This window comes from Lichenifustis flavocetrariae (assembly GCF_026130545.1).
Classification (GTDB): domain Bacteria; phylum Pseudomonadota; class Alphaproteobacteria; order Rhizobiales; family Beijerinckiaceae; genus Lichenihabitans; species Lichenihabitans flavocetrariae.
Genome location: NZ_JAMOIM010000037.1, coordinates 1 through 47,201, shown reverse-complemented (window position 1 = coordinate 47,201; position 47,201 = coordinate 1). Strand labels below are relative to the sequence as shown.

Sequence of the window (47,201 nt, the reverse complement as noted above, 5' to 3'; positions counted from 1 at the left end):
CAAAGTGTCCGACCAGGACATGGCCAAGCTGAATATCCAGCGCAACGACTTCCATGGCGAATGGAACTATACAATCGTTCCAAGGCCATCATAATCAGCGCGATAATTTGTCGACGCTGCCTTAGCTCTCGGGCTAACCGGTCGGACGACGCTCGCGCAGCACGATCCGACTCAGCAGCGGGAAAACGTCCATGACTGAAGCAGCACCAGTGGACCTGATCGACGGGGTCCTTCACACCGATACAATGGTTCTCCCCATGTCCCGGGGCGCCGGACGGAGAGGCAGGTTGATCATCAAATTCATTGGCGTGGTTCAGGCCAAACCGCAGTCGAACATCCACATCGGCAAGCCTGACCGAGACGGAGCGGCTTTGGGTTGCGCCTGCCCACATGGGCTCGGCATCACGGTCGATGACGACAGGAGCGCCCTCGATCGAGGGCCAGCCACAACACAGCCGCTCAAGAAAGCCGCCTAATGAATCACGAGAATGATCCCCGCGCCCCGCACGACCACACCGACGCGCCGCGTTGGAAACACGATGGTGTCCAGGTCATCAAGGGTGATCGGCTGGATTCCAACACTCCACAGACGCCGGGGATGTTTCGGCAGGCCGCCATCAACCATGCCCGCGTCGGGGCGCAAAAGATCTGGGCCGGAACGGTTCGCATCGAACCCAACGCCAAAACCGGGGTGCACCATCACGGCGCCTTGGAGAGCGTCATCTTCGTGATCCGGGGCCGCGCCCGGATGCGGTGGGGCGAGCACCTGGAATTCGTGGCTGAGGCCGAGCCCGGTGACTTCATCTTCGTGCCGCCCTACGTGCCGCACCAGGAGATCAATGCCGATCCTGGTCAGCCGCTCGAATGCGTCCTCGTCCGCTCCGACAACGAGGCCGTCGTGGTGAACATCACCGACGTCGAGCCGGTCGAGAAACCTGAGGAAGTCTACTGGATCGATCCGATCCATAAGCATCCCTGACGCGGCACCCTCGACCGTCCTGAGTTGTTGCAACCTCGATCGAGGAGGCCGGTCGTCAAAATCGGAGCGAAGGTTTAGTCCGAGACAGCGCGGAGAAAACCACCCGCTCGCCCTATCTCCGGCCTCCAAAAATCGTTCGGGACCCGAGCAAGCCACTATGGGTTTTTGTCGAAAGCGATCTGATTTCGGGACAAACGCTGCTCGGGAAAACAGCCATTCAGGCAAGTGAAAAGTATGGCTGGTCCAGCTCGGTTCCTGGGTGTCCACCGCTCCGGCGGTAGCCGCTTGAAGCCTCTGCGCGTCATGTACAATCGCTTTCGAATGGGCGACACCGCATGACTGATCGAAATGGGGGCCGACGTCTAAAGGTGTGCCGACCTCAGCGATGGTCAACGTGCCGGGCCAGCCGGTCGCCGACGGCCTGAATGCACGCCACCAGAACGATGAGCACCACGATGACCGCCACCATCACGGGTGTGTTGAAGCGTTGATAGCCGTACCGGATGGCGAGCTCGCCGAGCCCGCCCGCACCGACTGCGCCTGCCATCGCCGAAGCGCCGATCAACAGTACCAGCGTTACCGTGAAGCCGGAGATCAGGCTCGGCAGCGCCTCGGGCACCAGCACCTCGCGCATCACCGTGAACTGGCTCCGCCCATGGCCCGAACGGCCTCCACCAGGCCACGGTCGACCTCGCGTGACGAGACTTCGGCGACGGGCCCGCAATGGCCGGCGCGAAGGGTTTGGGAGCCGCCGTGGCAACCGCCGCTGCCGCGGTTCCTCCCCCGGCGAGCCTGATGAGGCCGCGCCGCGACAGGGGTGGTAAAAAGTATTCGGTCATTCAAATCTCCAGGAATGAGGTGTCGCGGCGAAGCCGTGACAGATGAGGGGACTCCCGCCTCTGAGTTTCTCCTCATCCGACCCGCTACGCGGGCCACCTTCTCCCGTAAACGGGAGAAGGGATGCTCACGCCGCTTTGAGTGCGGGTAGCCGTGTCGCCGCTCCCGCCTTGTCCAGCGCCTGGCGGATGTCGGCGATGATGTCGTCGGGGTGTTCGAGACCCACCGAAAGCCTGATGTAGCCGGGCGTGACGCCGGTCAGCAGCTGGTCCTCGGGCGTCAACTGGCTATGCGTGGTCGAGGCCGGATGGATGGCGAGCGAGCGGGCGTCGCCGATGTTGGCGACGTGATAGAGGAGCTCGAGGCCATCGATCAAGGCACGGCCGGCTTCGACGCCGCCCTTGAGTTCGAAGCCCACCAGCGCTCCGTAGCCGCCTTTCAACACCGCATCGGCGCGTCGGCGGTTCTCGCCTTGCTGCAGACCGGGGAAGATGACACGGCTGACGTCGGGATGGTTCGATAGGAAATCGACAACCTCGAGCGTGTTTTTATTGTGTTGACGCAAGCGCAGCGGCAAGGTTTCGAGGCCCTGCAGCAGCTGGAAGGCATTGAATGGGGAGATGCCTGCGCCGATGTCGCGCAGCAGTTTGACCCGCGCCCGCAGGATGAACGCGACGGGCCCGAGCGGTCTGGCAGCTTCGGTCCAGATCAGGCCATTGTAGGCGGGGTCGGGCTGCGTCAGCAGCGGAAAGCGGTCGGCGTGCGCGTCCCAGGGAAAATTGCCGCCGTCGACGATCACCCCGCCGATCGAGGTGCCGTGGCCGCCGATATATTTGGTCGCCGAATAGACCACCACCGCGGCGCCATGCTCCAGCGGCCGCGCGATCAGCGGCGAGGCCGTGTTGTCGACGATCAGCGGCACACCCAACGAACGGCCGATGTCCGCGACCTCGCGGATCGGGAACACCTGCAGTTTCGGGTTCGGCAACGTCTCGGCATAATAGGCCTTGGTCCTGTCGTCAGTCGCGCGGCGGAAATTCTCAGGATCGGCCGGATCGACGAAGCGCACCTCGATGCCGAATTGCTTCAGCGTATGAGCGAACAGCGCCCAAGTCCCTCCGTAGAGATCGGTCGAACTCACGACATTGTCGCCGGCTTGCGCCACTGTCAGCAGCGCGAAGGCCGAAGCCGTCTGGCCTGAGGAGACCGCAAGGGCCGCGGCGCCGCCCTCGATCGCCGCGATGCGCTGCTCGAAGGCGTCCTGCGTCGGATTGGTGACGCGGGTGTAGATGTGGCCGAGTTCTTCGAGGGCAAACAGGCGCGCCGCGTGGTCGGTGTCGTGGAACTGGTAGGACGTCGTCTGGTAGATCGGCACCGCGACCGCGCCGGTGGCGGGGTCGGAGCGATAGGTGCCGCCGTGCAGGGCGAGGGTCTCGAAATGCAGGCTGTCGGTGCTCATGGCAAAGTGTCTCCGTGGCGCTTGAACCGCAATGATACTCAGGTGCTTCTTGAAACGGGGGAGCGGCTAGGCGGCGGCTTCGGTCGGCGCCGCGCCGCTGGTACACGACGGCGGCGCTGGATCGAGCAGATCGGCGTGATGACGCTGGGCCACATCCGGGTGCGACCGCAGCCGGCCCTTCAGGTAATTGCGTCCCACCTCGTGGAAGAGCGGGTTCAGCGGTTCCTGCGTCAGCCCACCGGCCTGGGCGGCCAAGTCTGGCGGGAGATCGAGCACCGGCACGGTGGCGTCGAGCCGCGCGCCGAGGAAGAAGGCGATCGAGGTCCGCTCGCCCCCTTCAGGCGGCGACAGGACGCGATGCGGGGTGGCTTTCAGGTAGCCGTTCGAGGCGAGTTCCAGGATTTCACCGACATTGACCACGAAGGTGCCCTCGATCGGCGGCGCATCGATCCAGCTGTCCCCGACCTCGACCTGCAGGCCCGCCTGATCGTCCTGCAGCAGAATGGTGACGAACCCTGAATCCTTGTGAGCCCCGACGCCCTGGCGATCCACGCTCGACCGCCCAGGATATCGGATGATCTTGAGAAGCTGATGCGCCTCGGGCGTATAGATCGGCTCGAACACGTCCTCGGGCTGGTCGAGCGCGGCCGCGAAGGCGCGCAGCACCTTGATCGCGAGTTGCGTGACCGCCTCCTGATAGGCCAGAACCACCGGCCTCAGCTCGGGCAGGCGCTCCGGCCACTGGTTTGGTCCCTGCAGTCGGGACCGGGCGGGGGCGTGAGGGTCGCGCCGCGCCGTCTGGCGCTCCGGCCCAATGTCGATCTGCTCCCGCCAATCAGGCTTGCCGCGCGTGTGTTCGAGGCCCGCTCGGTTGTAGCCCCGGAAGTGCGGGGAATTGACCATTTGGATAGCCAGCTTGTCCGCCTCGGGCAGCGCGAAGAAGCGTTTTGACAGCATCCGCAGCTCCCGAATGAGCCCGGGGTCCAACGAAGGCCGTGTCGAATATGCAGGAACGCGCAGGAGACCGTAGCGCAAATGCGCTCGACTTGCTTCCACCTCGAGCAACCGAACGTCGGCTTTATGCTGATCAAAGCAGAAAGCGGTCATTCTCCTTCGGGCCAGTCCCGGTCATAGAGGCCCGACCGCGCTCCGAATCAACGCCTCCTCATCCCTACGATGCCGCGCAACTTACTGACGATCGATGTCGGACGGAGATTTGCCAGCGTTCACAGTGCCCAGCTATACCCTGTCGGGCGCGCCGTTTCTTTCTTGATCAAGACCTCGATCCGGCCCTCCTCGCGGATGATTTGGTCCACAGCGGCGCCCATTGAGGCGACGTCGGTCGCGTCGAGCGCGATCAAGCCACATTTCCGTCGGCTGTTTGGCCTGAACGCGATCAAGTCAGGGCGCCAACCGGCATGCCTGAGGCGTCCAGGCCGCGATATCGTGCCCGTTGCATGCGGCGAGATAATCGGAAATGACGTTGGGCAGCCGGTGGTGATGTCTGCAATCACAGCGCTATCCTTTGTCAGGGCGGAGGCTCTGGTCAACGGAACGCCGACAGGATCAAGATATCCAGCATACGGTCTGAAAGCACGCGCCGCAGGAACAGTAGAGGCCCGGCGAGGCGCCCGCCGTGATAGCGCGTGGCGGGGCGCTTAGCCTTGAGCGCCTTGACGATCAGATCGGTGATGATCTTGGGCGGCGGGTTCTTTCCGAGCTGCGCCTGGCGCTGGCGAAACTTCGCCACGTAGTCGGCGTAGGGGCTTTGACCGGAGTAGCGCTCCGCCTCATCGATGGCAATGCCGCTCCACTCGGTCTCGATCCCGCCGGGCTCGATCACGACCACATCGATGCCAAATCGGGCGACCTCATTGCGCAAGGAGTCCGAGTAGCCCTCCAGCGCGTACTTGGAGGCATGATACCAGCCGCCGAGCGGGGTCGCGAGCTTCCCGCCGATCGAGGAGATGTTGAAGATCCGGCCGTACCGCTGCGCCCGCATGTGTGGCAAGCAAAGTTGGATGAGGCGCGCCGGGCCGATCAGGTTGGTCTCCAACTGGCGGCGCCCCTCATCCATCGGCACGTCCTCGAGAGCGCCGAACTGGCCGTAGCCGGCGTTGTTGATCAAGACGTCGATCCGACCTCGCTCGCGCACAATCTGATCCACCGCGGCGACAATCGACGCGTCGTTGGTGACGTCGAGCGCGATCACGTTGCATCCCGCTGATGACAGATCGGCCATGCGCTCGATCCGGCGGGCGGCGCCGTAAACGGCGTACCCTTCCGCCAGGAGGGACAAGGCGAAATCCTGGCCCATCCCTGAGGAGGCGCCGGTGACGAGGGCGACGGGCTGTTGTTGATTTGGCATGGGATGTCCCCGACGCTGTGGATCGCAAAGTCTGCTTCGTAATCTGTGGGGAAACCCCACAGTCAAGGGCCTGTCTCCGGAACGAAAGTTCTGGTGCCTGGTCACGTCGAAGCGTATTGGGCCACGCCGTTTCCGAACGACCAGTTCTCGCGCTTCACTTCGACCAGGTTGATGAAGACATCGCCGATTCCGAGGCCGGTTGCAGTGTGGATCCCCTCGGCGATCGCCTTGTAGAGGGCCTGCTTCTGCACGGTAGTTCGACCTTCGTTGAAGGTGATCTGGATGATGACGAGATCGTCCGTGTGCTGCACGCCGAGGTAGGAGTTGGCGAAGATGAAATTGGCCGGCTCGTGCTCGTGGATGACCTGAAATCGATCATCCTCGGGGACGCCGATCGAGAGCAGGGCCTGGTAGACCGCTTCGCCGATCGCCTGGCGATAGCTTTCTGACTTTCCTCTGATGAGGTCGATCCGAGCTAAGGGCATTGGGCGCTCCTGTTCGTGGTTGAGGGCGGCGCGGCCGCCGTGGGAGGAAGGACGGGCTCTGCGACATGGACGAGGCGTGCAACGTGCCGGTCGACAGCATGCGCGAGGCTCCGCTGGCGAAACTGAAGCTCGTGGCCGACGAGGCCGCGAGCTGGCCCCGACCGAGGTGCTGATCGCGCCGCGGGACGCGGCCTAGACGGGCAAGGTCGCTCGCGAGGGTCCTCACAACTGGAAGGTCTCCCGCTTGGCGCTGAGACCTGCGAGGTAGGTTTGCAAATCTGGCGGAAGGCCTTCAAACCACGCCTGCTCGTCGCCAGGCACCGGAAGCACATGGCCGAACTCGACCATGTCCGTGGGCTCCAGGTTGCAGAGATAGACCCAGATGGCCGCTTCAGGAAAGGCGGCGATGGCGCTGACGTCCTTCATGATGGCGAGCATGAGTGCGCTTCGCACCGACTCGGAGCGGCCGGCGCGGATGTCCCCCCGAACCCAGATGTGCGCGCCGCTCAGCTCGCCGCCGAGATAGCGTCGCGTCGTATCGCTTTCCTGGATGACGACCTGAACGAAGAACCTGGGCGCGCCCGTCGCTTCGCTGTGGCGACGGCCGATAGCCGCCGCGATCTGGTCTTTCTGGTCGTCACTCAGGCTCTTGGGCGGCACGGAGCAGACATAAGTGGGCATCATCAGTCTCCCTGGATGCTATGGCGTGGTGGCAGCAGCCGCCGACGCCTTCGCCCTGGCGTCGAGCACGTCGACGGGGCGGATCGGGAGGTGGCGGAGGCGAAGGCCAGTCGCCGCGAAGATCGCGTTGCCGATCGCCGGCGCGATGACCGTGGTCGGCGGCTCGCCCAGACCCATGGGCGCCTCAGTGCTCTCGACGAAGGCGATTTCGAGCGTAGGCACGTCGCTGATGCGAAGGGGCGTATAGCTGTCTAGGTTGGTGTCGCGAACGCGGCCGTTGGCGAAGTCCGTCCCTTCATAGAGCGCCATGCTGAGGCCCCAGAGGACGGCGCCTTCCGCCTGGGCGCGCGCGCCGTCTGGGTTGATGATCGCGCCGGCGTCGATCTCGACCCAAAGCTTGCGAACGGTGACCACCCCTGTCGCCTGGTCGACCGCGACCTCGGCGGCACAGGCGCACCAGGTCGGCATGTCGCGCTCCTGGCCGAAGGAGCTGGCCAGGCCGAGTCCGCTGCCCGTCGGCAAAGCCCGCCCCCAACCGGCGCGCTCGGCGACGCGACGAAGCACATTGGCCTGCCGATGCGCGCCGCCGACCGCGTTCGGTGCCGACCCCGCGTTGATGCCTCGGCCCGTTAGCCGGGCCAAGCGGAAGGCCAGCGGATCCTGCCCGATCCTGTGGGCGGCCTCGTCCATGAAGCATTCGAGGGCCCAGTTGGTCCACCCAGGGGCGACGGCCCTCAGCCAACCCGGCCGAAAGCTCTTCTGAGCCAGGTCGTTGTTGATCGCCCGAACCCGCTGGACGCCCACGTCGTACCAATGGTCGGCGCCTGAAATCGAGTACGGATCGTAGAGGACGCCGTTCGTCCCCTTGAGCAGGCCCTGCGGCACCATGGCCAACACCGGCCACCCTGCGACAGCGGCGTGATCCATGGCAACCGGTGTGCGCCCGGCGTCGAAACCCAGCCGCAGCGTCTGCACCGTGGGCGATCGGATGGAATCGAGGAGGGAGTCGTCCTCGCGGGTCAGCACCATCTTGACCGGGCCCTGCAATGCCTTGGCGGTCAGGGCCGCCGGCACGCAATAGTCGCCGTTCAATCGGCGCCCGAAGCCCCCGCCGATGAGGTAGGTTCGCATGACGATCTTCTCGGGCGGAACCTGCAGGGCCTTGGCGAGGACTGCCAGGATGAAGCTCTGCGCCTGATTGCCCGTGTGGATCTCGAACACCCCGTCCTTCTGGAAGGCAAGCGCGTTGACGGGCTCGAGTTGGAAATGGAGCACGCCGGCGGTCGTGTAGGTCGCTTCAACCCGGGTCGTGGCCTTGGCATAGGCCGCCTCGACGTCGCCGCCGCCCGTGTCCAGGGTCGCGCCGGCCGACCTGTCGGCGATTAGTGCGTGGGCATGGTCGCGCAGATCCTGGTCGGACACCGCGGCGGTTTCGCCACTCCGCCACGTCACCTGCACAAGCTCGGTGGCGCGGATGGCGGCCGGATAGGTCTTGGCGATCACCATGACCCAGCCGGGGACCGTACCGGACGGATCCTCGAGCGCGATGCTGCGGAGGTATCCCTTCACCGAGCGGGCGGCAGTGTCGTCGATCGAAAGAACTGTCGAACCGTAGCGGGTCGGCGGCAGCTTCGGCCGGGCGTAGACCATGCCGTCCACTTCGGCGTCGATCCCGTAGATCGCCTCGCCCCGGGTCTTGCCTGGGATGTCCAAGGCGTCCACCGAACGCCCGATCAAGGTCCACTTGTCGGGCGTCTTGATGGCCAGCGCCGTCAGTTCGTCGGCGCTGAACCGTCGCGCCAAGTCGCCTCGCTGTACGATTTCGCCATAGCCGATCGAACGGCTGCCCGCCTCGACGCGGCCCTTTCGGGCGACGCAGGCGCTGGACGATACGCCAAGAAGCGCCGCCCCCGCCTCGATTAGCGCGATCCGCCCAGCAGCCCCGGCCCGGCTGAAGACGGGATATGTCTGCCAAACTGAGGTGCTGGCGCCCGTAACCATCGGTCCCCACTTGGGATCGGTATCAACGCTGACGAGGCGCACCGCGTCCCAATCAGCCTCCAGCTCGTCGGCCAGGATGCGGGCCAGCGCCGTGCCGATATGTTGGCCCATCTCGGCCTTGGCGATGTTGATCCAGATGAGGCCGCCCTGATCGATACGGAACCAGATCGTCGGCTCGAACCCGGTCAGTCGGGGCGCGAGCTGGGCGGGGGCGGCCGGTTGGGAGCCGCCCTCGCCCGCCACCGCGCGGCCGAAGCCGAACACCACGCTCGCGGCTAAGGTAGAGACGAAGAACGACCGGCGGGAGAGCGCGATGCCGGCGTCGTGACGCAAGAGCCTAGTCATGGGTCGTCGCCTGGACAGTGAGTCGGGCCGCGGCCTTGATTGCGTCGCGGATGCGCGAATAGGTCATGCAACGGCAGAGGTTGCCCGTCATCACCGCGTCGATGTCCGCGTCGGTCGGGTTGGGGAAGTCCTCCAGCAGGACAGCCGCCTGCATGATTTGTCCGGATTGGCAGTAGCCGCACTGCGGCACCTGGAGCTCGCGCCATGCTTGCTGCACCGGGTGCTGGCCCGCAGGATCCAGCCCCTCGATCGTGGTGACCTCGGCACCCTCCATCGCACTGATCGGGGTAATGCAGGACCGTGTTGGCCGGCCGCCGACATGGACCGTGCAGGCGCCGCACATGCCAATGCCGCAGCCGAATTTTGTCCCCTTGAGGCCAATCTCATCACGTAGGACCCAGAGCAGGGGCGTGTCGGCCTCCTCATCGGTCCTGACCGGACGGCCGTTGACTAAGAAGCTTGTGGACATGTCATTCCACCCCTTTCCCCTGCGCGCGGATGTCGGCGACGGTCTTCTGAAGGTTGGGCCAGGGCGGCTGATCGGTGCGGGTGCGCCGCAGGTAGGCGGCGAGCCGGGCCACGTCGGCGTCGCTGAACCCCTTGCCGAAGGCCGGCATGACCAGCCCCGGCGCGCCCTCCGGCGTGTCGATCCCAAAGAGGATCACGCGGATCAGATTATCTGGGCTGGAGAGATGGGCCGCGCTGTTGAGGGCTAGGTCCGGCCGAGCCGGGTTGATCACGCCCGTGCCGTTGTAGTGGCAGGACGCACAAGCCGCGACGTAGAACCGGGCGTCAGGATCGGTCTGGCGACCCGCGCTGGTGGCGTTGATTTGCAGCGCCAAGCCCTTGGCCGCGGCGGCGCTCCCGGCGCGCGCGTCGCCGCCCCCTATAGAGGCAATGTAGCGCACCAGTGCATTCTGGTCTGCCTGCGGCAGGACGAAGAGGCTGTGGGCCGCCGGTGACATAGGGCCGGCCGGCGTGCCATGAAATTGGCCGATCCCCTGGAACAGGTAGGCGTGCAACTCGTCCGACGTCCAAGGCGAGGGCGAGGGGTTGGCGGCGGTGAGTGGCGGCGCAAACCAGCCGTCGACGTACGCGCCGCTGTAGCGTGCGGCGCCTCCACGCTCGGCGCCCAACAGATTGCGCGGCGAGTGGCAGGCCGAGCAGTGGTCGAGCGCCTCAGCCAGATATGCTCCTCTGTTCCACTGGGCGTCGTGGTCGGCCGAGGGCTTGAAGCGCCCGGGCCGGAAGAACAGCAGCTTCCAGCCGGCCTGCAGCGCGCGGATGCCGAGCGGCGGGATCAGCGCGTTGGGCTGCGCCGACGCGTGGACCGGCTTCTGCGACATGATGAAGGCGTAGATCGCGTCGACGTCATCGTCGCTTATCTTGGTGAAATGTTCATAGGGGAAGGCCGGAAAGAGGTGTGAGCCGTCGCGAGCCACGCCCTCGTGCATCGCCCGCCGGAATGCGTCCTTCGACCAGGCGCCGATACCCGTCTCCCGGTCCGGCGAGATATTGGTGGAGTAGATCGTCCCGAAAGCCGACTTCATGGCGTAGCCGCCGCCGAAGGGTTGGCCACCTGGCACGGTGTGGCAGCTAGAGCAGTATCCGGCCGCCGCCAAAACCGCGCCCCGCGCAACGACATTCAGGGCGAAACTCGAGGGCGCCGGAGTCGCGATCTCAGGAAGCGCGGGCTGCCACGCAAAGGCGGCAAAACCCGCAAGACCGAGAAGTCCCAGGGCGACCGCCCCGACGACCAGGCGCCTGCATAGACGGCGCCCGGCTATCCGCTTCTCGTCGAAGGATGATGTGATTGCACGCGCCAAGCCAAACGATCCTCAATACGAGCGCGTCGCACCTTGGGCGGGCGAGTTGCTCGAGCGACGGCGTGAGCTGTTCCCGCCGCAACCAGGGTGAGTTTACGGGCGAGGCACGGGGTCAGAAATGTCGAATAGACGACGATTTCGGACACAACCTCGCCAGCCTGCCGAGGCGGCGGGGCAGACGCGCCGTTGTTCCCCCGGCCGGAGCCAGGGGACTTGCTCGGAGCTAATGCTTGGCGCTTTCGTTCAGCTTGGCGACCAGGGCGTCGCCGAAGGCCGGGGCCGACATCGGCTGTTGGCCGGTGATCAGCTCGCGGTCGACCACCACGTTGGGGTGCCAGTTGGCGATAGTCTCGACGCGGGCGCCGGCTTCGGCCAGGGCGTTGACGGGGTAGTATTGGACATTGCCGCCCAGCCCGCTCGGGCCTTCCAGCGCCTGCTCCTCGCCTGTCGCGAATACGGTAAGGCGGTAGCCGGCGTAGGGCCAGCCGGCGTTGAGCGAGCTCGCCTTGCCGTCGCCGGCGATCATCGAGGCGATAAAGGCGTCGGGGTCGGGCAGAGCGGCCAACAGCACGATCGGGCCGTGGCAGACGATGCCGGTCGGGCGGCCGGTGTCGTGGAAACTTGTCAGGATCTTGCCGAGGTTCTTGTCCTTCAGCAGGTCGGCCATTGGAGCGTGGCCGCCTGGGATGAACAGGCCGACGTAGCCCTGAGTGCCTTCGTCAACCACGGAGGCCAGGGTCTTGGGATGGTCCAGCGCCGCTAGGCCTTCCGCGAACTTGAGCGCATCGGCTCGGGCTGCGTCGTCGCCGCCGAAGAACATGGCGTTGTTGGAGTTGACGTCCATCACCGAACGGTCGCCCTTCGGGTTGGCGATCACCGGCTCATAGCCAACCTCGATGAGCTTGCGGTAAGGCACGACGAACTCGTTCAGGTAGTAGCCGGTCGAGTAGGTCTTGCCGTCCTTCAGGTCGAGCGCATTGGCGCTGGACATCACGACGAGAACTTTACCTTTGGACATGGGAATCACCTTTCCTAAGGCGTGCGCGATCGCGCCGCCGATTTTGCTGAAAAACATCGGGTTTCACTTTCGGGGGTGCGCCGCCGGTCAGCGGCGCCGTCAGTCACCCGTCACGCGACGTGGTATCGCGGTGCGGGTTTGGGGTTGCGGAACTTGGCGCCGAAAGCGCGGCGCTCTTGCTCCCACTGGGTCCAGGCCTCGGCCTCATGCAGGGCCGGGATGGTGACGATCTCACCCGCGTCGAAGCCGGCCAGGGCCGCGTCGACCAGGTCGTCCGCCCGCATGGTCGAGTCGGACGTCTTCTGCGGCGCATAGCCGGCGATGTCCCAGAACTCCGTAGCGGTGGCGGCGGGCAGTACCGTCTGGATGCGCACACCCTTCTCGGCCAGGTCCTTCTGCAGCGAATGGCCGAAGCTCAGCACGTAGGACTTCGAGGCGCTGTAGACGCCGTTCAGGTTCTCCACCGCGATGGCCACGGCCGAGGAGATGTTGATGATGGCGCCCTTGCCGCGGGCCACGAAGGCCGGGGCGGCGGCGTAGGTCAGGCGGGTTAGGGCTGTGATGTTCACATCGATCATCGCCTCCATCTTGTCGACGTCAGCCTGCAGGATCGAGGCGACCGAACCCACCCCGGCGTTATTGACGAGCATGGTGATGCTCGGGTCGTCGCGCAGGACCTTTTCGACCGTGGCCATGCCGGCGCGATCGCCGAGATCGGCCGCGAGCGGGGTGACGTTCACGCCGGTCGAGGCGCTGAGGTGCTCAGCGGCGGCCTTCAACTTCTCTTCGTTGCGGGCGACCAGGATCAGGTCGTAGCCGCGCTTGGCGAGGCGATCAGCGTAGATGGCGCCGATGCCGGAAGAGGCCCCGGTGATAAGGGCGACGCCCTTGGGGGAGGGACTGCTCATCGTATTTCTCCGTCCTTATTGGCTCGGGATTGAGCCGATGGACAGAAGATAGGCTTGCACCCCTATGTCTCAAATGTCATATTCACGGAGATTTAGGACATCAGGACAGACGTCATGCGCGACATCGCATTTCTGATATATCCCGGCTACTCGCTGATGGCTCTGGCTATCGTCGCAGGCTTCGAAGTCGCCAATTCGATGGTCGACCCGATGCCCTACGACTTGCACTACGTGTCGGAAAAAGGCGGCCCGATCAAAACTTCGGCCGGCCTGATGCTGGAGACCGAGAAGTTCACTGAGAAGCCCTTCGATACCCTGGTGGTGGGCGGGGCGACCGTGATCGCGCCCTCCACGCCTGGGCTGATCGAATTCATGCGAGACGCCCCCAAGCGCCACCGACGCATCGCAGCGGTCTGCACCGGCGCCTTCGTCTTGGCCGAGGCGGGCCTACTAGACGGCCGGCGCGCCACGACGCACTGGATGCACGCGCGCGACCTTCAGCGGACCTATCCGAAGGCGCAGATGGAAGAGGACCGCATCTTCATCAACGACGGACCGATCTGGACCTCGGCCGGCATGACCGCCGGCGTAGACCTAGGTCTGGCGTTGATCGAGAACGACCTTGGTCCCGATATCGCCAAGGCCGTGGCACGCAAGCTGGTGGTGTACCATCGCCGCGGCGGCGGGCAGACGCAGTTCTCGACCCTGCTCGAGCTCACGCCTAAGTCGGATCGCATCCAAGCGGCGCTCGCTTATGCGCGGGACAATCTGCACAAGCCCCTCAGCGTGCCAGACCTAGCCGACGCCGCGAACCTCAGCCCCCGGCAATTCAGTCGGGCCTTCCACGCCGAGACGGGCCAGTCACCGGCTAAGGCAATCGAGAACCTTCGGGTCGAGGGCGCGCGCAACCTCATGGAGCAGAGCCGTCATTCGATCGATGAGGTGGCTCGTCAGACCGGCTTCAGCGATCGCGATCACATGCGTCGCGCGTTCCTGCGCGCCTTCGGACAGCCGCCGCAGGTGCTTCGACGGAATGCGCGCCTGGAATCGATCGACATCCATAACGAGGCTGACGAACACGAGAGCGCAGATTAGGTCGCTCGAAATCTGCTGGTTTCCGGCTAAGGGTATTTGACAAAACGATTCTTCGAAGTGCACGCGTTCAACATCTTTGCGATATCCATTTGTGAGGGCATCGACGTCTTCTCAAACCCGGGATATGCCGTGCCAATCGTTTTCTTGGCCTTTGGCAGCCGATAACAGCCGACGATTGTTTGGCAGGCTGTTGCTTCATCGAACACCTCGTGGCTGCCGGGAACGTTGGCCATCATGATCGCGCCTTCGAGCGTAGCGAACAGCTTAAACGCGTCGGAGCGGGCTATCCCAGCCCCTGTCATTCTCCTTAGGTCGAGGTTGAAGAAGCGCCGCACCTCCGAGAGCACTTCTTCGGGTAGATTTCGCGCGCTGGCCCCAAGGGCGCCACATAGACACATCCGTCCGTTTTCGACCAATGCCTCGACCTTCGGAGGGTGGCGCTCTATCCAGCCGAGCTACGGACGCGTCTCTCATTCGCCTAGGCATTGGCCGAAAGCCGGGCCTCGCGCCGGAGAGCCTGCGGCGACTGACCGAAGGCACGCACGAATGCCCGGCGCATATGGTCGCGGTCGCTAAAGCCTGTCTGACGAGCCACCTCATCAATCGAATGACGGCTTTGCTCCATAAGATTGCGAGCGGTCTCGACCCGAAGAATTTCGATCGACTTTGCCGGTGACTGACCGGTCTCGGCACGAAACGCGCGGCTGAACTGCCGCGGGCTGAGACGCGCGGCGTTGGCCAAATCGGCGACGGTCAACGGCTTGTACATGTTGTCGCGAGCGTAGGTGAGCGCCGCCTGAATCCGATCGGAGTTCGGCGTGAGATCGAGGAGCTTGGAGATTTGCGATTGGCCGCCCGCGCGCCGGTGATAGATAACGAGCTCGCGCGCGACCACCTTCGCAAAATCGGCGCCGAGATCATTTTCGATCAACGCAAGGCTGAGATCGAGACCTGCGGCTCCGCCTGCGGTCGTCCAGATCGGTCCGTCATTCATGAAAATGCGGTCCTTATCCAACTTCACCGCCGGATACTGTGCCTGGAGCAGCGGCGCGTGCGTCCAATGGGTGGTGGCGTCGCGTCCATCCAAGAGGCCGGCCTCAGCTAGTACGAAGGCACCCGTGCTGATCGCAGCAATCCGGCGATGCCGTTTGGGCGCATCTCTCACATATGCGATCAAGCTAGGCGTCGACGCCTTCGGGTTTGTCGCGCCGCCGACGACAAGCGTGTGGAACGGCATCTCCGTGAACGGTTCACTCTCTAGCATCATGCCGCATGCGGTTTTGATTTTCCCCCCAGTCTCCGAGACAAAATGAAGCTCGTAGGGAGGCGCTTCCGTTGCGGCCACCGAATTGGCGACCTGGAAGGCCATAACGACGGCCCAAGACATCGCCGAATAATCCGGATGAACAACAAACGCGACATCACGCATGGCAGCACTCCCAACCGCGCACGGCCGATGGTCTCGGCTTCCCTAATACTTCAGATAAAAAGGCTCCTCGCGATGGCATTCGGCGGCCAGAAATCCAGAACGCCAACCGGCTGATCGCGAACTGGCTGACCGCCGCCACGATTGATAGTGTTCTAGATCAACGAAGCGCGGCTGTTGCTTCATCAAAGGTAGAAAGATCACCGCAGACGCTAGCCATCAGGATCGCGCCTTCTAGAGTTGCCAACACTTCAATCGCGCGATGGCGCTTCACGCCTCCAGCAATCAAACTGCTGATCGCTTGATCGAAGAAGCGTTTTACCTCGGCGACGACCTCCGGCGAGAGATCGCTCAAGGTTATGCCAAGCGCACCGCACAAACACATGCGCGTGCCATCACTCAGCGCTCCTCGGAATACATCGATCCAAGCTGCCACCACATCGGTGCCAGCTTTGACCTTCTCGTCGACCGCTTTCGCGATCCGCTCATTGTATCGGCGGGTGACCGCCGCAGCGAGGGCGTCTTTGGATGAGAAGTGATAGTGCACGCTGGCGCCCTTCACTCCTACCTCGGCGGCGACTGTCCGGAAGCTGAAGCCGTGATAGCCCGCCTCGCGAATTCGCCGTTCGGTCACATCTAGGATCGCCTCCACGGTGGCTGACATCTCGACTCTCCACGATTAAATAACTTACCTGTCGTTAGATAAGCCTTGCGGGCGCGCCGAGCAAGTGCTAAATGGACTTATCTAACGTTAGATAAGGAGATACCGATGGCGCGGTTCGAAGGTAAGGTAGTTGCAATAACGGGTGGTGGATCAGGGATCGGCAAGGAAGTCGCCGCTCGGTTCATTGCCGAGGGCGCAAGAGTGGCGATTAACGGGCGTGACGCGGCCAAGCTGGAGGCGGTCGCCCGCGAAATTGATCCGACCGGTGAGAAGGTCATCATTTCGGCTGGCGACATCGCCGTCCCTGCTACAGGCGCCGCACTTGTCGATGCGGCGGTCTCGAAGTTCGGCGGCCTGGATGTGCTGATCAACAATGCCGGCGTGTTCAATCCGAAGTCGTTCCTCGAACTGACCGAGGCTGACTACGATTGGTATTTGGATACGATCCTGAAGGGCAAATTCTTTACCGCCCAAGCAGCCGCCAAGGCGATGAAGGCCAAGGGTGGTGCGATCGTCCAGACCGGCTCGATGTGGGCGATCCAAGCGATCGGCGCGACCCCTTCCGCCGCCTATTCAGCCGCCAATGCGGGCGTCCACGCGATGGTGCGCAATCTCGCGATTGAGCTAGCTCAATACAAAATTCGCATCAACGCCGTGGCCCCCGCCGTGGTCGAGACGCCGGTCTACAACACCTTCATGACTGAGGAGCAGGTCAAGGAGACGCTGCCCACCTTCAACGCCTTCCATCCGATCGGTCGCAACGGCCAGCCGCGTGACGTCGCGGAGGCGATGCTTTTTCTCGCTTCCGATCAGGCGTCCTGGATCACGGGCACAGTGCTTTCCGTCGATGGCGGCGTGACCGCCGGCCGCCAATAAGAGAGGAAGAGAAATTATGTCAAGCGTGAATGGAATCGACGTGCCGGCATTGCGGGAGACCATTTCCGCCATTGCAGCCGATCCGGCGAAAGGTCTGGTGAGTTTCAACGTTCTGACGTCTTGGGCTGGCCAAACGCGATCGGAGTCCCGTGTAAAGTCCCTGCATCTTGGGGGAACAGCCTACGAGCGTGACTTTGTCATCGCGGCCGATGAACCTGAGCAACTGTTGGGAAAGAACTCCGCGCCGAATCCTCAGGAATTGTTGATGGCAGCTCTGAATGCTTGCATGCTGGTCGGGTACGTGACCGCCGCTGCTGCCGCCAACGTGACTCTAACGAAACTCGAGATCGAAACGACCGGCGAATTGGATCTGCGTGGCTTCCTAAATATCGATCCCCGGGTAAAGCCTGGATACGATGCGCTCTACTACATAGTGCGCATCAGCGGGGATGGAACCCTCGAGCAATTTGATGCCATACATCAATCGGTTATTCGGCATTCACCAAATCGCTTCAACATCGCCATGCCCATACGGCTCGAGGCGAAACTGGTCGTAGAATCGTAGCGAGGCGTATGGCTAACGGCCATGGCACGCCCAAAGAAGAGATCGCCGAAGCGCTGGGCGCAGCCGTGGCGCTGAATGCCGGCGCGGCGGTGACCTATTCTGCCCGGGTGCTTGACGCGATCGCAGCCCTGCCGAAGGCGTAACTTTTTCGGGGCCGGCACGCCGGCCCCGTTCCAACTTGCAGAGAGGGGACCATGCAAACCTCCGTCGCCATCATCGGGGGTGAGTGCGCGGCCCCTTCATCCCGTCCCACTGATTTCATTTCGAGGTACACCTCAATGCACACCGAAGTTGTCGTTGTGGGAGGCGGTCTTGCCGGCCTCGTCGCGGCACGCCTGCTGCACGAGGCGGGTGTCGATTTCCAGCTCTTTGAAGCGCGCGATCGGTTCGGCGGTCGCATCTTGAGCGTGGACGCGCGCGGCTATCCCTCCGCCGACGGATTCGATTTGGGGCCCTCTTGGTTCTGGCCAGATATGCAGCCAGAAATGGAGAAACTCGTGCATTCGCTGGGCCTCGCAGTTTTTCCTCAGCACGAAGAAGGGGATGTGATCGTCGATCGATATGCGCTCGAAGACCCTCGGCGCTTCCGCGCGATGCGGCAAGAGTCTTCGTCAATGCGGCTTGCGGGTGGCATGGGCACGCTGGTGACGGCGTTGGCCGCGGGCCTTCCAATCGACAGGCTCTCTCTCGCCACTAACGTCACGCACATGTCGATTGCCGGCAAGCGCGTGGTCATGATCGCCGCGGGACAAGACTGTGCCGTGCAAACGGTTGAGGCGGCGCAACTCATCCTTGCCGTGCCGCTGCGGCTATCCGCCGATACAATCTCGTTCGAACCTCTCCTTGATCCTAAGATTCTCTCCAAGTGGCGGGACACCGCAACTTGGATGGCACCGCATGCCAAGTTCTTCGCGCTCTACGAGCGTCCTTTTTGGCGGGACGAGGGCTTGTCTGGCGACGCCCAGAGTTTCGTCGGGCCGCTCGTCGAAATCCATGATGCGACGACGGCGTCAGGCCGCGCCGCGTTGTTCGGCTTCGTTGGGCCGGATGCCGCACGGCGCGAGGCGATGGGTGAGAAGGTTCTGATCGCATCTGCACTAACTCAGCTTGTTCGGCTCTTCGGCCCAAGGGCGGCCCATCCGACCGCAACTTTATTCAAGGATTGGAGCGCTGACGCGCTGACAGCCACGGCCGCAGATCGTGTTTCGAGTGGCCATCTCGCCCCCTCGCGAGATCCCTGGCTCCGCGCTCCTTGGGCCGATCTCCTCACAGTCGCCAGCAGTGAGACAAGTTTGGCGGCGCCGGGCTATCTCGCTGGTGCCGTTGAGGCGGGAAGCCGCGCCGCTAGAGAGGTGATTCAGCGCCTGCAGGCGACAAGCGCGGAGACCATCGCATGCTGACGGGAAAGACGGCTCTCATCACGGGCGGAAGCAGCGGTATTGGGCTGGCGACTGCAATAAGGCTGCACGCAGAGGGTGCGCGCGTCGCCATAACTGGCACGGACGGCGCCAAGCTGGAATCGGCGCGGGCCAAAGTGGGCGGCAACACGATAGCGATCCAGGCCGACGTTCGCCGCCTGCACGAAATCGAAGCGATGGCAGCTCGCGTCGCGGAAGCGTTCGGCAGGCTCGACATTCTGTTCGCCAACGCGGGTGTCGCCTACGGCACGCCAATCGCGACGACGCGCGATGAAGCCTTCGACAGACTGATGGACGTGAACGTGAAGGGGGTGTTCTTCACCGTGCAGTCCGTGCTGCCGATCTTCAACGACGGCGGCGCGATCATTCTCAACACCTCGTGGTTGGGCCAGATCGGCACACCCGGCCGCGCGGCGCTCTCCGCTTCGAAGGCCGCGGTGCGTTCCTTCACCCGCGTGCTCGCGGCGGAGCTTACCAACCGGCGTATCCGCGTGAACGCCGTTAGCCCCGGCCCAATCGAGACGCCGATGCATCGAACGCCCGGCCAGACGGAAGCAGAGTTCCGCGCCTATGCCGATAGCGTCGGCTTGAAGGTGCCGGCAGGCCGTATGGGAAGACCCGAGGACGTTGCGGCTGCCGTCGCCTTCCTCGCTGGCGACGACGCGACCTACCTGCTCGGCGCTGAGATCAATGTCGATGGCGGATTGGCTGAGATTTGACGATGTCAATCAATGACGACCTGACCAAACCTGTCCTTGTCCATGCCTCGCGCAATGATTGGATTCCGAGTCCGGCGCCTGGCGTAGATCGGCGGATGCTTTTTCGGATAGGCGAGGAGAAGGCCCGCGCCACCTCAATCGTCCGCTACGCGCCCGGAAGCAGTTTCGCCGAACATGTTCATACGGGCGGCGAGGAGTTCTTGGTCCTTGAGGGTGTCTTCCAGGACGGCGACGGTGATTATCCGGCAGGTACTTACGTCCGAAATCCTCCGGGAACCGCACACGCTCCAGCAGCGGAGCGTGGCACCACAATCTTTGTGCGGCTCTGGCAGTTCCGCGCAGAAGACCGGACGCAGATCGTGCGACGCCCCGGCGAGGGCGCCTGCGTCACGCCGCGCTCAGGCGGCGGAAGTGCGATTATCCTATTTCAGGATGAGCACGAGGAGGTCCGGCTGGAGGAGTGGCCAGCGGGTTCCTGTCTAACCGTAGAGAACGGGAATGGGCTGGAATATTTGCTCGTGGCTGGCAGCCTCACGGCAAACGGTGACGCGATCGCGCCGCTGGATTGGGGCCGGCTTCCTGGCGGCATCGATTTCGAAGTCCGGGTTGGGGAGCAAGGCGCTACTGTCTGGATGAAGTTTGGCCCTCTCCTTCACGGAACTGTCTGCGAGCGCTCGAAGGTCGATTAGATGCTCAGATGGGAACCTGAGCTGTGAGCGTCGAGCTTCGTGACTTGCGATGGGCGATCGTTGCCGCCCGACATCGAAGTCTTCGACAGGCTGCAGAAGCGTTGAATGTGCGCCAATCAACTCTCAGCCGGGGTTTGCGCGCTCTCGAATTTCGATTGGGCGCAGTCCTCTTCGAACGTACCAACGGCGGTACTCGCCCCACAATTGAGGGGCAGGAATTCCTCGAAGCCGCCCAGCATACGTAAAGCTCACGCCGCAGCTTGGCGATCTGCAGCGTCAGGTGGGCGATCATCGCCTCGGTGGCCGAGGCCGCCGCCTTCGCCTGCAGCGCTTCGACCGCTGCATGGGAGGCCGAGGCTTCTGCTTCGATCCTGGCCGCGCGTTCGCTCAGGATCATCGCATGCGCCGCCGCCAGATCGGCCGGCAGCGGCGGCAAGGACTGCGATGCGGCAGGCGCGCTCATAAAGGGATGGAATCACATCCTCCAGCGAAGACAAGCGAAAAGGCGTCATCCGACCGATGTCGGACGCCAGACCTCGACCGGGTTACACCAATCGATTCCTGACAGGAGGTAACCCATCTGCGCCGGCGTGATCGCCACGACACCGTCGGCCGGCGACGGCCAGAGAAAGCGGCCCCGCTCGAGACGCCGCACGTACAGGTTCGCCGCCTGTCCGTCATGCCAGACGATCTTCAAAAGATCACCGCGGCGACCGCGAAAGCAGAACAAATGACCGCCGTTCGGATCCCGTTTGAGGACCTCCTGCACCAGCAGCGAGAGCGAGGCGAACCCCTTCCTCATATCGGTGTGACCGGTCGCGAGCCACACCTTGACGCCCACCGGGACCGGGATCACCGGAGCGCCTCGAGCCCGCGTGCGAGCTTCAGCGTCACGGTCGTGTCGACCGCCCCCTCGACGATAAGCCGCCTGCCGCCGCGCAGCACGATTTCGATCCGCGGAGAGCGTGCCGGTGAGGGGGTGGCCATCGCGGCACCGCTGTGATCCGGCACCACGATGGCCGGAACGAAGTTCGCTGTCGGCGCTGGTGTTTGGTCCTTCACCAGCAGCGCCCGCCGCCAGCCGAACAACTGCGACGGCGACAAGCCGTGTCGCCGCGCCGTGGCCGACACCAGCTGCGGACCGCTCGCGCTTTCCACAACGATCCGCAGCTTCTCCGCTTCGCTCCACCGCCGTCGCCGGCCGCTCTCCACAACAGCCAAGTGGAAAACATCGTCACTGTGAGTAGGGATAGCCTACTCACAGTGTCCTGCCGAAACCATCAGCTCACAAGGCGGCCCACGGCGAATGGATACAACCGTTCGGCCCCTTTGCCCTGATCAGCCGCTTCAGCACTTATGCGGAAGCGAACCGGCTGCCCTACGGCCTCGCCGCCTATGCCTATACCCGTTCGGCCCGGACGATGGCGGATCTCGGCCGCGACGTCGAGACCGGGATGCTGTCCATCAACCACCACGGCCTCGCTCTGCCGGAACTTCCCTTCGGCGGTGTCAAGGATTCGGGTTACGGCTCGGAGGGCGGCGTAGAGGCCATGGACAACTACGTCAACACCAAGCTCGTGACACAGGCTGTCTGAACGTGACGATATGGTGTGAGGCCAAAGCGCTTCTTGGACCGGGCGGATGCTGATGCGGCTACGGATCGACCCCTATCTGCTCCTGCTCGCGGCGACCGTGGCGCTTGCCGCGCTGTGTCCGGCCCGCCATCAGCGATCTTGAACATATGCCAACGGCAGCGGGATCGGGACTGCGTCGAACGTCCCGCGCCTATGGGGAGCGATTGCAGATGCCGTGCGTACGAACAGCATTGTGTTCATGGCGGACGAGCTGCGGCTAACAGGAGCAGCAATCATCTCATCAGAGCCGATGTGATCATCGCGCGCAGGACGCCATCCCTTAAGCTGCGGAAAGTTGGGTCAGCCTGTGACGAGCGTCAGCCGTGGTATCAGGGCAGCGGCTGCCACGGCGATGTCGTTGGTGAGGGCGCGGCGGGCGTCGCCAGGATCTCGAGCCGCCAGCGCCGCGACGAGCGCACGATGGTGATCATTCGATTGCGGTACATAGCTGGCCGAATCCATAAGAAGGTTCATATAAGGGCCAACCCGGCCCCAGAGATCCTCTATCAGGTTCAGCAGGATCGGCGCTCTGGCCATTCGGTAGACCGCGAAGTGGAAAGCCTCGTTCAGCTTCAGATATTCAGCGCCGTTGGTCGCCGCGATGGCCCGATCCATTCCGTCCAGCCCTTCGTGGAGTCGTTCGAGGTCTGTCGGCCGCACATCAGCGGTGGCCAGCTCCACTGCCATGCCTTCGAGCGCCGAGCGGATGCGGGTCAACTCGCAGAACGTGCTGCTCGTCAGGCGAGGCACAGCGACCGATCGGTTCTGCTGCAGCTCGAGGATGCGTTCGGCAACGAGACGTTGCAGCGCCTCGCGGATGGGTGTGGTTGAGATCCCGAGGGTTTCCGCGAGTTTGCGGATTACGAGAGCCTGTCCCGGAACGAACTGACCCGAGATCAGGCCGTGCTTAAGGGCATCGTAAGCGCGATCGTTGAGGGTCTCACGCTCAAGTTGGAGCATGCTTGGATCCATTGGTCAGTGCTGGCGGAGCCTCGGAACTGCGCGGGACGGCGTCAAGGGTTCAACCAGGAACGGGCAGAGGTGGGCGGATCATCGGAACATCGCTGCGGGGACCGTCGGCGCCGAGCAACACGCCGCACCGACGCAATTCGTAGACGATATCCGGTGTTGGACGATGAGAGATGGCAGGGCATGGCCGTCAGACTTTCCTATCCGGTGATAAAGGCCTGACGCCTCCGCGTGAGCCAAGATCAGTCGGACGTTGAAGGTATCGTGGTTCTTGCAGCAGGTGGGCACAGGCTTCCATCATGCCCGTTCCGATCCTCACCGTCAGGTTTCATCAAGACGATGGCAGTGGAGCCTTCGCAGGGCGTCCATCGGAAATGCTGAGGTCCATCTTGTTCGCACCCAATCCTGCCCCGATTGCGGAGCTGATCGTGAGGCCAACAACCGGGTGATCAATGCCCCACAGCCGCCTCGCCCTGGCCGAGATGCCGCCGATCCGCCTCAGGATCCGAACCGCTGGCGTGATGTATCTCATTGCTCAAGCGTGCGCATCACGTCGTCGAGGGTAGCCAGGAAATAGTCAGCCTCGTCCCTCCCGAAGGGCAGCGGAGGTCGGATCTTCAGCACATCGCCCGCCGGACCGGAAGCGCTGATAAGAACGTGCCTCTCCCGAAGTCCGTTGACGATGCGTGCAGCCTGGGCCGCCCCGCTGCTCCCTGACGCGGGATTGACGTCGACGCCGATGAACAATCCGCTCCCACGCACGCTACCGAGGCGTTCGTCGGCTTCGGCGCGCGCGATCAGCGCTTCGCGCAGATACAGCCCGACAGCCCGGGCGTTCTCGACGAGACCTTCTTCGGCGATGACGTCGAGCACCGCCTGCGCTGCGGCGATGGACACGGGGTTCCCGCCGAAAGTATTGAAATAGCGTGTGGCCATTCCGAACCGTTCGAGCAACACCGGCCGGGCCAGCATCGCTGCGACAGGGTGGCCATTGCCCATCGGCTTTCCCATCGTGACCAGATCGGGCACCAGGCCGTGGCGGCTGAATCCCCAAAGGCCATCGCCGAGACGGCCAAATCCCGCTTGGACCTCGTCGGCGATGAAAAGACCACCAGCCTGTCGCACCTGATTGACCGCTGTCCGCAGAAATCCAGGCGGATCAGCGAATACCCCATCGCTGGAAAAAATGGTGTCGACCATCAGTGCGGCGGGCTTAAGCCCTTGTGCAGCTATCGAGTCGAGGGCGGCTTGAACCCCAGCCGCGAAGGCAGTCTCGACCCCCAAGTTGCAGGCCAGCCGCTGGTCGGGCGCCGGGACGGTGAATACGTTGAGCGTCGAGGTGTTCGAAGGGCCGAGAAGCGGAGACAAAGCCGCTACCGCGTCGGTCACGCCGTGGTAGGCATTTGCGGTGACGATGAATGCTGTTCCGTTGGTGCTGGCTTTGGCCACACGCACAGCGAGATCGTTGGCCTCGCTACCGGTGCAGGTGAACATGACGTGGCCAAGCTCGCGGGGGACAGTAGCGAGCAGCGCTTCGGCATAGTCCAGGATGGACTCGTGCAGATATCGGGTGTGCGTGTTGAGCCGTGCCGCCTGTCGTGCGATCGCCTCGACGACGCGGGGATGGCAATGCCCGACGACCGGCACATTGTTGTAGACATCGAGGTAGCGGGTCCCGTCGCGGTCGTAGAGCCAGACACCCTCGCCGCGCACGGGATGGACCGGGTGCTCATAGAACAGGCGATAGGCCGGACCAAGCAGGCGCTGCCGCCGGGCTATGAGAGCCGCTTCAGCGTTCGGCAGCTTGCCAGCCTGGGACGGATCGAAGCCGTTGACCATCCTCGTCGTCATTTGCCCGCCCGCAGTTCACACGCTTCTGCCAGACGGCGCGCGAGCGTTTCGCGGCCATGGTCCGCCAAGGTGCGGAGACCCAGCACGGCGCCCTTCGAGTTGCGTCGGATGTAGGGCGCGTTTTCGGGATAGCGTGCAGCTCGCCAATCGGTGATCGCGCAGCTCATCGCATAGCGCGTGGCGATTAGATCCGGGAGAAGATCCAGCTCATCCGGCTCGAACGGGGTTATTGCGTGATAGGCGGCGACGAATGTAGCGACAAGTGCGAACGGATCGTTCTCCGGTGTGATCAAGTAAGCCGCCGCAACGGCGACATCGTTGATCAGGGCGCCGAAGACCATGTCGCCGAAGTCGATGATGCCGCTGGGCGTCTCCGGATGCGATGGGTCGGCGAGGATGTTGTGGGGGTTGAGGTCGTTGTGAATGACCTGCCCGCGCAAAGCCGGCAGGCGATGCTCCACATGGCTCCGAAACCGATCGATCGCCGCCCGTGAGAGATCGCGATTCCGGTCGTCCTGGATGAATGGCAGGTATTCCGTCAGGTGAGAGGCCTGCTTCAGGTCCCAGAGCAGTTCATGATCTGCGGCGGGATCGAAAAAGCCGCGGAGAGCCCGGCCGAGGTTGGCCGTCAACTTACCCGTTCGCGCCGCGAGCGCGGGCGTTTGCGGCAGTTCTGCAACAGGGACGCCCCTGAGAAACTCAAGCATGAAGCCTGTGCGGCGATCAGTTTCGCCGTCGTTCCACCAGAACCGCGACTCGCCATCAAGGGTCGGCAAGACGCGTGGAACAGGCAGACTCGGGGCGACCGAGGCAATGTGGAGGAGCGCCCTAGTCTGAAACCAACAAAGCCGCTCGTCCTGAGACGCATTGCTGAGTTTCAGTACCGATTGTTGCCCATCGGTGCTCGTGACCAGAAAGTTCTGATCACGCTCACTGCGAAGCGGTGTTGCCGTTGAATTGAACCCGTAGCGCTGACGAACGATGTACTCGGCCTCAGCATTGGTGATGTCACGGCTATGAACCGCAAGAATGGCTGCGGGTCCCGACGCCACCCGCTCATGTCTTGTCTCTGCAGACATTCGAACAGCACCCGGTTATCTTGATATATGATGTACGATGGATGATATCACAGATAGAGATGTCAACTCCATAATTGCTGTCTCTTTATCAGGCGGCTCGCAAAGCGGTTGTCGCAACTCGGATGCAGGCAACAGATCCAGCTACCCTGCGCTCGTTTTCACATTTTGTTAACTTCTGGAAGTCCGAAGCAGAACGCGAGGCGCCGGTTCTGCTCGCGAACCGTCCAGGCTCCTGCAAATCCAGAGCCTTTGCGCAACCACAGCCTCGGCTCGCCCCCCTGGATCGTGCGCCGTGACGTGTTGAAGGATGGAAATCCACAGACGCGCGGCATGATCTTCTTGACCCGGGAGTGGTCGCTCTCGATGCCTTGCTGCAGGTGCTTTGTCACATAATGTTTTGAGAAGCTCGGCGGTAGGCCCTCCTTTCGGGTCGCCGCGATCGCCGGTGTGCATCGCGGACAACAGGAAGCATCGCAAGCGCTTGGTCTTGGACGGGTCAAGACCTTCGCCCATGTCGTTCTGCCTCAGGCGGTTCGCCTTGCGCTGCCTGGAACGAACACGATGTTCGTCGACCTTATCAAATCGACCTCTCTACTGGTCACGATCTCGGCGGCCGAGTTGATGACTCAGGCGCAGCTGATTGCCTCAGAAACATTTCGCGCCGGAGGTCTATCTGGTGATCTCCGCGATCTATTTCGCGATCTGCTACCGGTTTCGCAGTGCTTGCTCCTCTTGGAACGCAGCATCCACGCGGGCGTGCCCTTGTCCCTCGCGAGACGCCGTCGGCTCACGTTGGCAAGAACCATTCTTGCCGAGGAAGTGCTTGAGCGATGATCCCTCAACATCGGAAAAGCATTTGATTTCCCAAACGGCCGGGCGACCGGCCATCAGGATCGGCGGCTTGCGAAAGTCCTTCGATGGCAGACTGGTGCTTGATGACATCAATCTCGATGTGCCCTCCGGCCAGATCGTCGGCATTATCGGCCAGAGCCGCGGGGGCAAGACCACGCTGATGCGTTGCGTGAACCTGCTCGAACAACCGGAGCACGGAACGATCACGATCGGCGACGAAACCATCTTCGCCGACGGCAAGGTGGCGTGCCGTGATCTCGCGAAACTTCGTCAGCGCGTCGGCATGGTCTTCCAACGTTTCAATCTCTTTCCTCACCTCACGGCGGTCGAGAACGTCGTTCTGGCACAGATGCATGCCGCTGGGATCGGCGAGCGTGACGCGGTAGCATGCGCCGTTCGCCTGCTCACGCGCGTTGGTCTCACCAAACGGGCCATGGCCTATCCGGAACAGATGTCGGGGGGCGAACAACAGCGCGTCGCTATCGCACGTGCCCTGGCACTCGGCCCGACCGTACTGCTCTTCGACGAACCGACATCCGCACTCGATCCCGAGTCCACCGGTGAGGTGCTTCGCGTCATGCGCGAACTCGCAGCCGACGGCATGACGATGATCCTGGTCACCCACGAACTGCCCTTTGCCCGGGAGGTGTCGGATTGGGTGGTCTTCATCGATGGAGGTCGCATCATCGAGCAGGGCACCGCGGCCGATGTCCTCGACCGTCCGCGCGAGGCGCGCACCGCGGCCTACGTGGCCCGCTATGCCTCACCGGGTTGAGCCACAACACTCTACCGACCCCTCGGCCAGTGCCCAAGCCTCTTAGGTCACGGTCGGGGAGTCATCGACACCGCGCCACCAGAATTGGCTGGGCGCATGAGGCGGCTTTGTGGCCGCCGCTCCCAAAGATGCATTCGGACCCTATGACCAAGGTCACCACAGAGATCGCCGTCATTGGTGGCGGCGTTATCGGCTTGGCGACGGCGCTCCGCCTTCGGGCGGAAGGGCGCGACGTCGCCGTGATCGAACCGAACGAACCTGGATCGGGCGCATCGTATGGCAACGCTGGCACAGTTGCGGATTATGCGATCATTCCCGTTGGCACACCTTCGGTGCTGAAAAACCTCGCCTCGTTGCTCCTGGACACTGACAGCCCGCTGGCCATCCGCAAGACGGCCTTGCCGACGCTGTTTCCATGGTTGATGCGCTTTGCTTACGAGTCTCTCCCGCATCGATATCGGGACAATGCCAGCCGCATCGCCGATCTGGTCTCGGATGCATCGTCGGAATGGCTTGACCTCGCGGCCGAGATCGGGGCCTCGGATCTTCTCAGCGCCGCCCTGGTAGACGCGGCACGACGGAATGGATGCGTCTTTCTCCAGGCGGCGGCGACGGAAATCACGCGCCGTCGCGGAAGCGTGCAGATTGCGGCCGCGCCCTTCGACATCGACGCGAAGTCGGTCGTGATCGCGGCGGGCGCACATTCCGGCAAGTTCGCCACTCAAGTGGAAGACCCAGTCAGGCTGGACACCGAGCGAGGCTATCATCTGGAATTCGACATGGCGCAGCTGCCGATCGAGAGGCCGGTCTGTCCCACACATCATGGCTTCTACTTTTGCCCTATGAACGGCCGGCTGCGGATCGCCGGAACCGTCGAACTCGGCGGGCTTGCCGCGCCGTCCAATCCAAGGCGTTTGCAAGTGCTATTGACGAATGCGCGCCGGATCTCGCCGAGCCGAGCCGATCCTGGCTGGGCTTCCGCCCCTCGATGCCTGATTCCGTTCCGGTCATCCGCCCGTCAAGAGGCGGCAACGACGTCATCTTCGCCTTTGGGCACGGTCATATCGGGCTCACCCTCGCGCCACGCACGGCTCGCATGGTCAGCAATATCCTCGCGGCCTGCCCTCGGGTGCAGAGGCCGGCGCGTTGATCGTTGAAAACGGCGGCATCAAGATCGGCGAGTCGCCATAAGCCCAATCGTGAAGCCTTGCCCCTTTAGTGCTTCCGCCCGAATCGTGGTGACGAGGCCACCTCGGCCGATGCCGTCCCGGCGCTCGGCAAGGTGCTGACGCCCGACCGGGTTGCACGGCTTCACACGGCAGGATTCACAGATCCGGGCCGCGCCCCTAATTACTCCCGGGTAACGCCGCTGGCACAGGCCGATGCCGGTCGTCTTGCCGGGGAGTTGCTCACGATCCTCTACGATATGTACGGATATAGGGCCAACCCATCCTGCGAATCGCGACCGAGAAGGTTGGGTAAAGGCGCTCTGTGATCGAATCATGCCGTCCAGGGCCGAACGTTACCCTGCGCTTCGACACTTGCGCCTTAAAACTCCAGACAGATCTTGCCGAAATGGCTGCCGCTCTGCTGGTACCGGAAGGCCTCGGCGATCGCATCGAGCGGGAAGGTGCGGTCGATCACGGGCTTGAAGCCGATGGCGTCGATGGCGCGGACGAAATCCTGCTGCTCGCGGCGGCTGCCGACGATGAGGCCCTGCAGGCGTGCCTGCTTGACCATCATGGCCGCGGTGGGCACCGCGCCGCCACGGCCCGTGAGCACGCCGATCAGCGTGATGATGCCGCCGACCCGCACCGCCGCGATCGACTGCGGCAGCGTGCCGGGGCCGCCGACCTCGACCACATGGTCGACGCCGCGCCCCTGCGTCAGGTCACGGACGCGCGCGCCCCACTCCGGCTCGCTCTTGTAGTTGATCGTATGCGCGGCCCCGAGCGCCCGGACGCGAGCGAGCTTCTCGTCCGACGACGAGGTGGCGATCACCCGCGCGCCCATGGCGACGGCGATCTGCAGCGCGAAGATCGAGACGCCGCCGGTGCCGAGCACCAGCACCGTGTCGCCCGCCTTGAGGCCGCCCTCGACCACCAGGGCCCGCCAGGCCGTCAACCCGGCGGTGGTGAGGGTCGCGGCCTCGGCATGGCTGAAGTTGGCTGGCGCCCGCGTGAACACGGTGGCCGGCAGCGTGACGATCTCGCGGGCGAAGCCGTCGACGCCATCGCCCGGCACCGTCGCGAAGCTGCCGACCGTGGGCGGTCCGTCATGCCAGGTCGGGAAGAAGCACGACACGACCGCATCGCCCGTCCGGAACTCGGTCACGCCGGGCCCGACGCTTTCCACCACGCCGGCCCCGTCCGACATCGGCACCCGGCCATCGGCCTGCCAACCCTCCTGCGTCACGACCCCGAGGTCGTGGTAGTTGAGCGAACTGGCATGGATCCGCACGCGGATCTCGCCGGGTCCCGGCGCACCCGGCTCCTGTCGCTCAACGATCTGCAGATTAGCCAAGCCACCGGGCGAGCGCAGGTGAACGATCTTCATCACGAACCTTCGTGTTCAGGAACCGGACCTTGTATCGGCCCGTGGCACCTTAGCGGGCTTCGCTCGGCCGCGGCTCCCGCCTGCGCCGCCGTTGCGCCGCAACTGGCAGGAGGACCATGCGTCCTTAGTCGGGTGGGGTCTTAGGCCTCGCCGCCTTCGGCGACATGGCCGAGCGCCTCGCCGAGCGCCTTGATCTTGTCAGCGTCCTTGGCGTCGGTCTTGCCGGCAATTGCCACGGTCTCCTTGGCGAGCTTGGCGACGAGCTTCTGCACCTGCTCGCCCTTGATCTCGTCGGCCTGAAGGTGCTTCTTCAGGTTTTCGAGGTCCTTGACGATCGTCTTTGCGGCGGGGCTCTCGACCTTCTCGAGTGTTGCTTCCCAGCCTTCGATGTTCTTGACCGCGGCCGCGACCGTGAAGCCTTTCACGCCTTCCTGCAGGTGTTTGATGGTGGCAGCGAACTGTGGCATCTGGATCTCCCTGCTGCCCGAACGCGGCAGCCGGCAACACAGCGCTTCACCGCCAAAAATGTTGCGGGCCGGATTGTCGCGGGGGCCGCCGCTTCTCCGGCGCGGCGGGCGACAAGGTTTCCCGCTTCCGTCCAAGATACGATAGAAGAAGCCCCGAACCGGAGCGCTCCCCATGGCCATTTCCCTCTACGACGTCAGCATCGGCAGCTATCTGCAGACCCTCGATGCCCTCAGCGGCGTCCTCGACAAAGGGCTGGCGCATTTCCGGGAGCACGATATCGACCCGGAGACGATCGTCGAGACGCGGCTTTTCCCCGACATGCTGCCCTTCCGGTTCCAGGTGATGCAGGTGGCCTTTCATGCGACGGCCACGATCGCGGCCTTGAAGAGCGGGTCGATGTCGCCGCCCGGCGCGCGGCCCTCGCCCGACTATGCTGGCCTGCAGGCGCTGATCGCGGAAGCGCGCGCGACCCTGAGGGCCGAGACGCCGGAGGCCATCAACGCTCGGGACGGCGCCGAGATCACCTTCACGACCAAGGACTCGACCCGGATCTTCACCACGGGGGACTTCGTCCTCACCTTCTCGCTCCCCAACGTCCACTTCCATGCCACCACGGCCTACGACATCCTGCGCCAGGCCGGTGTGCCACTCGGCAAGCGCGACTTCATGGGCGCAGTCAGGACGAAGGGCTGAGTCCCTTCTCCGGTGGAGCGGTAATGGGCTCCGGACCTGATGCGGGGCGGTGTTATCGGCAGCATTGCGGTGCCATCCGGGGTAGTTTGGGTGAGCGATCATTTCGCCAGGGATTTCGCATGCGCATCTGGTCTGTAGGATTCGTTGTTCTCCTGGGAGTCGGTCCTGCCGCGCTGGCCAAGACCGCGCCCGTCAAACCCCTGCCGCCCGTCCATTACACCTGCGAGGATGGCACGCGGCTGCGGCTGACTTTCTCGGCCCCTGAGGTGGTGCCCGGCACGGCGCTGCTGCGTCTCCTCGGCACCGGCACCGAGTTGAAGCTCGATCGGGCGCCTTCAGCCGACGGAGGCCGCTACACGGGCGGCCCAGTCGAATTCTGGGACAAGGGGGAGACGGCGCGTTTCACGCGGAACGGCTCCACGCTCAGTTGCCGCCCCACCAAGCGTTGAACGCGCCTCTCACGCGCCACCGCCCTGGTCCATGTGCCACAAAGCATCGCGCAAGGGGCGGCTCGGTACTGTGATGAAGCCGCCGGTCGTCGTGTTGAGATCGAGGATGAGGTAGAGGGACGAAGCGACCGACAAGGCCGACAGGATCAGGACGAACAGGGTCAGCCGATTGCGTGGCGAGACCATGCCGAACACCAGGAACACGATCGCCAGCCAGAACATCAGCACAGCCATCAGGATCGGCGACAGCCGGGAATCGGACCGCTCGATCAGCGACCAGCGAATGCCTTCGATGGCCCGGACCTCCTCACGCAACAGGTCGGCGAGACGCAGATGCAGCGCGTCCGTCGCAGCGAGCTTCAGCGTGGCTCTATCCATCTGCGTCATCATGGTGGTGAATTCGGCCGTCTCGTCGCTACCGGGCGTCACGGGATGGACGTCACGGGGGTAATCGCCGGCAGGGGCCGGCTCATCCGGCCAGGTGTCAGCGATGACCGACGCCGTATACGCCCGCAGGGTTTTCCGGATGGCGTCGGTGTCGGGCCCGTATTCCTGAAGGCGCCGGTCGAATTCGAACAACGCGATGCCGTAGCGGCGATAGACCCCGGTGTGATCGTCGAAATCCGACTTGACGGAGGTGACCAGTAGCCCGAGCACCAAAGCCGAGAAGGTCACGACCATCCCGACGATGGTGCGGGCCGAGTCGGTGGTGGCGCTCGACTTGTGGTGCTCCTTCAGCAATCGCTGCGACGCCCAGCCGGCGAGACTGCATCCGATCAGGATGACCAGAAAGAACGCAGCCCAGGCTACTTCCTGCATCGGCGTCCTCCCGCAAAGCTCTGGCAGGTCACACTATCAGCCTGTGGCGCAGGGAGAAACCAGGAAGGCTGCAGATCAGCCGGCCTGAACCGGGGAGGCGCGCGGCCAAATGACATCCGCCTGTCATCGATGAACATTACGTCAACGTGCTTGCGGGTTTTTCTGCATTTTCGAGGAAATTATGCGTCGCGCTTTGTTCTCCAGTCTGCTTCTCGCTGCGTCAGCCCTCACCGCGCCGACCGCCCATGCAAGCGTCGTGTTGCTTGCCAATGGTGTCCTCAGCGGCACCACCGACCTCTCGGGCCTGACCGGAACCCTGGAGAACGGCCTTCCGGGCAATATTTTGGGTGGCCTCGGCTCCGGTCTCGCCTATGCGGGCGGCAACACATTCCTGGCGCTGCCCGATCGTGGGCCCAATGCAACCCCGTATAATTCCGCCGTCGACGATACCGTTTCGTATATCAGCCGCTTTCAAACCGTGAACATGTCGCTGACGCCGAGCAGCGCTGGTTCGAAGCTGCCCTTTACCCTGACACCCACTCTGACCGGCACCACGCTGCTGTCGAGCGCATCGCCGCTGATCTACGGCAGCGGCACAGCCTATGGTCTCCCCTCCGGCGCCCCGTCTCAGAACACCGCCGGCAAGAACTATTTCACGGGCCGGTCCGACAATTACGGCGCAGGCGGGTCTGGCAATCCGGCCGACGCCCGGTTCGATCCAGAATCGATCCGCGTCTCGAACGACGGCAAGAGCGTCTTCATCTCGGATGAATACGGCCCCTATGTGCGCCAGTTCGACCGCGCGACCGGCACTCTGATCAAGACCTACACGCTCCCGTCGAACCTCGACATCGCGAATTTATCGCCGCAGGGCGCCAAAGAGATCAGCGGCAACACGTCCGGCCGCGTCGCCAACAAGGGCATGGAAGGTTTGGCCCTGACGCCGGACGGCAAGACGCTGGTCGGCATCCTGCAGGCCTCGACCATCCAGGACACGGCGAACGGCAACGGCACCTTGCTCCGCATCGTCACCATCGACGTCGCGAGCGGGCAGACGCATGAATATGGCTACACACTGACGACGGGTTCGGGGGTCAGCGACATCGTGGCCGTGAACGATCACCAGTTCCTGGTGGACGAGCGCGACGGCAAGGGCCTGGGTGACGGGTCGAAGGCCAAGATCAAGCAGATCTTCGAGATCGATACAACGGGCGCTACCGATCTGCTCACAGTGGCGGACAAGGATGTGGGGGGTGCGACCCTTGTGAAGAAGTCCTCCACGCCGTTCCTCGATCTTGTCGCGGCCCTGAATGCCGATGGTGTGGCGAGCAAAGATATCCCATCGAAGATCGAGGGACTGGCCTTTGGCGAGGACGTGACCATTAACGGGATCGTGAACCACACGCTCTATATCGCCAACGACAACGATTTCGTGCCCGCCACGTCCGGCCCCAGCCAATATTACGTGTTCGGGTTCCAGGACGGCGATCTGCCCGGCTACATGGCCCAGGAACTCTCGAGCGTGCCGCTGCCGCCTGGCATGCCGCTGTTCGCCGGGGCGCTTGGCGTGTTGGGTCTGCTCGGCTGGCGCCGCCAGAAAAGCCGCAACGCCTGAGCCTCACCGCTCAAAAGAAAGCGAGTCCCAAAGGCCAGAGCCGGTGACCGGCTCTGGCCTTCATAATCATCACCTCAGATCATCTCCTTGATCTTGGCCGCGAAGGTCTCGACCGCGAAAGGCTTGGTGATCATCTGCATGCCCGGGTCGAGGTGCCCGTTGCCGAAGCTCGCATTTTCCGCATAGCCGGTGATGAACAACACCTTCAGGCCCGGCCGGAACACGCGACCCTGGTCCGCCAACTGCCGCCCATTCATGCCCGGCAAGCCGACATCCGTGACCAGAAGGTCGATGTGCTGTCCCGACCGGAGGATCGCGAGCCCGGCGGGGCCGTCGGCGGCTTCGACCGGGCGATAGCCGAGGTCCTGGAGGATCTCGCGGATCAGGTCGCGCACGTTGGAATCGTCTTCCACCACCAGGATGGTTTCCCCCGCTCCCTCGCGCGGACCCACGCTCGGGCGCTCTCCGGTTTCGGCGACCTGGCCGCTCGATCGCGGCAGGAACAATGTGACGGTCGTCCCAACCCCGACCTCGGACGTGATGCGGACGGTGCCTTCCGACTGCTTGGCAAACCCATAGATCATCGACAGGCCGAGGCCGGTCCCCTGGCCGATCGGCTTCGTGGTGAAGAACGGGTCGAAGGCGCGCGCAATGACGTCGGACGTCATGCCGGTGCCGGTGTCGGAGACGGAGAGCGAGACGTAGCGGCCTGGCTTGGTACCACCTTCCCGCTCAGGCCCGTCAGCCTCCAGCACCGCGTTGTCGGTCGAGATCGTCAACTCTCCGCCATCCGGCATGGCGTCACGAGCATTGATCACCAGGTTGAGGAGGGCGTTTTCGAGCTGGTGCGGATCGCAGAGGGTCAGCCACAACCCGCTGCCGAGCTTGACGTCCAGAGTCACCCGTTCGCCGATCGTGCGCCGCAGGAGGTCGTCCATCGATGTCACGAGGCGGTTGGCGTCGACCGCCTTGGCTTCGAGCGGCTGGCGGCGCGAGAAGGCCAACAGGCGATGCGTGAGCGCGGCGGCCCGGTTGGCCGAGTTCATCGCCATCCCGATATAGCGTTCCGCACTGTCGGTGCGGCCCTGGCTGATCCGCTTGCCGAGAAGGTCGAGCGCCCCGGTGATGCCTGTCAGAAGATTGTTGAAATCATGGGCGATGCCGCCCGTAAGCTGGCCGACCGCCTCCATCTTTTGACTTTGCCGCAATTGCTCTTCGGCCTGCCGCAGCGCCTCGGCCTGGTGTTTCTCCGCCGTGACGTCGCGGCCGTTGGCATAGATCGCATCATTTTCGAGGGAGGCGGTCCAGGACAGCCAGAGGAAGCTCCCATCGCGGCGGCGCAAGCGATTTTCGAAGGGCCCCGGCAGAGGGCCGTCGCGCAACCGGTCGAGCGTCCTGGTCGTGAGCGCGACATCGTCCTGGTGAAGCAGGGATGTGAAATCACGCCCCACCAATTCTTCCGAGCCCCAGCCAAGCAGCGCGGTCCAGGACGGATTGAGCGAAAGCAGCCGCCCGTCGTCGCTCATCACCGCGAGGAGGTCGCGCGAGTTGCGCCAGACGCGATCCCGCTCCAGGGTTCGGGCTTCGACCTGATGTTCAAGCGTGGTGTTAAGGTCGCGCAGGGCCGCTTCGGCCTGCTTCTCGCGGTCGATGTCCATGATGGTCAACAGACCGCCGGTGATCACCCCTTGCGCATCGCGCACCGGGGCGGCGATCACGGCCACCCAGACCCGGGTGCCGTCGCCGCGCTGGTGATGAAAGATACGCGATGCCGTTTCACCCGCCGTGACCGCCACATAAAGCGGATGGTCCTCGACGGGAACGCGCCGGCCGTTCTCGTCGAAGGCCGTCCATTCCTCGAAAGCGCCCGCATCCAGCGATGAGAAAGCCGCATAGCCGAGGATCTGTTCGACGCGTGCATTGCCTTCCGTGACGCGTCCGGACGGCATTTCGGCGAAGACGATGCCCACCGGAAGCGTATCGAACATCGCCCGCAAGCGGGCCTCGCTCCGTTGCAGGGCCTGTTCGGCGCGGGTCCGCTCGAGCGCGTCCCAGGTGCGGCGCGCCACCTCCTGGGTGAGCGAGATCTCTTCGAGCGACCAGCGCCTCGGTTGCTTCTGGGCCAGGAACAGCCCGGCCCTGAACTGGCCGTCCCGGATCAGCGGCACCGCCAGGATCGAGCGGGTCTGATAGCGTTCGAAGACAGCGAGCCGCTGCTCCGTGCTGCGGCCCGGCCGGCCGAAATCATCCTCGCTGACGGTCAGGCCGCGCATGAGCTCGCCGATTTCCGATTCAGCCAGATCGGCATAGGAAACCGCACCATTGATGGCCGGCATCGTGCCGTCCGACCAGGCGCCCTCGAACGTGATGATCCGCGCATCGGCCGAGACTTCGCCATAGCTGGCGCGGTTCACGCCGAGATAGGTTCCGAGCGACTCGGCGACGGTCTCCAAAACCTCGTGGGGATCGTTGATCTCACTCAGGTGGTCGTTGAGGCGCAGCAGGAAGGCTTGCCTCCCTTGCGCCTTCCGGAGGGTCAGGACAGCCCTTGCCCGCTCGACGGCTTCCCAGATGCGGCCGATGACTTCGCGCAGCAGATCGGCCTCGTCGCCGGTCCACTCACGTCCATCACGCGCTTCGGCCACCATCAGGGCATGCCACCGCCCATCGCGGGACAGCGGGACCGCCATACGGCCCGGCTCCCCGTTTTCCGGAGCGGTAATACTGACTTTTCCATCCCGGAGGCTCGGCGCCACCGTGGCGCCGAGCAGCTTTGTCTTGATCCGCCCTCGGTAGATCGTTGCCACGGGCGGCCAATGCGCCAGCACCTCGGCCGTTTCGCCGTCGGGGCTGACCTCGCCATAAACGATGTGGAGCACCTCCAGGTGTCGGCCGGTGGCCTCCACGGTTCGGTCAAGGATCGCCTGCGGCTCCTCGATGGTGCGCAGGCGGTCACCGAGCGTAATCAGGAAGGCCTGTCGCTCGGCCGCGCGACGACGTTGATCGATATTGATCAGGATGCCGGGGAGCCGTTGCGGGCGGCCATTCGACCCGAATTCGAGGTGGCCGCTGGCTTCGACCCAGACCCAGCCGCCGCCCGGCTGCGTGACCCGGAATTCGGCGTGGAAGCCGGTTCGAACTTCATACGCCGTCCGCAGCCGTTCGGAGAAGGTCGCCCGGTCGTCCGGATGGATCGCGGCAAGGACGCGAGAAAGTGGCACGCCTTTCGCGGTATCGGCGGCGTCGAGCCAAAGGGTTTCCGCGAAGCGGGCGTCGCCGCTGAGAAGCGCGGTACGGTCGTTCCAGACCCATGTGCCCAGGACCGCGCCCGTGCTCAGTGCAAGCTGCATCCGGCTGCTCGAATCGCGGGCCATCGTTTCGGCCGTCTTGCGGTCCGAAATGTCCTGCGTGATCCGGATGATGAATTCGGGCTGTCCCGCGGCATCGCGGCCGAGCGACACATGATGGTTGACCCAGACCGTGGTCCCATCCGGACGAAGCAGGCGTTTCTCAGAAACGAAGGCGTGCCCGTCTTCGATCAACCGCCGTGAGCCGGCACGGCTCAAGACGAGGTCGGCCGGATGGGTGAATTCCTCGATCTTGGAGCCGATCACCTGCTCTTTGGTGCGACCCAGGATGGCACAGAAGCGGTCGTTGACGGTGACAAACGTGCCGGTCAGGTCTGTTTGCGAGATGCCGACACTGGCCTGGTTCACCAGCATGCTGAGCCGCGCTTCGCTCTGCGCCAACCGCCGTTCGCTGTCATCATGCCGGCGCAACGCCAATACGTGAGCGCTGGTCTCGATGGCCGTACAGAGAACACCGCCGACCTCGCCATGATCGTCGCGGACCGGTGTGTAGAAGAAGTCGAACCAGAGATCTTCGAGCGTCCCATCAAGGCCCGCTGAGACATGTTGGTTGCGCAGCGTTACGGACTCTCCCCGCAAGCCGCGCTCAACGCAGGATCGTATGCGGCCCCAGAGGTCAGGTGAAGAGCTGGCGAGCCGCGCGCCAAACGCCGCCGGATGGTTGCCGGCCGCGATGGGCGCGTAGCCGTCGTTGTAGATCACGATCGGATCCTCGCCCCACATCACCGCCATGCCGATCTGCGAGGCGAGGAGCAGGTCGACGACCGTCCGCAGAGCCTGCGGCCATGTGGCCTGCGCTCCCAGACCGGTCTTCGACCAGTCGAGGTTTCGGGCCATTGCGGATGTTTTCAGCGGAGTGGGAGGCAGCACGGGCCGTTCCGGTCATGTCCTGATTTTTGGTGAGGAGTCGATGAATGCCGCAACGCCCGGCCTCTCGAGGACGTCCAGGATCGCGATAAACCTAACTTTGCAACGTCCTGGCCCACAGCCCTGATCCATTGGAGGTGAATCATCATTGGCCGGTCTCTTATGACCGATCCCGATGGGCTTCGCCATCTGTCAGACCGACCTTCATAGCACGCGCCGAGCGAGCCTCCGGGGCGAGCCGCGACCCCGGTCAATACCTACTTGGTTGGTCCGGACGGAAGCGGGACGCCATTGACCGTGATGGCTCCGGTTCCGTCTCCCACGAGCGCCCAGGTCATCGACCCGTCCGGCGCGGTCTTGCCGTAGCCCTTGACCAGCATGAGGGCCGCGATGACTTGACTTGCGCTGGGGTCCTGTTGCGCCTTGGCCTGGATCGTCTGGACCGCCTTATCGAGTCCGGTCGCCTGCACGGTCATCGTGAAGGCCGGCGACGGGAGCGTCAGGTGCACCTCGCCTTCGAAGCGGGCGTCGAGCGTGGACGAGGTGATCCGGCTCGGTCCAACCGAAACGACCATCTTGTCGGTCGGGCCGAGGAGCTCCTTCATCTTGGCGAGCGTTTCTGGCGACAGCGGCTGCGGCGCGTTAAGATCCAACGCGTCCACACCGGCTCGTGCGGCCTGATCGAGGTGATAGCCCGAAATCGACTGATGAAGATCAAAGCTCGTCGGGATCAGACTATTGGCCCAGGACGGCAGCTTGTCGGCCGGAACCGTCAGGCCATCCGTCGTCACAGCCAGACTGGCCATGCCGTCGGAGGTCAGACCCCGGACATCGAAATGGACCTTCACGGCCCGCATCGCGAAGGGCCCTACAGGCGTCTCCATGCTGATGCGCTCCAGCGAGGCATCCTGGGCCCAGCGCTGAAACACCGGGAGAGCTTCCCGGAGCAGCGACTTCAGGTCGCCCTGGCTGCTCTTCAAGGCTTCGGACGATGGATGCGCGACCAAAAAAGCCCAGAGGTCAGCAAGTGCCCGGATGTGCAACCCCTCCACGGCTGTCACGTCGCTGGTCGGTCCGCTCTTGATCGACAGTCGCGAGGGGGCTCCTTTGCGGGCGTCGAACGCAACGTCCTGGGAAAACGCCGCGTTGCCTTGCGTCAGCTTGGCATCCACCACACCATCGCCTGTGGCCATCGCGCTTGTGCTTTGCTGGCCCTGGCTCAGCTGACGTGCCTGGGCCGCAACCTTGTCGCTGATCGTCCCGATGCTGACGCTGTCATAGCTGCCGGTTGATTTGGTGAAAGCCGGGATGCGGGGATCGAAGATGCCGTCGAAACTCTGACCGTTCGCCACGATGCTGGTGGTTTGTCCGTTCAGCTTGGCGGTCAACGGCGGCAGCGTTCCCCCCGTGACATGCCACGTGCCGTCCTGTTGCGGGACCGCCATCATCGTGTAGCTGGCCGGCTCCATCGCAAGGCCCAACGCTTCGAGCCTGTGCAACATCGCCTTGATGTCGATGTCGATCTTGTAGGCCTCTCCGGCCGGGCTGACCGACACCGGGCCTGGGCCGAGGTAACGCTCGAGCGCGGTCTTGATCGTCCCGGCCTGTTCGACCGACGTCTCCGCCGCTTGCGCGGTCGCCGAGAGAGCCAAGACCATGGCCAGAATGGCCGGTTTTAAAGGAATACGCATGACACTCCGGGACGCGTTTCGATCCGTTGTGTCGTTATGCGGCCTCGCCGGAAAAAGCGCTACCTCGTTTGCACGCGGCTCGCCCGATAGCCACGTCGAGCGCACCCCTAAGGCCTCTCTGGAGGCGCCTCCATCGAGAGTCTCAAGCTTTAGGCGGCTTGTCGCAAGGCTATGGTCCAATCGTCGGGAACGCGACCATGAATGCGCAGCACCGTCGGTCTGCTCATGACCTGACGTTCCGTGTCATAGGACTGGGACATCACCACGATCCCGGCCCGGCGCCGGGCAAGGTCCACGCCCGCTTCGAGCGCTTCGCCGCTGCTCAGATAGGTTTGCGCCCCACTGGCCATCAATTTGTGCTTCCGCACCACATAGGGCTGGACGAAGAAGAGGGTTTTTTGCGCCATCGCACCGCCTCCGGCTAGAACATAACAGGAACATGTAGGCGTGAGCGAGGTTTGTCAACATCACTCCGCTAGGAGGTGCAGCACGACTTCGCGCCGGTGAGGGCGACGCCGATGCTCGGCGAGATAGATACCCTGCCAGGTTCCGAGCAGCGGGCGCCCGTGTTCGACCGGAATGGTGAGCGACGTCTGCGTCACCATGCTGCGGAGATGGGCCGGCATGTCGTCGGGCCCCTCATCGCTGTGCTCGTAGCGGCCGTCCTCCGGGGCGAGGGCCGCGAGAAAACGCGAAAGATCCTCCCGAACGGTCGGGTCGGCATTTTCCTGGATCAACAGCGATGCCGATGTATGGCGGCAGAACACCGTGAGCAGCGCGACACGCGGATGCTGCTGCGCCACCCAGTCGGCGATAGGGCGCGTCATCTCGTAAAAGCCCTGACCGTGCGTATCCAGGGTCAGGCGCGTGAGGGCTTGCGGCATGGGGCCTCTCCGAACAATGGTATGTCCCGGAACGACTTCCGCGCCGCGGGGTTCCGGCGCGCTCCGGCCAGACGGTGCGACAAGAGAATAGAGTGGAGACGCCATGTTCATCGGCATCGATCTGGGGACCACGTCGGTCAAGACCATCCTGATCGACGAGGAGGGGACCACGTGGGGGACGGTGTCGGAGCCCGTGGCCGTTTCGCGCCCCCGGCCGGGCTGGTCGGAACAGGATCCGGAACATTGGTGGGCGGCCGTGGCCAAGACGCTCGACGGGTTGAAGGCGGCGCATCCCGCCGCGATGGCGGCGGTGCGCGGCATCGGCCTGTCGGGCCACATGCATGGGGCGACGCTGCTCGATGCGCAGGACCGCGTGCTGCGGCCCGCCATCCTGTGGAACGACGGCCGGTCGGCCGACGAATGTCTCGACATCGAGGCGAGTTTCCCCGAGGCGCGCGCCGTGACCGGCAATATCGCGATGCCGGGGTTCACGGCGCCGAAACTCGCCTGGGTGCGCCGGCATGAGCCGGAGATCTTTGCCCAGGTGGCCAAAGTGTTGCTCCCGAAGGACTTCGTTCGTCTCCGCCTGATCGGCGACTACGTGTCGGACATGTCGGATTCGGCCGGCACCTATTGGCTCGATGTCGGCCGCCGCGACTGGTCGGATGCGCTTCTGGCTGCGACCGGCCTCGATCGCTCCCACATGCCGCGGCTGGCCGAGGGCACGGAAGCGACGGGCCGGCTCAAGCCGGACCTCGCGGCCCGCTGGGGCATGACGACGGCGCCGGTGGTGGCCGGTGGGGCGGGGGACAATGCGGCTTCGGCCTGCGGCATCGGCGCCGTCACGCCCGGCTCGGCCTTCCTGTCGCTCGGCACCTCGGGCGTGCTGTTCGTGTCGAACGCGCGCTTTTCGCCCAATACGGCAGGCGCCGTGCATGCCTTCTGCCACGCATTGCCGCAGACGTGGCACCAGATGGGCGTCATCCTCTCGGCCACCGACAGCCTCAACTGGCTGGCCCGCATTCTCGACGCGCCGGCCCCGACACTGGCGGGCGCGCTCGGGGCGAGCGTCGCGGCGCCCTCCGACGTGATGTTCCTTCCCTATCTGTCGGGCGAACGGACGCCGTGGAACGACGCGGCGGCGCGCGGGGTCTTCGTGGGCCTCAGCCAGAGCACGGAGCGGACGGCTCTGACCCAGGCCGTACTCGAAGGTGTGGGCTTCGCGTTCCGGGATTGTCTCCGCGTGCTGGAGGAGGCCGGAACGGCGGTCACCCGCGCCTTCGCGGTCGGCGGCGGCTCCAATTCGCCGCTGTGGCTGAAGATCATGGCCAGCATCCTGAACCGGCCGCTCGACCTCGGCGCCGATGCCGACGTGGGTGCCGCGCTCGGTGCGGCGAGGCTCGCCATGGCGGCGGCGCTCGGCGGCGATCCCGTGCGCTTCATGCCGCCGCCGGCCATCAAGGCCACGATCGAGCCGGACCCGGCCCTGGTGCCGGCCTATGCGGAGGCCTACGAGCGCTACCGGGCGCTCTATCCGCTGGCCCGCGCCGCGGTCCCGGCGCGATAGGCGTCCGGCGTCGCGCGGCCTGCCCGGTGTGCTCCAGGCGCGGCCCCTGACTTGATCAGGCGAGCGCGACGCTCTGCGCGGACGGAGCATCGGCCGGGAAGGAGCGTGCCGTTGCGGGAGCGCCGATGTCGAAGGGCGTGACGTCGGACCAGAAGCGCCGCTTGAATTGCGACGCATCGACCTCATAGGGCCGATCGAAGGTGAAGCGCATCTCCGCGACTTCGCGCAGGAAGGGCGAGACCAGTCCGAGCACCGGCAGGAGCGAGAGCGGCACCGTCCGGATCCTCAGCTTCACGCCGAGCGCCTCGGCACCCAGCCTCAGGATTTCGCGCGGCGTGCGGGTGGGCGCGCAGGGCATGTTCCACGCCCGGCCAAAGGCGTCGTCGGGTGCCTCGAGCAGGGTCACCACGGCTCGCCCGATGTCGGGCACATAGGCGAAATCGTGAGGCGTGTCGGGTGGCGCGATCAGGAATGCGGGCTTGCCTTTGGCGAGGGCGCCGAACGTTGAGGTGCCGAGGTGGGAGAGGCCCACGCCAGGACCGTAAAAGTCCGGCGGCCGGAGCGCCGTGATCCGGGCCCGGCCAGCCGAGGCGGCCGCCATCCAGATCCGCGTCACCTCGGACCGGATGGCCGGTTTTGCGCCATAGTCCGAGAGGGCCATGTCTTCCCGCAGCGGCTCACGCTGGGGCCCCATCATGTAGAGATTGTCGATGAAGACCAGACGGGCGCCCGTGGCCGCGCAGGCCTCGACGACATTGGTCATCGCGCGGGGCCACGCCGTCCTCCAGACGCGGCTATCGTAGGGAAGGCCGATCGAGAGCACCACCTGGGTCGCGCCGAACAGGGCCTGCTGGACGGCGCCCGGATCGAGCACGTCGCAAGGCCTGAATTCGATCGTCTGCGGCAGATCCGTGGGTCGTGTCCGCTGCGCCACGGCGACCGTTCCGCGGTTGCGCCGTATCAAGGCCTCGACGGTGGCACGGCCGCAGGCGCCGTAGCCGACGACGACAATTCTCTCGCTCATGCTGTCCTCCAACATCATGGAAAGAGCTTAGGACACGCCTGTTCATGTCGGAAATGCATTGTTATGATCATAATCATGCAAGATGTGAATATCGCGGGCCTCGATCTGAACCTGCTTCCCGCGCTGGAGGCGCTGCTCAGTCGGCGCAACGTGACGCGGGCCGCCGCCGATGTCGGGCTGAGCCAACCCGCCATGAGCCGCGCCCTGGCGCGGCTTCGCGACCTGCTCGGGGATGCCCTTCTGGTGCGCACCACGAATGGTTATGTCCTGACCGCGCGGGCGCTCGCGATCCAGCCGCAACTGGCCGCCGCCCTGCAACCGCTGCGCGAAATGTTTCGGCCGCATCTCTTCGATCCTGGAAGCGAGCGTCGCCTGCTCCGCCTGGCGGCTTCCGACGCCCAGACGGTGCTGCTCGTTCCCGGCCTCATGGCGCGCCTGGCGCGCGACGCCCCCGGGGTCGATCTCCGGGTCGAAGCCTATGGGGCCGACCTGCTCGCCCGTCTCGAGAGCGGCGCGCTCGATCTCGCCTTCGCGCTCTCGTCCACGCCGCTGCCTCCCGGCGTCCATAGCGAGATCGTCGGTGAGGACCGCCTGACCCTGGTGATGCGCCAGGGCCACCCCGCGGCGCACCGGCCGTGGACTCTGGCCGACTATGGGACGCATCAGCATGTGGGCATCGCCCTGCTGGGCGACGGGCAATCGGAGATCGATGCCCGCCTGGCCGCCGCCGGCCTCTCCCGGCGGATCGCCATGGTGACGCCCCATTTCATGGCCGCTCTCGCGGCCGTGGCCGCGACCGACATGGTCACCACCATCTCGGCCGCACTGGCGCGGCGCTTTGCCGGACTGTTCGACCTCGTGCTGCACGCGCCACCCTTCGACAATGTCGAACTTCACAGCACCCTGGTCTTCTCCCGCCTCCGTGCGGCGGATCCGTTCTCGATGTGGGTCCGCGGCGTCATTCGCGACGTGGCACGGACCGTCGAGCCGTCAGGGACCGCACCCCTGTGACCCCGAGGGTCCGAGCGTCGCCCGCTCCTTCCGATTCGTTTCCGGCAAGTGCCCGCCCGTCGCTCTCCCGCAGCTATCGGCCTGGGCGACCTGCGCCGTCCACATGGCGGCAAGCCGCCTCGGCCGTATGACAGGGACTTATGACAGGGTGAGTCCCGGCCTGCCTTCCATCGTCGCTTATGACCTGACCGGCGAGCCCGGAGCGGGACGGATCGCGGGTCTCCATGTCATCCACGGCGCGCGCGATGGGCCGGATGAAGGCTAGCCGGGGGAGCGGCTCCCCTTCGCCCGCGCGAGCGGGAGAAGGTGGCACGGCGAAGCCGTGACGGATGAGGGCGGAACTGACCAACGGCCACGGCGCGCGAAGCGAGCTGGGGTTGCCGGCGGAGGGCGGCTCGGACGCCGGGCATCCCCTCATCCGACCTTGCTGCGCAAGGCCACCTTCTCCCGCTCGCGCGGGAGAAGGGAAGCGCCAGGGAACACTGCGCTATCCGCAACATTCGTAACTTGCGTTTGTTTCGAATACTTGCTATGGATCGCGCTTACGGAGACCGCCCATGACCATGCCAGCCAAAGCCGAACCGCTCGGCCGCCGACTGCCATCGGCGGATGAGAGGGCGGCCGCCAATCAGCTTCGCAAGATCCTCGCGGCCCATGCCAGCGGCCAGGACACGAAGCTGCGCATCTTCGACGAGGAGACGAAGACAGCCGAGATCGTGTTGACGCCCGGGCTGTCGACCATGCTCATGGAGCTGCTGCGCCACATCGGCCGGGGCGATGCCGTGACGCTTGTTCCCGTCAGCCAGATGCTCACCACACAGCAGGCGGCCGACATCCTCAACGTATCCCGGCCTTACCTCGTCACGTTGATCGACACGGGCAAGATCAAGCACAGCAAGGTGGGCCGTCATCGGCGCATCAAGGCGGAGGATCTGTTCGCCTACAAAAATGCGAGGGATGAGAAGCGCAGCAAAGCGCTCGGGGCACTCGCAGAAATGGATGCGGCGTTGCTCTGAGCCGTGTTCGCGAAAAGCTTCACAGCCTTTGTGGATGCCTGCTCGCTTGCCAGCGTCCTGCCGCGCAATCTGCTGCTCTCATTGGCGGAAGCGGAATTCTTTCGCGTGCGATGGTCGAGGCCGGTGCTCGATGAGACGGAGCGAGCCATCGTCCAGATAATGGCGGGACGGCAGATCACCGGCGCCGAAGCGAAAGCCAGACGGGCGATCGCCGTCATGGAAGACGCCTTCGAGGACGCCATGGTGTCCGACTTCGAGACGTTCCTCTGCGTGTGCGAGAGTCTGCCGGATCGAGGGGACGCGCATGTCGTGGCCGCTGCATTGAAAACCCAGGCTGCGGTCATCGTCACCGAAAACCTGAAGCACTTTCCGACCGAGATTCTCGGACACCTCAACATCGAAGCGCGATCGACGGACGCGTTCATCGCCGACACCATCGCTCTCGACACTGGCAAGGCCGTCGCCGCTGTCCGACGCATGCGGGAGCGCATGAAGAGGTCGGAGCGGTCGGCCGATAGGCTCCTCATGGATATGGAAGCGAACGGACTGACCGAGACGGTGGATGTGCTCCGACCCTATGCGCAATCGCTATGAGACGCATCCGGATCGACACGACCGAGTTTCAGGTGACCGCCACCGTCCAGCCCGGCAATTCCGGCGGCCCGGTGCTCGACGTGACAGGCAATCTCCTCGGCGTGACGGCGGCGTGCATGAACCACGTCGCGGCGCTGATGGCCACCAACACGGTGCCGCAGAGCGTCAATTTCGGCATCAAGGGCGAGGTCGAGGCGAGTTTTCTGCGGGTGGACGGGGTCGAGCCGAAGACGGGCGGGGCGGCCGCGGCGTTAGGCAAGCCGCATATCGTGGCGGCGGGCGGGAAGGCGTTCACTGTACAACCGCATTGGTCTAATCATCAACATCGCTGAACACCGATCTGCCTGATTGCTCCTCGCTAGGAGCATCCGGCTCGACGCGGCCAAGACGCCAATCTGACTCATAGTCTTCTTCGGGCGGCTCTCTATTTGATAGTCGCATAACTGCCTGGTCAGCCTCCCCTTCGTATCCGTCATGAGCCCCCCACTTGGTCCTCGATCGGGCGGAGCTAGGCGTGAGGTGGCGGTGTGGCGTGGGGGCCGGCCGCTGCGGACTGATAAGCACGGTCATCAGCACCATCCTCAACGCGTACTATGCTGTTCGAGCCCCGCTTTCCGCGGTGGCCGCCCGAAGGGGCGCGCACTGATCGAAGACGGCGTGGACGGCTTCGCGGATGACCATCCAGCGATCTTTTAGATGGTCTGGTAGAATGTTTTGGATCTCATCGCCGTAGATTGAGATCCCGTCCGGGTCGGTGCAGTGGACAAGGATGGTCATGACGGGCGCGGCGACGTCGAAGGTTTCGAACACCGGCTTCCAGTGGTCGAGCCCGAGACGCATTGCCCCGTGGAAGCCGTTAGCCCAATCCTCGGCGGAGGTTTCACCGTCTTGGCTGCGCATGAAGATGGGTTTGTATGAGTAGCGATCCTCCGACAGGCAGGTGCTGATCTCGTTATAATGAGCCGCGATGGTGTCGAGCACAGCCTGGGCCTTGGTTCCGATGAAGGCGCGCTTTTCATGGTCGCCGACGATGTGCCACATCCATTTTTCCGGATGGATG

At 64.2% G+C, this 47,201-nt stretch carries 45 protein-coding genes and 9 pseudogenes; 23 read left to right on the top strand and 31 right to left on the bottom strand.

Going from position 1 to position 47,201, the window contains the following annotated elements; translation table 11 throughout:
- Positions 1-191: 191 nt before the first annotated feature.
- Both M8523_RS29130 and M8523_RS29125 read left to right on the top strand, forming a co-directional pair.
- Complete coding sequence (locus M8523_RS29130) at positions 192-476, top strand: hypothetical protein (protein WP_282588380.1); 285 nt, start codon at positions 192-194, stop codon at positions 474-476.
- Positions 476-979: a cupin domain-containing protein gene (locus tag M8523_RS29125; RefSeq protein ID WP_282588379.1), complete on the top strand. Its 504-nt coding sequence runs from the start codon at positions 476-478 to the stop codon at positions 977-979. The genes M8523_RS29130 and M8523_RS29125 overlap by 1 nt, the downstream gene beginning before the upstream one ends.
- A gap of 379 nt (positions 980-1,358) precedes the next feature.
- Here the strand turns inward: M8523_RS29125 and M8523_RS29120 are convergent.
- The 12 genes and pseudogenes from M8523_RS29120 to M8523_RS29065 all read right to left on the bottom strand — a co-directional run.
- Positions 1,359-1,693: pseudogene (locus tag M8523_RS29120) on the bottom strand (ABC transporter permease subunit); the annotation flags it as partial.
- 250 nt (positions 1,694-1,943) lie between these two features.
- The gene (locus tag M8523_RS29115) at positions 1,944-3,275 is read right to left on the bottom strand and encodes an O-acetylhomoserine aminocarboxypropyltransferase/cysteine synthase family protein (RefSeq protein WP_282588378.1); all 1,332 of its coding nucleotides are present in this window, start codon (positions 3,273-3,275) and stop codon (positions 1,944-1,946) included.
- A gap of 66 nt (positions 3,276-3,341) precedes the next feature.
- Positions 3,342-4,250: pseudogene (locus tag M8523_RS29110) on the bottom strand (isopenicillin N synthase family dioxygenase); the annotation flags it as partial.
- Positions 4,251-4,501: 251 nt separating this feature from the next.
- Entirely contained in the window at positions 4,502-4,636 is a 135-nt protein-coding gene (locus tag M8523_RS29105) for a hypothetical protein (protein ID WP_282588377.1), read from the bottom strand.
- Positions 4,637-4,821: 185 nt separating this feature from the next.
- The gene (locus M8523_RS29100; RefSeq protein ID WP_282588376.1) at positions 4,822-5,574 is read right to left on the bottom strand and encodes an oxidoreductase; all 753 of its coding nucleotides are present in this window, start codon (positions 5,572-5,574) and stop codon (positions 4,822-4,824) included.
- Positions 5,575-5,744: 170 nt separating this feature from the next.
- On the bottom strand, positions 5,745-6,128 hold the full coding sequence (locus M8523_RS29095; RefSeq protein ID WP_282588375.1) for a tautomerase family protein: 384 nt from the start codon (positions 6,126-6,128) through the stop codon (positions 5,745-5,747).
- Between the two features lie 222 nt (positions 6,129-6,350).
- Entirely contained in the window at positions 6,351-6,812 is a 462-nt protein-coding gene (locus M8523_RS29090; RefSeq protein WP_282588374.1) for a tautomerase family protein, read from the bottom strand.
- A gap of 15 nt (positions 6,813-6,827) precedes the next feature.
- On the bottom strand, positions 6,828-9,155 hold the full coding sequence (locus tag M8523_RS29085) for a xanthine dehydrogenase family protein molybdopterin-binding subunit (protein WP_282588373.1): 2,328 nt from the start codon (positions 9,153-9,155) through the stop codon (positions 6,828-6,830).
- Positions 9,148-9,624 (bottom strand): (2Fe-2S)-binding protein, encoded by a 477-nt coding sequence (locus tag M8523_RS29080; RefSeq protein WP_282588372.1) that lies wholly within the window; start codon positions 9,622-9,624, stop codon positions 9,148-9,150. The genes M8523_RS29085 and M8523_RS29080 overlap by 8 nt, the downstream gene beginning before the upstream one ends.
- Before the next feature lies 1 nt (position 9,625).
- Complete coding sequence (locus M8523_RS29075; RefSeq protein ID WP_282588371.1) at positions 9,626-10,981, bottom strand: c-type cytochrome; 1,356 nt, start codon at positions 10,979-10,981, stop codon at positions 9,626-9,628.
- Positions 10,982-11,204: 223 nt separating this feature from the next.
- The gene (locus tag M8523_RS29070) at positions 11,205-11,999 is read right to left on the bottom strand and encodes a type 1 glutamine amidotransferase domain-containing protein (RefSeq protein WP_282588370.1); all 795 of its coding nucleotides are present in this window, start codon (positions 11,997-11,999) and stop codon (positions 11,205-11,207) included.
- 110 nt (positions 12,000-12,109) lie between these two features.
- A complete protein-coding gene (locus M8523_RS29065) occupies positions 12,110-12,907 on the bottom strand; it encodes an SDR family NAD(P)-dependent oxidoreductase (RefSeq protein ID WP_282588369.1) in 798 nt (265 codons plus the stop codon).
- Between the two features lie 114 nt (positions 12,908-13,021).
- Here M8523_RS29065 and M8523_RS29060 point away from each other — a divergent pair, with 114 nt between their 5' ends.
- A complete protein-coding gene (locus tag M8523_RS29060; RefSeq protein ID WP_282588368.1) occupies positions 13,022-14,002 on the top strand; it encodes a GlxA family transcriptional regulator in 981 nt (326 codons plus the stop codon).
- 26 nt (positions 14,003-14,028) lie between these two features.
- On the opposite strand, the gene M8523_RS29055 is transcribed toward M8523_RS29060, so the two are convergent.
- The 3 genes from M8523_RS29055 to M8523_RS29045 form a co-directional block, all read right to left on the bottom strand.
- Positions 14,029-14,418: a hypothetical protein gene (locus tag M8523_RS29055; protein WP_282588367.1), complete on the bottom strand. Its 390-nt coding sequence runs from the start codon at positions 14,416-14,418 to the stop codon at positions 14,029-14,031.
- A 62-nt stretch (positions 14,419-14,480) separates the two neighbouring features.
- Positions 14,481-15,431, bottom strand: a complete 951-nt coding sequence (locus M8523_RS29050) for a GlxA family transcriptional regulator (protein WP_282588366.1) — start codon at positions 15,429-15,431, stop codon at positions 14,481-14,483.
- Positions 15,432-15,588: 157 nt separating this feature from the next.
- The gene (locus M8523_RS29045) at positions 15,589-16,092 is read right to left on the bottom strand and encodes a TetR/AcrR family transcriptional regulator (RefSeq protein ID WP_282588365.1); all 504 of its coding nucleotides are present in this window, start codon (positions 16,090-16,092) and stop codon (positions 15,589-15,591) included.
- A gap of 105 nt (positions 16,093-16,197) precedes the next feature.
- On the opposite strand from M8523_RS29045, the gene M8523_RS29040 reads away from it, so the two are divergent.
- From M8523_RS29040 to M8523_RS29010, 8 genes and pseudogenes are all read left to right on the top strand, one after another.
- Positions 16,198-16,968: an SDR family NAD(P)-dependent oxidoreductase gene (locus tag M8523_RS29040; protein WP_282588364.1), complete on the top strand. Its 771-nt coding sequence runs from the start codon at positions 16,198-16,200 to the stop codon at positions 16,966-16,968.
- Between the two features lie 16 nt (positions 16,969-16,984).
- Positions 16,985-17,533: an OsmC family protein gene (locus tag M8523_RS29035; RefSeq protein WP_282588363.1), complete on the top strand. Its 549-nt coding sequence runs from the start codon at positions 16,985-16,987 to the stop codon at positions 17,531-17,533.
- Positions 17,534-17,556: 23 nt separating this feature from the next.
- A pseudogene (locus M8523_RS29030) lies at positions 17,557-17,676 on the top strand (carboxymuconolactone decarboxylase family protein); the annotation flags it as partial.
- A gap of 51 nt (positions 17,677-17,727) precedes the next feature.
- Positions 17,728-18,048, top strand: a pseudogene (locus M8523_RS36595) (NAD(P)-binding protein); the annotation flags it as partial.
- 99 nt (positions 18,049-18,147) lie between these two features.
- Positions 18,148-18,933: a flavin monoamine oxidase family protein gene (locus M8523_RS29025; RefSeq protein WP_345894321.1), complete on the top strand. Its 786-nt coding sequence runs from the start codon at positions 18,148-18,150 to the stop codon at positions 18,931-18,933.
- Complete coding sequence (locus M8523_RS29020; protein WP_282588361.1) at positions 18,927-19,670, top strand: SDR family oxidoreductase; 744 nt, start codon at positions 18,927-18,929, stop codon at positions 19,668-19,670. The genes M8523_RS29025 and M8523_RS29020 overlap by 7 nt, the downstream gene beginning before the upstream one ends.
- A 2-nt stretch (positions 19,671-19,672) precedes the next feature.
- On the top strand, positions 19,673-20,359 hold the full coding sequence (locus M8523_RS29015) for a cupin domain-containing protein (RefSeq protein ID WP_282588360.1): 687 nt from the start codon (positions 19,673-19,675) through the stop codon (positions 20,357-20,359).
- Positions 20,360-20,382: 23 nt separating this feature from the next.
- Positions 20,383-20,604, top strand: a complete 222-nt coding sequence (locus tag M8523_RS29010; RefSeq protein ID WP_282588359.1) for a LysR family transcriptional regulator — start codon at positions 20,383-20,385, stop codon at positions 20,602-20,604.
- Here M8523_RS29010 and M8523_RS29005 read toward each other — a convergent pair.
- The 3 genes and pseudogenes from M8523_RS29005 to tnpA all read right to left on the bottom strand — a co-directional run.
- A pseudogene (locus M8523_RS29005) lies at positions 20,601-20,822 on the bottom strand (IS66 family transposase); the annotation flags it as partial. The gene M8523_RS29010 and the pseudogene M8523_RS29005 sit on opposite strands and share 4 nt — an antisense overlap.
- A gap of 45 nt (positions 20,823-20,867) precedes the next feature.
- A complete protein-coding gene (gene tnpB, locus M8523_RS29000) occupies positions 20,868-21,215 on the bottom strand; it encodes an IS66 family insertion sequence element accessory protein TnpB (RefSeq protein WP_282588358.1) in 348 nt (115 codons plus the stop codon).
- Entirely contained in the window at positions 21,212-21,571 is a 360-nt protein-coding gene (tnpA, locus tag M8523_RS28995; protein ID WP_282588381.1) for an IS66-like element accessory protein TnpA, read from the bottom strand. The genes tnpB and tnpA overlap by 4 nt, the downstream gene beginning before the upstream one ends.
- A gap of 101 nt (positions 21,572-21,672) precedes the next feature.
- Between tnpA and M8523_RS28990 the strand changes: the two are divergent.
- A pseudogene (locus M8523_RS28990) lies at positions 21,673-21,954 on the top strand (aldehyde dehydrogenase family protein); the annotation flags it as partial.
- Between the two features lie 339 nt (positions 21,955-22,293).
- On the opposite strand, the gene M8523_RS28985 reads toward M8523_RS28990, so the two are convergent.
- The 4 genes and pseudogenes from M8523_RS28985 to M8523_RS28970 all read right to left on the bottom strand — a co-directional run.
- Complete coding sequence (locus M8523_RS28985) at positions 22,294-22,953, bottom strand: GntR family transcriptional regulator (protein WP_282588357.1); 660 nt, start codon at positions 22,951-22,953, stop codon at positions 22,294-22,296.
- Positions 22,954-23,490: 537 nt separating this feature from the next.
- Positions 23,491-24,813: an aspartate aminotransferase family protein gene (locus M8523_RS28980; protein WP_282588356.1), complete on the bottom strand. Its 1,323-nt coding sequence runs from the start codon at positions 24,811-24,813 to the stop codon at positions 23,491-23,493.
- Complete coding sequence (locus tag M8523_RS28975) at positions 24,810-25,892, bottom strand: phosphotransferase (protein ID WP_282588355.1); 1,083 nt, start codon at positions 25,890-25,892, stop codon at positions 24,810-24,812. The genes M8523_RS28980 and M8523_RS28975 overlap by 4 nt, the downstream gene beginning before the upstream one ends.
- 158 nt (positions 25,893-26,050) lie before the next feature.
- Positions 26,051-26,338 (bottom strand): annotated as a pseudogene (locus M8523_RS28970) (DDE-type integrase/transposase/recombinase); the annotation flags it as partial.
- On the opposite strand from M8523_RS28970, the pseudogene M8523_RS28965 reads away from it, so the two are divergent.
- The 3 genes and pseudogenes from M8523_RS28965 to M8523_RS28955 form a co-directional block, all read left to right on the top strand.
- Positions 26,325-26,726: pseudogene (locus tag M8523_RS28965) on the top strand (ABC transporter permease subunit); the annotation flags it as partial. The pseudogenes M8523_RS28970 and M8523_RS28965 sit on opposite strands and share 14 nt — an antisense overlap.
- Before the next feature lie 25 nt (positions 26,727-26,751).
- Positions 26,752-27,519 carry an amino acid ABC transporter ATP-binding protein gene (locus tag M8523_RS28960; RefSeq protein ID WP_428351556.1) on the top strand — a complete coding sequence of 256 codons (768 nt, stop codon included), beginning with the start codon at positions 26,752-26,754 and terminating at the stop codon, positions 27,517-27,519.
- Between the two features lie 128 nt (positions 27,520-27,647).
- Positions 27,648-28,669 (top strand): annotated as a pseudogene (locus M8523_RS28955) (NAD(P)/FAD-dependent oxidoreductase).
- A gap of 398 nt (positions 28,670-29,067) precedes the next feature.
- Here M8523_RS28955 and M8523_RS28950 read toward each other — a convergent pair.
- Positions 29,068-30,075 carry a zinc-dependent alcohol dehydrogenase family protein gene (locus M8523_RS28950; protein ID WP_282588352.1) on the bottom strand — a complete coding sequence of 336 codons (1,008 nt, stop codon included), beginning with the start codon at positions 30,073-30,075 and terminating at the stop codon, positions 29,068-29,070.
- A gap of 140 nt (positions 30,076-30,215) precedes the next feature.
- A complete protein-coding gene (locus M8523_RS28945) occupies positions 30,216-30,542 on the bottom strand; it encodes a hypothetical protein (protein ID WP_282588351.1) in 327 nt (108 codons plus the stop codon).
- 172 nt (positions 30,543-30,714) lie between these two features.
- Between M8523_RS28945 and M8523_RS28940 the strand changes: the two genes are divergently transcribed.
- The gene (locus M8523_RS28940) at positions 30,715-31,236 is read left to right on the top strand and encodes a DUF1993 domain-containing protein (RefSeq protein WP_282588350.1); all 522 of its coding nucleotides are present in this window, start codon (positions 30,715-30,717) and stop codon (positions 31,234-31,236) included.
- 119 nt (positions 31,237-31,355) lie between these two features.
- Complete coding sequence (locus tag M8523_RS28935) at positions 31,356-31,685, top strand: MliC family protein (RefSeq protein ID WP_282588349.1); 330 nt, start codon at positions 31,356-31,358, stop codon at positions 31,683-31,685.
- A gap of 9 nt (positions 31,686-31,694) precedes the next feature.
- On the opposite strand, the gene M8523_RS28930 is transcribed toward M8523_RS28935, so the two are convergent.
- Positions 31,695-32,504 (bottom strand): bestrophin-like domain, encoded by an 810-nt coding sequence (locus M8523_RS28930; RefSeq protein WP_282588348.1) that lies wholly within the window; start codon positions 32,502-32,504, stop codon positions 31,695-31,697.
- Positions 32,505-32,685: 181 nt separating this feature from the next.
- Here M8523_RS28930 and M8523_RS28925 point away from each other — a divergent pair, with 181 nt between their 5' ends.
- The gene (locus M8523_RS28925; protein ID WP_282588347.1) at positions 32,686-34,119 is read left to right on the top strand and encodes an esterase-like activity of phytase family protein; all 1,434 of its coding nucleotides are present in this window, start codon (positions 32,686-32,688) and stop codon (positions 34,117-34,119) included.
- Positions 34,120-34,193: 74 nt separating this feature from the next.
- Here the strand turns inward: M8523_RS28925 and M8523_RS28920 are convergent, their stop codons facing one another.
- The 4 genes from M8523_RS28920 to M8523_RS28905 all read right to left on the bottom strand — a co-directional run bounded on the left by M8523_RS28920 (position 34,194) and on the right by M8523_RS28905 (position 40,929).
- The gene (locus M8523_RS28920; protein WP_282588346.1) at positions 34,194-38,357 is read right to left on the bottom strand and encodes a PAS domain S-box protein; all 4,164 of its coding nucleotides are present in this window, start codon (positions 38,355-38,357) and stop codon (positions 34,194-34,196) included.
- Between the two features lie 254 nt (positions 38,358-38,611).
- On the bottom strand, positions 38,612-40,045 hold the full coding sequence (locus tag M8523_RS28915) for a hypothetical protein (RefSeq protein WP_282588345.1): 1,434 nt from the start codon (positions 40,043-40,045) through the stop codon (positions 38,612-38,614).
- 149 nt (positions 40,046-40,194) lie between these two features.
- A complete protein-coding gene (locus M8523_RS28910; RefSeq protein WP_282588344.1) occupies positions 40,195-40,452 on the bottom strand; it encodes a hypothetical protein in 258 nt (85 codons plus the stop codon).
- 60 nt (positions 40,453-40,512) lie between these two features.
- Positions 40,513-40,929, bottom strand: coding sequence for a secondary thiamine-phosphate synthase enzyme YjbQ (locus tag M8523_RS28905; protein WP_282588343.1), 417 nt, complete (start codon positions 40,927-40,929; stop codon positions 40,513-40,515).
- A gap of 103 nt (positions 40,930-41,032) precedes the next feature.
- Between M8523_RS28905 and xylB the strand changes: the two genes are divergently transcribed.
- Positions 41,033-42,496, top strand: a complete 1,464-nt coding sequence (xylB, locus tag M8523_RS28900; protein WP_282588342.1) for a xylulokinase — start codon at positions 41,033-41,035, stop codon at positions 42,494-42,496.
- Positions 42,497-42,551: 55 nt separating this feature from the next.
- Here the strand turns inward: xylB and M8523_RS28895 are convergent, their stop codons facing one another.
- Positions 42,552-43,520: an NAD-dependent epimerase/dehydratase family protein gene (locus M8523_RS28895; protein WP_282588341.1), complete on the bottom strand. Its 969-nt coding sequence runs from the start codon at positions 43,518-43,520 to the stop codon at positions 42,552-42,554.
- A gap of 75 nt (positions 43,521-43,595) precedes the next feature.
- On the opposite strand from M8523_RS28895, the gene M8523_RS28890 reads away from it, so the two are divergent.
- From M8523_RS28890 to M8523_RS28875, 4 genes are all read left to right on the top strand, one after another.
- Entirely contained in the window at positions 43,596-44,531 is a 936-nt protein-coding gene (locus M8523_RS28890; protein WP_282588340.1) for a LysR family transcriptional regulator, read from the top strand.
- A gap of 557 nt (positions 44,532-45,088) precedes the next feature.
- Positions 45,089-45,547, top strand: a complete 459-nt coding sequence (locus M8523_RS28885; protein WP_282588339.1) for a helix-turn-helix domain-containing protein — start codon at positions 45,089-45,091, stop codon at positions 45,545-45,547.
- A gap of 3 nt (positions 45,548-45,550) precedes the next feature.
- The gene (locus tag M8523_RS28880) at positions 45,551-46,141 is read left to right on the top strand and encodes a PIN domain-containing protein (protein ID WP_282588338.1); all 591 of its coding nucleotides are present in this window, start codon (positions 45,551-45,553) and stop codon (positions 46,139-46,141) included.
- Positions 46,138-46,473 carry a hypothetical protein gene (locus M8523_RS28875; RefSeq protein ID WP_282588337.1) on the top strand — a complete coding sequence of 112 codons (336 nt, stop codon included), beginning with the start codon at positions 46,138-46,140 and terminating at the stop codon, positions 46,471-46,473. Before M8523_RS28880 ends, M8523_RS28875 begins: the two co-directional genes overlap by 4 nt.
- A gap of 259 nt (positions 46,474-46,732) precedes the next feature.
- Here M8523_RS28875 and M8523_RS28870 read toward each other — a convergent pair.
- A partial coding sequence (locus M8523_RS28870; protein WP_282588336.1) for a UPF0149 family protein occupies positions 46,733-47,201 on the bottom strand: 469 nt, incomplete at its 5' end.

Bases quoted from the DNA above. Each gene is read 5' to 3' on its own strand.
- M8523_RS29130 (WP_282588380.1), top strand. From the start codon at position 192: ATGACTGAAGCAGCACCAGTGGACCTGATCGACGGGGTCCTTCACACC.
- M8523_RS29125 (WP_282588379.1), top strand. From the start codon at position 476: ATGAATCACGAGAATGATCCCCGCGCCCCGCACGACCACACCGACGCG.
- M8523_RS29115 (WP_282588378.1), bottom strand. From the start codon at position 3,275: ATGAGCACCGACAGCCTGCATTTCGAGACCCTCGCCCTGCACGGCGGC.
- M8523_RS29095 (WP_282588375.1), bottom strand. From the start codon at position 6,128: ATGCCCTTAGCTCGGATCGACCTCATCAGAGGAAAGTCAGAAAGCTAT.
- M8523_RS29090 (WP_282588374.1), bottom strand. From the start codon at position 6,812: ATGATGCCCACTTATGTCTGCTCCGTGCCGCCCAAGAGCCTGAGTGAC.
- M8523_RS29085 (WP_282588373.1), bottom strand. From the start codon at position 9,155: ATGACTAGGCTCTTGCGTCACGACGCCGGCATCGCGCTCTCCCGCCGG.
- M8523_RS29080 (WP_282588372.1), bottom strand. From the start codon at position 9,624: ATGTCCACAAGCTTCTTAGTCAACGGCCGTCCGGTCAGGACCGATGAG.
- M8523_RS29070 (WP_282588370.1), bottom strand. From the start codon at position 11,999: ATGTCCAAAGGTAAAGTTCTCGTCGTGATGTCCAGCGCCAATGCGCTC.
- M8523_RS29065 (WP_282588369.1), bottom strand. From the start codon at position 12,907: ATGAGCAGTCCCTCCCCCAAGGGCGTCGCCCTTATCACCGGGGCCTCT.
- M8523_RS29060 (WP_282588368.1), top strand. From the start codon at position 13,022: ATGCGCGACATCGCATTTCTGATATATCCCGGCTACTCGCTGATGGCT.
- M8523_RS29050 (WP_282588366.1), bottom strand. From the start codon at position 15,431: ATGCGTGATGTCGCGTTTGTTGTTCATCCGGATTATTCGGCGATGTCT.
- M8523_RS29045 (WP_282588365.1), bottom strand. From the start codon at position 16,092: ATGTCAGCCACCGTGGAGGCGATCCTAGATGTGACCGAACGGCGAATT.
- M8523_RS29040 (WP_282588364.1), top strand. From the start codon at position 16,198: ATGGCGCGGTTCGAAGGTAAGGTAGTTGCAATAACGGGTGGTGGATCA.
- M8523_RS29035 (WP_282588363.1), top strand. From the start codon at position 16,985: ATGTCAAGCGTGAATGGAATCGACGTGCCGGCATTGCGGGAGACCATT.
- M8523_RS29025 (WP_345894321.1), top strand. From the start codon at position 18,148: ATGCGGCTTGCGGGTGGCATGGGCACGCTGGTGACGGCGTTGGCCGCG.
- M8523_RS29020 (WP_282588361.1), top strand. From the start codon at position 18,927: ATGCTGACGGGAAAGACGGCTCTCATCACGGGCGGAAGCAGCGGTATT.
- M8523_RS29015 (WP_282588360.1), top strand. From the start codon at position 19,673: ATGTCAATCAATGACGACCTGACCAAACCTGTCCTTGTCCATGCCTCG.
- M8523_RS28985 (WP_282588357.1), bottom strand. From the start codon at position 22,953: ATGCTCCAACTTGAGCGTGAGACCCTCAACGATCGCGCTTACGATGCC.
- M8523_RS28980 (WP_282588356.1), bottom strand. From the start codon at position 24,813: ATGACGACGAGGATGGTCAACGGCTTCGATCCGTCCCAGGCTGGCAAG.
- M8523_RS28975 (WP_282588355.1), bottom strand. From the start codon at position 25,892: ATGTCTGCAGAGACAAGACATGAGCGGGTGGCGTCGGGACCCGCAGCC.
- M8523_RS28950 (WP_282588352.1), bottom strand. From the start codon at position 30,075: ATGAAGATCGTTCACCTGCGCTCGCCCGGTGGCTTGGCTAATCTGCAG.
- M8523_RS28945 (WP_282588351.1), bottom strand. From the start codon at position 30,542: ATGCCACAGTTCGCTGCCACCATCAAACACCTGCAGGAAGGCGTGAAA.
- M8523_RS28940 (WP_282588350.1), top strand. From the start codon at position 30,715: ATGGCCATTTCCCTCTACGACGTCAGCATCGGCAGCTATCTGCAGACC.
- M8523_RS28935 (WP_282588349.1), top strand. From the start codon at position 31,356: ATGCGCATCTGGTCTGTAGGATTCGTTGTTCTCCTGGGAGTCGGTCCT.
- M8523_RS28930 (WP_282588348.1), bottom strand. From the start codon at position 32,504: ATGCAGGAAGTAGCCTGGGCTGCGTTCTTTCTGGTCATCCTGATCGGA.
- M8523_RS28925 (WP_282588347.1), top strand. From the start codon at position 32,686: ATGCGTCGCGCTTTGTTCTCCAGTCTGCTTCTCGCTGCGTCAGCCCTC.
- M8523_RS28915 (WP_282588345.1), bottom strand. From the start codon at position 40,045: ATGCGTATTCCTTTAAAACCGGCCATTCTGGCCATGGTCTTGGCTCTC.
- M8523_RS28910 (WP_282588344.1), bottom strand. From the start codon at position 40,452: ATGGCGCAAAAAACCCTCTTCTTCGTCCAGCCCTATGTGGTGCGGAAG.
- M8523_RS28905 (WP_282588343.1), bottom strand. From the start codon at position 40,929: ATGCCGCAAGCCCTCACGCGCCTGACCCTGGATACGCACGGTCAGGGC.
- xylB (WP_282588342.1), top strand. From the start codon at position 41,033: ATGTTCATCGGCATCGATCTGGGGACCACGTCGGTCAAGACCATCCTG.
- M8523_RS28895 (WP_282588341.1), bottom strand. From the start codon at position 43,520: ATGAGCGAGAGAATTGTCGTCGTCGGCTACGGCGCCTGCGGCCGTGCC.
- M8523_RS28890 (WP_282588340.1), top strand. From the start codon at position 43,596: ATGCAAGATGTGAATATCGCGGGCCTCGATCTGAACCTGCTTCCCGCG.
- M8523_RS28885 (WP_282588339.1), top strand. From the start codon at position 45,089: ATGACCATGCCAGCCAAAGCCGAACCGCTCGGCCGCCGACTGCCATCG.
- M8523_RS28875 (WP_282588337.1), top strand. From the start codon at position 46,138: ATGAGACGCATCCGGATCGACACGACCGAGTTTCAGGTGACCGCCACC.